Here is a 57239-nt window from a genome sequence, read left to right as displayed (position 1 = left end):
TACGTGGTGCCCGGCTCCGGCTCCCGCACCGGCTGGGCCGGGCAGCACTCCGACCACCCGTACGCGTTGTTCGCCCACGTCGGGGTGACCACTGTCGTACCGGCCACGCCCGCCGACGCGTACGGGCTGCTGGTCTCCGCGATCCGCTGCGACGACCCGGTGGTGGTCTTCGCCCCGGCCGGCGCCCTGGACCTGCGCGCCGACGTCACCGACCTGGCGCCGGTGCCGCTGGGCCGCGGGGTCGTCCGCCGTCCCGGCGCCGACGTGACGGTGGTGGCGGTCGGGCACCTGGTGCACGACGCGCTCGCCGTCGCGGACGAACTCGCCGGCCAGGCGTCGGTGGAGGTCTTCGACCCCCGCACGCTCTACCCGTTCGACTGGGACGGCCTCGTCGAGTCGGTGAGCCGCACCGGGCGGCTGGTGGTCGTCGACGACGGCAACCGCTCCTGCGGCATCGCCGGGGAGATCATCGCCACTGTGGTCGAGCGGGTCCGGCTGGCCGCGCCGCCCCGGCGCGTGACCCGCCCCGACGGCGCGGTGCTGCCCTTCGCACCCGCCCTGGACCGGGCCGTGCAACCCGGCCGCGACCAGCTCACCGCCGCCATCCAGCTGACCCTCAAGGACGGATGAACGATGGACCCGAACTACACGTGGCCGCCGCTCGGCCAGGCGTGGACCGACCTGCCCGAGTCCACCCGTACCGCGATGGTGACCACCGGTGCCGCGGCCTGGGAGAAGATCTTCCACGGCCGGGCCACGTACAACAAGCAGTGGCGGCTGGCCCGCCCGCCGGTGTTCACCGCCGACGCGTTCCGCGAGCTGAACGAGGTCTGCGACCGCATCGCCCAGCTCATCCTGGAGGCGTGCCGGCGTCGTGCCCGCACCGCCGGCGAGCTGCGCCTGCTGCTCGACGTGCCGGACGGGGAGACCCGGCTGCTCGACCCGGACGAGGAACTGCACGAGGGGCTGCTCGCCGCGTACCGGCCGGACGTGCTGTTCTCCGGCGGCGTGCCGTGCATCGTGGAGTACAACATCGACAGCAGCCTCGGCGGCGGCTTCGACGCCGACACGGTGATCCAGCGGTACGCCGAGCTGTACCGCGCGCACGACCTGCTCGACGGGTCGCGGCCCGCGCCCTCACTGCTGGACCAGCGGTTCGTGGCCATCCGGGACACGCTCGGCCTGCCCGACGGCGCCCGGGTGGCGCTGCTGATGGACTTCGACGCCGACTACCCGGGACTGGACGATCCGGAGACGTTCATCCGGATCCTGTCCCCGCTGATCGACCAGGCCCGCCCGTTCGGCATCGACCTGGTCATCGCCCCGGTCGCCTCCGCCGGTCTGGACGCGCAGAACCGGCTGGTCGTCGGCGGCGCCCCGGTCGACGCCCTGTTCCGGCTGTTCGTGCCCAACCGGGTCACCCCCAGCCCCGGGCTGGAAGCGGTCGCCGGGGCGCTCGCCGCCGGCACGCTGCCGATGTTCGTCAGCAGCGCCGCCTGGCTGCTCAGCAACAAGCTGAACTACGCCTGGCTCTGGGACGACCTGGACCTGCTGCCGGAGGACGACCGGACGCTGATCCGCCGGTACGTGCCGCACACCGTGGCGCTCACCGCCGACCAGCTCGACCGGGCGCTCGCCGAACAGGCCGACCTGGTCGCCAAGCCGGCCGGCGGCTCGGCCGGGCACGGTGTGCTCATCGGCCGGGAGATGACAGCGGTGGCGTGGGCGGACGGGGTACGCGCGGCGATCGCCGAGGGCGGCAACATCCTGCAGCGCTACCACGAGGCGGACCGGGTGGCGATGGACTTCGTGCAGATCGAGACCGGCGAGACGGTCACCGCCGACGTCCCGTACAGCCTCGCCCCGTATCTGTTCGACCGCACCGAATCCGGTGCGCTGGCCCGGGTCGGGTACCCGGACTGCGACGAGGTCCTCAACCTGGCGAGAGGCGTCCTCCTGACCGGCATCCTCCTAACCGACTGACCCGCCCCGTCCCCGTCCACCCCCGTTCCCCCCGGTTCCCCCTCCCTCCCAGCGTTGATCAAGGAGTTTGTGTCCTCACGAGGGCGCGTCACCGACCGAAACTCCTTGGTCAACAACGTGGATCCGGGGTCGGCGCTTGACCCTCGCCCCCTGGCCCCGCTGATCATGAAGTTGACGGGAACAAATCGGACGCTCGGCGCCGCCAACTTCATGATCGGCGGATCGGGTTGGGCCGGGCCGGGGTCGGCCGCCCGTCCGGCCTCTCCGTCTCGTCTTCCGCCTCTCCGGTCCGCCCCGGCGCGTTGATCAAGGAGTTTGTGTCCTCACGAGGTCGCGTCAGCGACCCAAACTCCTTGGTCAACAACGTGGATCCGGCCCGCAGGTCGGCCCTCGGCCCTCTGATCCCGCTGATCATGGAGTTAGCGGCGACAAAACGGACGCAGAGTGCGGTCAACTTCATGATCGGCGGGACGGGACGGGGCGGGGCGGGACGGGACGGGGCTCGGCGGGGCGGGGCGGGCGCGGAGCCGGGGGGAGGGCGGGTCAGGGGTGGGGGAGGTGGGTGGCGAGGACCTTCAGGGTTTCGGCGGTGGCTATGGCGTCGCTGCGTGCGCTGCCGTGGCGGCCGTCGCTGCTGTACAGCGACGGGTCGGCCACCAGCGGGTGGTCGGTCAGGTGGACGTGCAGTGTGCCCAGCCGTTCGGCCACGGTCCTCGTGTGCCGGGACAGCCGGCGCATCCGCTCGCCCAGGCCGGCGCGTAGCGCGTCCGGTACCGCCGGGCTGTGCGACACGTCGAACATGCCCACAGTGATCACGTCCGCCCCCGCCTCTCGCAGCGCGGTGATCATGGCGGTCATTTCGGCGTCGACCGCGTCCGGGTCGTAGGCGGACCGGAACGCGTCGTTGCCGCCGCACACCACCAGGGCGAGGTCGGGTTCGAAGGCCAGCGCGTCGGTCAGCTGGGTGGCCCGGACCTCGTGCGCGCGCAGTCCGCGCCGGCCCAGGTTCAGGTAGGCCAGTTCCGGCCGTACCGCGCGCAGCTCGGCCGCGATCCGGTCGGCCCACTGCAGGTCGGGGTAGCCGTCGGCCGGTTCGCACAGCCCTTCCGCGACGCTGTCGCCCAGCACCACGAACCGCCGCCACGGGTGCCCGCGCAGCAGCTCGGCGGCCTCCCCGGGACGCAGGCACCACGGGTCCGTCGCCTCGGTCAACGTCGATGGCATGCCCGGCAGGCTAGCCGAGCGTCCCGCGCGGGGAAAGAGGCTCAGGACAGCAGCGCCAGCAGCTCCCCGGGCCGGGTCAGACTGAGGTCGGCCGGCTCGTCGGGGTCGTACTGGTGGCCCCACGCGGCGGCCACCGCCACCGCGCCGCTGTGCCGGGCGGCGCGGACGTCCAGTGGCGAGTCACCCACGTACGCGGCGCGGCCGGGCGGCACGCCGAGCCGGCGGCAGGCCGCCTCCACGCCGTCGGGCGCCGGTTTGGGGCGGTCGACCTGGTCGCCGCCGAGGACGACCTCGAAGTGACCGAGCAGGCCGGCCCGGTCGAGCAGGATCTCGGCGGCCCGGTGGCTCGCGCCGGTGAACACGCCCATCGGCACCCGGGCGGCGATCTCGGCGAGGGTGTCCGCGACGCCGGGGTAGACGCGTACCCGCCCGGCGAGCGCATCCAGCTCGGCGTGGTAGCGGTCCAGGTCATCGCCGGAGGCGGGCCGCCGCAGCAGGTGCGTCAGCAGGTCCATCGGGGAGCCGATCGAGTAGCCGGCGATGACCTCGGCGTCGGTGTACGACGGCCCGCCTCCGGCGCGCACCGCCGCCCGGTACGCCGCGGGCACCACCGCGTGCGACTCGACGAGCGTGCCGTCCATGTCGAACACGATCGCGTCCACCGGGCCGGTCACGCGTTCTCCGCCCGGTGTGCCGTGGCGAGCCGCTTCGGGGCGCGCGCGTACCACGCCTCGGTGATCAGCTCGGTCAGCTCGTCCACAGCGATCCGGTCGAGCCGCACCAGCACCGCCGGGTAGCCGTCGAAGTGCGGCGTGGTGAAGTAGACAGCCGGGTCGTCGGCGATCAGCGCCTCCTTGGCGCCCAGGTCGGGCACCCGGACGCCGAGGATCGGGCCGTCCGGCGCGGCGTCGCCGAGCGCGTCGAGTTCGCCGCGCCGCAGCGGCCGTTCCCAGACGAACGACTTGTCGCGGACGCGCCAGGCGGGCGCCTGGTCGTACGTGGGTCGCTCGGTGGTCTCCGGCAGCGCCAGCGCGATGCGCCGCACGTCGTCCCAGGTCGCCATGGCCCAGACCCTACCGCCGCCCCCCGACACGACGGCTCAGACCGGCGTGGGCGTGGCCGGTTCCGTCGCCGGGCGCCGGGACGCGCGGGCCAGCAGCAGCGGCCCGACGGTCAGCACCAGGCAGACCACCGACATCACCAGCAGCGCCGGGGTCAGGTCGAGCAGCGCCACCGACCAGCCGCCGAGCAGCGCCCCGACGGGCAGGCCGAGGAACGCCACCGATCCGGAGATGCCCAGCACCCGGGTCTGCAACTCGCCCGGCACCCGCTGGTAGAGCGCGGCGCCGAGCAGCGGGTTCACCGCCGCGATGCCGATGCCGGACAGGAACGTCACGACGAGCACCACGACCAGGTCGTCGCTGAGCGCCAGCGCGAGCAGCCGGGGCGCGCCGCTGAGCGTCAGCCCCAGCGCGAACGTCGTCCCGGCCGGAAGCCGGGTGCCGACCACTGTGAACAGCAGGTTGCCCAGCAGCGCGCCGGCCGAGAAGACGCCCAGCAGCAGACCGAACCCGGCCGGGTCGCCGAGCACCTCGTTGACCCACAGCGGGATCCAGACCGCGACGCTGGCGTTGGCGAACATGTTCGAGACCGAGACCACGATCAGCATGGTCATCAGCGTGCGGTCGGTGCGCAGGTACGCGAAACCGCCGCGCAGCGCCCGCAGGTACGGCTCCCGGGGCGCCGGTTGCGCCGGTGCGGGCGGCCGGACCAGCACGCCGATCAGCAGCGCGCAGACCGCGAACGTGGCCGCGTCGATCCAGATGGCCCGGGTCAGCCCGACCCAGTCGATGAGCAGCCCGCCGAGCACCGCGCCGAACAGCGTCATGCCGCGGGCCAGGCCGTCGTAGGCGCTGGTGAGCCGGATCAGCGGCACCCCGGCCCGCTCGGCCGCCGGCTTGAACAGCACGTGCTTGACCCGGTCGCCGATGCCGCGCAGCCCGCCGGCGACCGCCACCAGCACCAGCAGGGTGCCGAAGCCGAGCCAGGGCGCCAGCGCCACCACGGCCATCGCGACGGCGCTCGCCGCGTCCACGAACACCGAGGTACGGCGTACCCCGAACCGGTCCGCCCAGGGGGTCGCCAGCGCGCTGGAGAGCATGTACGGAAGCGTCTCCGCCGCCGCGACGAGCCCCATCTTGGTGGGGCTGCCGGTGGTCTCCAGCACGAGCCAGGGGATGGCGACGACCGAGATCCGGGTGCCGAGGTTGGACAGCAGGTCGGCGCCGACCAGGGTGTACAACTCCCGGCGGGGGTTCACGCCGGACTGCCGATCGGGTCGGCGCCGGCCGGGTGAGCGGCGGCGTACCGGGCCCGCAACGCGCGCTTGTCCACCTTCGCGGACCGGTTCAGCGGCAGCGCGTCGACGAACTCCACAGCGCCCGGCGCCCAGGTCTCGCTCAGTTCCCGGACCACGAGCGCGATCAGCTCCTCGCCGGTCACCGACGCGTCCGGCGCGGGCACCACGTACGCGTGCGGCAGCTCCCCGGCCACCGGGTCCGGTACGCCGATCACGGCGGCGGCACGCACCTCGGGGTGGCCGGCGAGCACGTCCTCGATCGGGCGGGAGTAGATCGGCCAGCTGCGCTGCCGGGTGAGGATCCGGTCCTGTAACCGGTCGACCAGGTAGAGGAAGCCGTCGGCGTCGAGGTGCCCGATGTCGCGGGTGCGGACCCAGCCGTCGACGAGCGTCTCGGCGGTCAGCTCCGGCTGACCGTGGTAGCCGGCGAAGCTCAGCCTGGTGCGTACCCACACCTCGCCGTCCTCGCCGGCCGGCAGCACCCGCCCGTCGGCGTCGCGGATCTGGACCGAGACGTCCCCGTACGGGCGGCCGCAGGAGCGCAGCCGCTCCGGGTGCTCCGGGTCCTCGGTGAGGCCGGGCAGCGCGCAGATGACGACCGCCTCGCTGAGCCCGTACACGATGCGCAGGCACGGGCCGAAACGGGCGATGGCCTGGCGCAGCCGGGCCGGCGCGGCGGGCCCGGCGCCCACGTTGAACATGAACATCGCGGAGAAGTCGGCGCCCGGCAGGTCGGGGTGGTCGAGCACCTCGTAGAGCATCGGCGGGGTGACGAACGTGGAGGTCAGCCGCTCGGCGTCCACGGTGGCGATGAACGCGGCCGGATCCCACTGCTCGCGCAGGAACAGCACGCCGCCGGTGAACAGGTTGAACAACGTGGTGATCTGGCCGCTGGCCAGCCACATCGGGGAGTGCGACAGGTGCCGCAGCAGCGGGAACCCGGCGCCCCGGAAGTCGGCGGCGAGCGTGAGCACCTGCCGGTAGAAGCTCTCCCGGTGGTGCACCAGCTTCGGCGTGCCGGTGGTGCCGCTGGTCTGCAGGAACGACTCGGGCGCGGGCACCTCGGCGGGCAGTTCCACGGCCGGCCCGGCGGCTTCGGCGGTCAGGTCCGGTCCGGCGCCGCCGGGACCGAGGCAGAGCACCGGTACGCCGGACAGGCCCGCCGCGACCTCCACCGCCTGCGCGTCACGCGGGTCGTACACGAACGCCTCCGGCGCGGACAGCGCGACGAACTCGTCGACCTCCCGCCGGGACGTCACCGGGGCGACCCACATGCTCCGGCAGCCGAGCAGGTGCAGGGCCAGTTGCAGCAGCGGGCCGTCGATCGTGTTGCCGAGCATCACCAGCACCGCCGCGCCGGGGCGTACCCCGTGGTGGCGCAACGCGGCGGCCAGGCCGCGCACCTCGGCCGCGACCCGGGGGTAGGTGAGGCGGCGTCCGCCGCCGACGAGCGCCTCCCGGTCGCCGAACCCGGCGAACAGCTCCAGCGCCTCGTGCACGTAGTTCGGCCGGTCGGTCATCGGGCAGCCCCCATCATGGTCCGCGAGCGGCGTCCGGCCAGGTCAGGGCCGGGACAAGACGGCAGGTGCCAGGGTCGGCGACCGCACCGCCGCCAGTCCCGAGCGTAGGCAGCCGCGGTCCACGGCGGACAGAGCCGATCGTCGCTGCGTCACGCCCCCCGGGCATTTGATCATGTCGATCAGGTTGATTGACGCTCGTCACGGCCGGAAGCTAGTTTCCGGTCCATCGCCCGGGCCGGTGCCGCCGACCGCGTCACGCCCGGGGCTGCCGACCATGGAGGATCGATGCCGACCCCGAAGAGATGGCACGTCATAGCTTCCGCCGTAACGCTGCTGATCGCCGCCACCCCGGCGGTCACCGCGAGCGCCGGCCCGACCGGGAACGACCGCGCCGGGCACGGGCGCGCCGAGTGGGCCGGAACCTGGGCCGCGGCGGTGACCCGCGGGAACAACGTGGGCCTGACCGAGACCGGCCTGAACAACCAGAGCATCCGGATGACGGTGCAGACCTCGGTCGGCGGGCCGCGCCTGCGGGTGCGGCTGACCAACCTGTACGGCCAGCAGGCCGTCCAGGTCGGCCGCGCCACGATCGCCCGGCCGAACACCGCCACCCCCGACGACCTGTCCGACATCGTCCCGGCGAGCGTCCGCCAGCTGACGTTCTCCGGCGCCGGCTCGGCGACCATCAACAAGGGCGCCGAGCTGCTCAGCGACCCGGTCGCCTTCCCGGTGGCCGAGCAGGAGGACCTGGTGGTCACCCTGTACTTCCCGGTGCTCACCGGGCCGGTGACGTTCCACGGCCAGTCCCGGGTCACCAACTTCATCGGCGCCACCGATCTCACCTCGGCGGCCGACGGCGCGGGCTTCACCATCCGGCCCAACTGCTGCTGGATGTTCCTGTCCGGCATCGACGTGGAACGCAAGGTCACGCCCGGTTCGGTGGTGGTGCTCGGCGACTCCATCGGCGACGGCAACGGCAGCACCGTCAACGCCGACCGCCGCTGGCCGGACCTGCTGGCCGAGCGGCTGATCGACGCCCGCCCGGAGCCGCGTACCCCGGGTGTGCTCAACCTCAGCCTGGCCGGCAACCGGCTCAACCACGAGGGCACCGAGCCCGGGGCGGGCGGGTTCCCCGGCTACCACGAGCTGGGCCCGAACGCGCTGGCCCGGCTCAACGAGGACGTGTTTCCGCAGACCGGGGTGCGTACCGTCATCACCCACCTGGGCATCAACGACATCTGGATGAACGGCGACAGCCCGGAGGCGATCATCGCCTCGCTGCGCCAGCTCAACCGGCAGGTCCAGGCGCGCGGCCTGACCAGCATCGCCGGCACGCTCATGCCGTACGAGGGCAACGGCGGGCCGGGCGTGTGGACCCCGGAGAAGGACGCCACCCGGCAGGCCGTCAACACCTGGCTGCGCGGGCCGGGCCGGGCCGAGTTCGACGGCGTCGTCGACTTCGACGCGGTGATGCGCGATCCGGCCCAGCCGAGCCGGCTGCTGCCGGCGTACGACTCCGGTGACCACATCCACCCGAACGACGCGGGCGCTGCGGCGATGGCGAACGCCGTGCCACTGAAGCTGCTCGGACTGTGACACCGGGCGGGGGCGGCGGTCGACACGACGCCGCCCCCGCCGCCGTTTCCTGGGGAGGAAGACACAGTGGACATCAGCGAGATCCTGACCGGGCTCTACAGCGAGCAGGGCCGGCAGAACCCCTATCCCTTCTACGCGGCCCTGCACGAGCACGGGCCGATCAACGCCGTCCCGGCCCGGGCCGAGCACAGCACCGTGAGCGCGGTGGCCGGCGGGTACGACGTGGTGGACCAGGTCCTGCGCGATCCCGGCTGGTACAAGGGCTTCCCGCCCGGCTGGGAGGAGCAGGAGATCCTGCGCACGTTCCTCACCTCGATGATGTTCGTCAACCCGCCCGACCACACCCGGATGCGGGCGGTGTTCGCCAGGACGTTCACCCCGCGCCGCCTCGGCGCGCTGGAGCCGGTGATCGAGCGGATCGTCGCCGAACGCCTGGACCACATGGCCGAGGCGGGCGCGGACGGTACCGAGGTGGACTTCGTGGCCGACTTCGCGTACCCGGTCCCGGCGCTGGTGATGGCCGAGTTCATCGGCCTGCCCGCGGCCGACCTGTCCTGGTACCGGCAGCGCGTCGACTGGATCGACGAGTACATGGACGTCTCCGGCAAGACGCCGGAGCGGCTGGCCCGGGCCAACCAGGCCGCCGAGGAGTTGCGCGTCTACTACCGGGACCTGATCGCCCACCGGCGCCGCGCCCCCGGCCACGACCTGATCAGCGGGCTGGTCGAGGTGCTCGACGCGGGCGGCGTCGACCTCACCGAGGAAGAGTTGATCAGCAACCTGATCGTGCTGTTCAACGCCAGCTTCGTCACCACCGTCTACATGTTCAGCAACGGCCTGCCGCTGCTGCTGGACCACCCGGACGTGACCGCCGCGCTGCCGGGCGACGACGCGCTGGCCCGCGGCTGCGTGGAGGAGGTGCTGCGGATGGAGAGCCCGGTGCACTTCCTGGCCCGCGCCGCGCCGGCCGGCGTGAACCTGGGCGGCGTCCCGATCGACCGCGACGACAACGTGCTGCTGCTGATCGCCGCCGCCAACCGCGACCCGGCCCGGTTCCCCGAGCCGGACCGCTTCGACCCGCGCCGCGCCGGGCCACCGTCGCTGGCCTTCGGCGTCGGGCTGCACTTCTGCCTCGGCTCGGCGGTGTCCCGGCTGGAGGGCCGCCTGGCGTTGCCGCGCCTGTTCGCGCGCTTCCCCCGGCTCGCCGTCACCCAGCCCTACACGTACAGCGGGAGCCTGTTCCTGCGCGGTATCGACAAACTCTTCGTCACCACCGGGGAGGCCGGATGACACTCGATCCGCAGGTGGTCGCGTGGCGGGCCGCGCGCGCCGCCGCCGGCACCGTGCCGCTCTACACCCAGACCCTCGCCCAGGCCCGCGCCGCCGACCTCGCCGCGATCCGCGCCGGCTCCGGCGCGGTCGAGCCGGTCGCCGAGGTACGCGACACGACGGTGCCCGGCCCGGCCGGGCCGCTGCCGGTGCGGATCCACCGGCCGGACGGCGACGGACCGCTGCCCACGCTCGTCTACTTCTTCGGTGGCGGCTGGACGCTCGGCAGCGTCGACACGGCCGACGGGATCTGCCGCCGGCTGGCCAACCTCACCGGCGCCCAGACCGTGACCGTCGGCTACCGGCTCGCGCCGGAGCACCCGTTCCCGGCGGCGGTGGAGGACTGCTACGCCGCGCTGCGGCATCTCGCCGCGCACGCCGCCGAGTTCCGCGCCGACCCGGACCGGCTGGCGGTGGGCGGGGACAGCGCGGGCGGGAACCTGGCTGCCGCGGTGACGCTGCTGGCCCGCGCCGACGGCGGTCCCCGGCTCGCCGCCCAGTTGCTGGTCTACCCGAACACCGACCAGCGGCCCGGGCACCGGCCCGGCGACGACGAGGACCCGATGCTGTTCAACAGGCACTCGGTCGGGTGGTACCGCGGCCACTACCTGGCCGACCCCGGCGACGCCGCCCATCCGCTCGCGTCGCCGTTGCTCGCCGAGGATCTTTCCGGCCTGCCCCCGGCGCTCGTGGTCACGGCCGGGTACGACCCGCTGTGCGCCGAGGGCGAGCGGTACGCGTCCCGGCTGCGCGAGGCGGGCGTGCCCACCGAGACGGCCCACTACCCGGGGATGGTGCACGGGTTCTTCGCCATGCCCGGCGTGTTCGACGCGGGCCGGGAGGCCCAGGAGCGGGCCGCCGCCTTCCTGCGCCGTCAGTTCGGTCTCGACCCGGCGCACGCCGAGGCGGCGACGGGTGCCGATCATGGGTGACGCCGCCGGCGGGTTCGTGCCGCCGGCGAGCCTGGCCGAGTTCGCCGCGCCGGCCCGGGCCGTGCTGCCCGCCGACGTGTGGGACTTCGTCGACGGCGGCAGCGGCACCGAGACCGCCCTCGCCGCGAACCGGGCCGCACTGGACCGGGTGGCGGTGCTGCCCCGGATGCTGGCCGGGGTGGACGACCCGTCCACCGAGGCGACGCTGCCCGGCGGCCGGGCCGCGTTGCCGGTGGCCGTCGCGCCGATGGCGTACCAGCGGCTGCTGCACCCCGACGGCGAGCCGGCGCTCGCGGCGGCGGCCCGCGCGGCGGGCGTGCCGTACGTGGCCAGCACGCTGTCCAGCACCCCGATCGAGGAGATCGCGGCGACCGGCGCGACGGTGTGGTTCCAGCTCTACTGGCTGCGCGACCGGCCCCTGGTGGCCGACCTGCTCGACCGGGCGGAGGTGGCCGGCTGCGCGGCGGTGATGGTGACTGTGGACGTGCCGGTGCTCGGCCGGCGCCTGCGCGACGCCCGCAACGGCTTCGCGCTGCCGCCGCACGTCACCGCCGCGAACCTGCCCGGCGGCCGGGACGACGTGGCGCACCAGGGCACCCCGGGCGTCTCGGCGGTGGCGGTGCACACCGGCGCGGTGTTCGCCCCCGCGCTGAGCTGGGCGGACCTGGACTGGCTGCGGGAGCGTACCCGGGTGCCGTTGCTGGTCAAGGGCATCCTGGACCCGCGCGACGCGGTCCGCGCCGCGGACGCCGGCGTCGACGCCGTGGTGGTCTCCAACCACGGCGGACGGCAGCTCGACGCCGCCCCGGCCAGCGCGAGCATGCTGCCCGAGGTGGTCGGCGCGGTGGACGGGCGGTGCGCGGTGCTGCTGGACAGCGGCATCCGCAGCGGCGTCGACGTGCTGCGCGCGCTGGCGCTCGGCGCGGACGGCGTGCTGCTGGGCCGGCCGCTGCTCTGGGCGCTCGCGGCCGGTGGCCGGGCCGGCGCCGAGGCGGCGCTGGCGCTGCTCGCGGCCGAGCTGCGCGACGCCCTCATCCTCACCGGCTGCCCCGACCCGGCCTCGGCCCGGCGGCTGCGTACCCGGATCGGAGGCTGACGTGGAGCCCGTCGACCTGGCCGTCACGGCGCTGCACGGCAGCGTCGGCGACCCGGCGCTGAACTCGATGAACTTCCTCAACGAGGTGGCGCAGCACTACCCGGACGCGGTGTCGCTGGCGGCCGGGCGGCCGTACGAGGAGTTCTTCGACTCCGCGCTGCTGCACACGCACCTGGACCGCTTCCGCCGCCACCTCGCCGAGGACGCCGGGCTGGACCGGGCCGGTGTGGACCGGACGCTGTTGCAGTACGGCCGCACCAAGGGCGTCGTGCATCACCTGATCGCCCGTCACCTCGCCGTGGACGAGGGGCTCACCGTCGACCCGGAGTCGATAGTGGTGACGGTCGGCTGTCAGGAGGCGATGTTCCTGGTGCTGCGCGCGCTGCGGGCCGGCCCGGCCGACGTGCTGTTCGCGGTGGCGCCCACGTACGTCGGGCTCACCGGCGCGGCCCGCCTGGTCGACCTGCCGGTACGCCCGGTGGCCGGCGGGCCCGACGGCGTCGACCTGGACGACCTGCGCGCCGGGCTGCGCCGGGCCCGTGCGGAGGGGCTGCGGCCCCGGGGCTGCTACGTGATGCCCGACTTCGCCAACCCGTCCGGTGTCAGCATGGACACCGCGCAGCGGCGGCGGCTGCTGGAGCTGGCCGCCGAGGAGGACCTGCTGCTGATCGAGGACAACCCGTACGGCCTGTTCCCGGCCGACGGCACCGCGCGGCGGCCCACGCTCAAGGCGCTGGACACCGCCCGCCGGGTGGTCTACCTCGGCTCGTTCGCCAAGACCGTGCTGCCCGGCGCCCGGGTCGGCTACGTGGTCGCCGACCAGCGGGTGGGGGAGGCCGACGGCGCTGTGGTCCCGTTCGCCGACCACCTCGCGAAGATCAAGAGCATGGTCACCGTGAACACGTCCCCGATCAGCCAGGCGGTGATCGGCGGCGCGCTGCTCGCGCACGACTGCTCGCTGGTGGCCGCGAACACCAGGGAGCGGGCCGCGTACGCCCGCAACCTGCGCCACCTGGTAGACGGCCTGGCCCGGCGCTTCCCGGCCGGCGGGCCGGTGACCTGGACCGTCCCGGCGGGCGGGTTCTTCGTGGTGGTGAGCGTGCCGTTCGCCGTCGACGACGCGCTGCTGCACCGCTCGGCGCGCGAGTACGGCGTGCTCTGGACCCCGATGGCGCACTTCTACGACGCGGGCACACCGGTGAACGCGCTGCGGTTGTCGGTGAGCGCTGTCACACCGGAGTCGATCGATCTGGGCCTGGACCGGCTCGCCGCGCTGGTCACGGACACCATGCCGGGCGGCCTGACGCCGGAGTGTCAGGGTTCCGCCACAGTGCGTGTTTCCTGACGCCGTGCCTCTGTTGATAATGGACGAATGGTTGCCTGGGAGTACGCGTTGCTCGTTCGTCGGTATCAGGGACAGGGTCGCAATTTCCACGTCTCGTTCGTGTGGTACGGCCCGGACGGGTCACGCACCGACGTGACCGCGTACGGCGACACCGCCGTCGCGCACCTCAACCGGGTCGGCCGGGAGGGGTGGGAGCTGGTCTCCGCCGCCGAGGACGTGAACAACGTGCAGGGCAGTACCGAGGTCCACCGCTACCACCTGAAGCGCCCGCTGCGCTGACTCCGCAACCGCCGGCGCCCCGGGAGAACGATCTCCCGGGGCGCCGCCGTCACGACTGTCAGCCCAGGTCCACGGCGGGGTAGAGCGGGAACGGCGTGAGCAGGTCGGCGGCCTGCTTGCCGACGGACTCGGCGACGGCCGGGTCCAGCACGTACTTCGCCTTCGACGGCGCGCCGTCCGGGCCGGTGCCCGGCGTGGTCTGGCTGAGCACGGTGTGGATCAGCTCGGCGGTGGCGTCCATCTCGGCGGCGCCGAGCCCACGGGTGGTCAGCGCCGGGGTGCCGATGCGGATGCCCGAGGTGTACCAGGCCCCGTTCGGGTCCTGCGGCACCGAGTTGCGGTTGGTGACGATACCCGAGTCCAGCAGGGCCTGCTCGGCCTGCCGGCCGGTCAGGCCGTACCCGGACACGTCGATGAGCACCAGATGGTTGTCGGTGCCACCGGTGACCAGCGTGGCGCCCCGGCGCAGCAGCCCGTCGGCGAGCGCCTGCGCGTTGTCCACGATCCGCTGGGCGTAGTCGGCGAAGTCGGGGCGGCGTGCCTCGGCCAGCGCGACCGCCTTGGCGGCCATCACGTGCGGCAGCGGCCCGCCGAGCACCATCGGGCAGCCCCGGTCGACCTGGTCGGCCAGCTCCGGGCCGCAGAGCACCATGCCGCCGCGCGGGCCGCGCAGCGACTTGTGCGTGGTGGTGGTGACGATGTGCGCGTGCGGCACCGGGTCGAAGTCGCCGGTGAAGACCTTGCCGGCGACCAGCCCGGCGAAGTGGGCCATGTCGACCATGAAGGTGGCGCCGACCGAGTCGGCGATCTCCCGCATGATCCGGAAGTTGACCTTCCGCGGGTACGCGGAGTAACCGGCGACCAGGATCAGCGGCTTGAACTCGCGGGCCGCCTCGGCCACCCGGTCGTAGTCGATCAGGCCGGTGGCCGGGTCGGTGCCGTAGCTGCGCTGGTCGAACATCTTGCCGGAGATGTTCGGCCGGAAGCCGTGGGTGAGGTGCCCGCCGGCGTCCAGCGACATGCCGAGCATCCGCTGGTTGCCCAGCTCGCGGCGCAGCGCGAACCAGTCGGCCTCGGTGAGGTCGTTGACCTGCCGGGCCTGCGCCTTCCTCAGCGCGGGCGACTCCACCCGGTCGGCCAGGATCGCCCAGAACGCGACCAGGTTGGCGTCGATGCCCGAGTGCGGCTGCACGTACGCGTGGGACGCGCCGAACAGTTCCCGGGCGTGCTCGGCGGCGAGCGCCTCGACGGTGTCGACGTTCTGGCAGCCGGCGTAGAACCGGCGCCCGACGGTGCCCTCGGCGTACTTGTCGCTGAACCAGTTGCCCATGGCCAGCAGCGTCGCGGGGGAGGCGTAGTTCTCGCTGGCGATGAGCTTGAGCGACTCGCGCTGGTCGGCCAGTTCCGCGGCGATGGCGTCGGCCACGCGCGGCTCGACGCCGCGGACGACCTCCAACGCGCTGCGGAAGGCGGTGGACTCGGCGTTGCGCGACATGCGACCTCCAGGTGACGTGCGGAAGGCCCAGGCGCTCGGCATGCGTCCTCATGACGAGGCCGCTCCCCGATGGTGCTCCATCTCCACGCGCCAGTCACGGCCCGTGCCGATCCTACCGGCCCGGCCGGGACCTGCGGGGTTGGGCCGCCCGTCCCGGGGCACACCGTGGGGGAGGCCGGCCCCGACCCGGCCCGGGGGAGAGGAGGCACGACCATGACCACACCGAGCACCGGACGGCCGCTCGCCGTGGTGACCGGCGCGTCCAGCGGCATCGGGTACGAGCTGGCGGTCCAGTTCGCCGAGCACGGGTACGACGTGGTGGTCGCCGCGGAGGACGCGGCGATCGAGCGCGCGGCCGGCGACCTGCGCCGCGACGGCGGCCCGGAGGTGTACCCGGTCCAGGTGGACCTGGCCACGCCCGAGGGCGTACGGCGGCTGGCCGGGGAGGTGACCGGCCTCGGCCGCCCGGTCGACGCGCTGGCGCTCAACGCCGGCCGGGGCGCGGGCGGGGACTTCGTCGGCGGCACCGACCTGGCCGACGAGCTCACCGTGATCGACCTGAACGTCCGCTCGACGGTGCACCTGGCCAAGCTGCTGCTGCCGGACATGGTCCGCCGGGGCGCCGGGCGGGTGCTGTTCACCTCGTCCATCGCCGCCACCATGCCCGGGGCGTACCAGGCGGTCTACAACGCCTCGAAGTCGTTCGTGCAGTCCTTCGCCGAGGGGGTGCGCAACGAGCTGAAGGACAGCGGCGTCACGGTGACCTCGCTGATGCCCGGCCCGACCGACACCGAGTTCTTCGACCGGGCCGACATGGCGGACACCCGGGTCGGCCAGGGGCGCAAGGACGACCCCCGCAAGGTGGCCGAGGACGCGTTCGAGGCGCTGATGAAGGGGGAGCACAAGGTCGCCGCCGGCTCGCTGGTCAACAAGATCCAGGTGGCCGCCGGCAAGATCGTCCCGGACCGGCTGAAGGCCGAGCAGCACCGGAAGATGGCCGAGCCCGGCTCGGGCGACTGAGCACCGACGCGAGCGGGACCGCCCCCGGGGAAGGGGCGGTCCCGCTCGCGTCGCGGTGCCGGTGTCAGGCGACCACGGCGTCCAGCGACTTCTTCAGCGCCTTCGGGGCGGTCGGCGTCTTCGGCGCCGTCGGCCGCAGGTCGAGCATCCGCTGGCCGATCTCCTGGAGCTGGTTACGGCCGAGCGCCTCGCGCACCTTCGGGAACCACTCCTGCTCCTCCTCCTCGACGTGGTGCAGCACGTTCTCGATCAGCACCGTCGTCTTGGCGTTGAAGCGCTCGTCGTCGGCGTCCATGGTGACCAGCTCGAAGCAGAGCACGTCCGCGACGTGGTGCTCCTCGTACGACTCCAGGATGTCGTCCTCGACGTCGGGCACCAGCTTGCGGACCTCCGGGTACATCACCTCGTTCTCCAGGTAGGTGTGCACCGTCAGAGCTTCGAGGATCTGTTCGACGATCTTCCCGCGCTTGCTCGCCGGCCCCTCCTCGGCCTCCTGGAAGGCCTTGAACAGGCGGCGGATCTCCTTGTGGTCCTCCTTGAGCAGGACGATCGCGTCGGTGGACACCGGTTACCTCCTAAGTCGGCTGACGGTGCCCCCCTACCCGGCGCCCGACCAGGACAAACAGACCGGGCCCGGCGTGCTCGCCGGGCCCGGTCCACGCGGGTCGGGTCACTTCACCGCGTTGTACGCGTCCACGACGCCGGCGCCGTAGAACCCGTTGCGGTTCCCGCCGGAGCAGGTCGCGTCGTACGCGTCCGGGCCCGCCGGGATCAGCGGCACCGGGTTGTAGACGCCCGACGGGCAGGACTTCGCCACCGCCGTGCGCTCCAGGAACGAGGCCAGCTGGCCCGGGTTCATGCCCGGGTGCGCGGACAGCGCCAGCGCCGCGACGCCGGTGGCGTGCGGGCTGGACATCGAGGTGCCCTGCTTGTAGCCCCACCCGTTGGTGCGGGTGGCGGTGTTGAAGGTGGTGGACAGGATGCCGTCGGCGGACGTCGAGCGGGCGCCCTGGGTCCGGAACCGGGTGTCGCCACCCGGCGCGGTCACGTCGATCACGCCCTGGCCGTACGAGGAGTAGTAGCTCTTCTCACCGGTCGGGCCGACGGCGGCGACGGTCACCACGCCCGGCGCCTCGGCCGGCAGGTCGAGGCAGGCGTTGGTGAGGTTCTCGCGCTCCTCCGGCGTGCCGTTGTTCGGGCTGCCGGTGTCGGTGATCTTGTGGGCCAGGTCGTAGTTCGAGTTGCCGGCCGACGCGACGTGCAGCACGCCCTGGGACTGCGAGTAGCGCAGGGCACGCTGCACGGCCTTCCACACCGGGCGCTGACGCGCGTCGTTGCGGCAGTTCAGTTCCCACGGGTCGATGTAGTAGCTGTTGTTGGTGAGCTGGAAGCCGTGCTCGGCGGCCCACATGAACCCACAGACCGCGGCCTCCGGGAAGATGTAGCCGTCGTCGTTGACGACCTTGACGGCGGCGACCTTCACGCCCGGGGCGACACCGGTGACCCCGGCGCCGTTGACGGCGGCGGCGATGGTGCCGGCCACGTGGGTGCCGTGGTCGCTGGTGGTGGGGTTCCACGCGGCCTCGGCGGTGTTCGGGACGCCGCCCACGCAGGAGGCGCTCTTGTCCCTGGCGATCTGGGTCGCCAGGTCCGGGTGGCTGCTGGAGATGCCGCTGTCCAGCACGCCCACCACGACCGACGGGCTGCCGCCGGTCACCGCGTGCGCCTGCGGGACGCGGATCTGGTCCATGTCCCACTGGAGGTTGTAGAGCGGCTCGGCGGTCGGGTCGCCGGTGGCCGCGGCGACGGCGGCGGCCGGCACCTCGACCGTCTCGCCCTCGTCCAGGGCGGTGCCCAGGCCGGCGGTGGAGGCGACCGACTCGACGCCGGCGCCCGCCACCCGGGTGACGAAGTCCGGGGCGGACGAGCGCACGACCAGCACGCCGATCTTGTCGTACGCCGCCACCACGGTGCCGTCGGCGGCCGCCACGCGGGCGGCGGCCTTGGCGGTGCCGTTGCCCTGCGGGGCGAGCACCAGATACGAGGTCTCCGGTCCGGCGGCCGCGACCGGCGCCGTGCCGCCGGTGAGGGCGAGCCCGGCGCCGAGCGTCACCGCGGACGCCGCGGCGAGTGTCTTGCGACGGAGATTGTTCACACAGACTCCCAGGGGTTCGTGCGGGTGGACCGCACCCCTGAACGGGCTGCGGTCCGGGCGGAGGCACGGCGAAGTACCGGCCTCGCCCGGACCAGCGCCGCCGCACCCCCGGGTGTTACACGTCCCGCGCGCCCGTGGAGTCGATCGTCAGACGGTGGCGATCGTGTAGGGGATCTCGCCCAGCAGTTCCCGGGCGAGGAAGCCGATCCGCCCGTACCGGGGGACCAGTCGCTGCCCGCTCACCGCGTGCGCGAACGCCGCCCAGCAGGCCGCCTGCGCCGGGCCGGCGCCCCGGGAGAGCAGGCCTGCGAGCAGCCCGGCCCGCACGTCGCCGCTGCCCGAGGTGCCCAGTCCGGCGTCTCCGCTCTCCTCGCGCCAGGCCCGGCCGTCCGGCGTCGCGATGTGCCCGTACAGCGAGACGACCGCGTCGTACCGGCCGGCCAGTTCCACCGCTTCGGCGTCCAGGTCGTCGCCCGGATCGCGTCCCAGCAGGTGCCGCGCCTCGGTCAGGTTGGGAGTGAGCACCGCCTTGCGGCCGGCCCCGGCCAGCAGCTCCGGCGCGTGGCTGAGCGCGCCGAGCGCGTACGCGTCGAGCACCAGCGCGGTCTCCCGGCCGGCCGCGTCCAGGACCAGGCGCAGCAGTTCCCCGGTGGCCTCGATGTCCGTGAGGCCGGGTCCGACCGCCACCACGTCGGCCTCGGCGACCAGGCCGCGGAGCAGGTCGCCCGGGTCTCCGCGGACCGCGCCGTCGCCGGTCTCCGGCAGGCCGATCACGAGCGCCTCCGGCACCTGGATGCTCAGCGACGCCGCAGTCGACTCGGCTGCGGCGAGCTGGAGCACGCCGGCACCGGCCCGCAGCGCGGCCACCCCGGCCAGCAGCACCGCGCCGGGGGTGAACCGGGAGCCGCCGACCACCAGCACGGTGCCGCGCGCCTCCTTGCCGCCGGTGGGCACCGGCAGCGCCCAGTCCCGCAGCAGCGCGGGGGTGATCACGTCAGACCGGCTCGGCATTGACCTCGTCCTCCCTGGTGGGCTTCGCCCCCTGCCGGTGCAGGTGGGCGACGTCGTTGAACACCTCCGGCACGAGCCGGCCGGCGTCGTCGGCGTGCCAGGCGGTGACCGAGCAGTTGGCGATCACGTGCTCGCGGGTCAGCGCCATCAGCTCCGCCTCGGTGAGCCCTTCCACCAGATAGCGCAGCAGGAAGACCAGCGCGTCGTGGCCGAACAGCAGCACCCGGCCCCCGTCGTGGTCGCGGCGCAGGTCGCCCAGCAGCGCTCGCAGCCGCAGCGCCACGTCGGTCCAGGACTCGCCGCCGGGCGGCCGGTAGTAGAACTTGCCGAGCCGGGTACGCCGCTGCGCCTCCTCCGGGTAGCGCCGGGTCACGCCGTGGCCGGTGAGCCCGTCGAGGATGCCCAGTTCCCGGTCGCGCAGCCGCTCGTCGACGCTCGCCGGGATCCCGGTGCCGTCGAGCGCCAGCTCGGCGGTCCGGACCGCCCGCAGGTACGGCGACACCACCGCGACGTCCGGCCGTCGCCGGTCCGGCAACCCGGCCAGCCAGCGGCCGGTCGCCCGCGCCTGCTCCTCGCCGGTCCGCGACAGCGGCACGTCCGCGTCCCGGTGGGTGAGGTCGATCAGCTCGGCACCGGACGTCTCGGCCGCCGTGGCCGCGACGTTCGCCGTGCTCTCGCCGTGCCGGACGATCCAGAGCGATGCCAACTCCGCCATGCGGCTCCCGGTACCCGGGCTCGACCGGGGATAACCGTGCCGGACCGGCGACGCACGGGGCTGCGGGGCCTTGCATCGACGCGGCAGAATGTCCCACGGCTCGGGACGACCCCGGGTCCGAGGGAGGCGCACATGTCGACGGTGGTGCGGGGGCTGCGGGAGGCGCTGGTGCTCTTCCTGATCGCCGCGGTGGTGATCGCGGCGGCGGTCGGCCTCTGGGTGGCCGTCGGCGGCGGCGACTTCACGCACCGGCTGGGGGTGGCGTTCATGATCGTCGGCGCCGTGATCGGGATGACCGGTGACCTGACGCTGAGCCGCATCGGCATGCTGCCGGCCCGGTCCACGTTCGGCCTGGCCCCCGAGCGGGAGGACGGCGGCGGCGGGCGGGTGCTCACCGGCGTCGGCATCTTCCTGTTCGTCTCGGTGCCGCTGATCGTCGTCGGGGCGCTGCTGATCACCTGAGCACGCGCCCGCCGCCGCCGGACGGTCAGTCCTCCGGCGAACCGGGACTCACCAGGCCCGTCTCGTAGGCGACCACCACCGCCTGGACCCGGTCGCGCAGACCGAGTTTGGCGAGGATCCGGGCGACGTGGGTCTTCACCGTCGCCTCGGACAGGTGCAGCGCGTCCGCGAGCTCGGCGTTGCTCAGGCCGCCCGCCAGCAGGCGCAGGACCTCCGTCTCGCGCCGGGTCAGCGTGGCCAGGTCGCGGTGCACCGCCGCCGTCTGCGGGTCACGGCGGGCGAAGCGCCGCACCAGCCGGCGGGTGATCGCGGGCGCGAGCAGCGCGTCACCGTCCTGGACCATGCGCACGGCCGCGACCAGGTGTTCCGGCGTCACGTCCTTGAGCAGGAAGCCGCTCGCCCCGGCGGCGAGCGCGGCGTAGACGTACTGGTCCAGGTCGAACGTGGTGAGGATGATGATCCGCGGCGCCGCGACGGCCCCGGTGAGGATGCGGCGGGTGGCCTCGAGACCGTCGAACTCGGGCATGCGCACGTCCATGAGCACCACGTCGGGCCTGGTGCGGCGCACCGCGTCGACCGCCTCCGCGCCCGTCGCCGCCTCGGCCACCACGTCCACTCCGCCGGCCGTGAGGATCATGCGGAACCCGGTACGGACCAGCGCCTGGTCGTCGGCGACCACCACTCGTACCGTCATGTCGCCTCCCACGGGATCAGGGCCTCGACGTGGTAGCCGGCGCCCGGCCGCGCGCCGGCGCGCAACGTCCCACCGTAGACGGCGAGCCGCTCCCGCAGCCCGATCAGGCCGCGCCCGCCCGTCGTGCCGGTCGTGGCCGGGACGCCGGGCTCGGTGTTGCCGACCTCGATCCGCAGGCTCTCCGGGGCGTACTCGACGACGACGGTGCCGGCGGCGCCCGGCGCGTGCCGGACCATGTTGGTCAACGCCTCCTGCACCACCCGGTAGGCCGTCAGCCCGACACCGGAGGTGACCGGCCGGCGCTCGCCCGAGACGGTCAGACCCACCGGCACGCCGGCGTCACGCATGCGTGCGACCAGGTCGGGCAGGTCGTCGATGCCGGGCTGGGGGTCCTCCGGGTCGTCCGGTTCGGACTCGGCCAGCAACCCCATGACGTGCCGCAGCTCGGTGAGCGCGGACCGGCCCGTCGACTCGACGGCCAGCAGCGCCTCCGTGGCCTGAGCCGGCGCGGCGGCGAGCACCGTCCGGGCGGCGCCGGCCTGGATGACCATCACGCTGACGTGATGCGTCACGACGTCGTGCAGTTCGCGGGCGATGCGGGCCCGTTCACCGGCGACCGCGTCGCGGAGCGCCCGCTCGTGGGCGCGGGCCTCGGCGGTGATCCGTTGCCGGTCCTCGCCCGCCCGTCGCCGCCACACGTGGTGGCCGCCCGCGGCGGCCACCAGCGGGGCCAGCACGACGAACGGGAGCTGGGCCGGGGGCACCGTGACCGGCATCAGCTCCCGCAGGCCCAGGGCGAGCAGCGCCACCACCGGGACCGATGTCAGCACCAGCAGCCGGTACGGGCTGTGCGCCGCCGCGCTGTAGACGGCGACGAGGCAGGTCAGCACCACGCACGGGTACAGGGCCGGCTGCCCGTCGCCGTCGGTCACCAGCACCAGTGACGCGGCGGCCGTCGTCGCCCAGAGCACCGCGAGCGGATACCGGCGGCGCAGCACCAGCGGCGCGCACATGACGAAGACCAGCAGCAGCGCCCCGAGCGTCGAACCGGGCGGCACCGGCTGCACCTCCGGCGGGACCGCCGGCGGCGGCAGCGGCAGTGGCGGCGGCAACGGCGGGGGCGGGACGCCGACGTCGTCGGTGGCGGCCTGGAAGCACACCAGCCCGAGCACACCAGCCAGCGCCGCGTCGAGCAGCAGCGCCCGCCAGCCCGGCCTCGGCAGCGGTCCGGTCGCCACGATGCCTCTCACGAGCCACATTCTCGCCGCCGGCGCCCGCCGGGGCATCGGCCACGGTGTGCACCGCGACTACATCGCAGGGATGACCCCCGACGAGGATCCACCTCCGGCGGTACGGCGGTGCGTCCCCGGACCGATGCCCGGACCTGCGGCCCACCCCTAACGTCACGGCGTCCAGTCGACCGGCCCGACCGCGAGGGGCGACACATGACCGATCCGGTGATCGACGTACGCGGGGTGACCCGCCGCTACGGGGAGGGGCCGCCCGCGCTGCACGACGTGTCGCTGACCGTCCGGCCCGGCGAGTGCGTGGCGGTGCTCGGCCCGTCCGGCAGCGGAAAGTCCACGCTGCTCAATCTGCTCGCCGCGCTGGACCGGCCGGACGCCGGCACTGTCACCGTCGCGGGCACCCGGCTGGACAAGCTCGGCGAGGCCGCGTCGGCCCGGTTCCGGCGCGCGCACGTGGGCCTGGTCTTCCAGTTCTTCAACCTGCTCGACGACCTGACCGTGCTGGACAACGTCCTGCTGCCCGCCCAGCTCGCCGGCGCGCCGGCCCGCGCGTCGCGCGCACACGCGGCCGCCCTGCTGGACTCGCTCGGCATCGCCCGGCACGCGCAGGCGTACCCGGGACGACTCTCCGGCGGTGAGCGCCAGCGCGTCGCGGTCGCCCGCGCCCTGGTCAACCGGCCCGCGCTCCTGCTGGCCGACGAGCCGACCGGCGCGCTGGACACCGCCTCCGGTGAGGACGTCCGGCGGCTGCTCGACGAGCTGCACCGCAGCGGCCAGACGATCGTGCTCGTCACCCACGACCTGCGGCTGGCCGAGGCGTCCGCCGGCCGGACGATCCGCCTGCGCGACGGCCGGGTCGAGGTGCGACGGTGAGCGGGCTGCGCCGGGTCGTCCGGTCCGGCGTGCGGCGCCGCCGGGTGCAGACAGTCGTCGTCGGTCTGGTCACCGCCGCCGCCGTGACCGCCACGGTGCTCGGCGCCGGGCTGCTCGTCGCGTCGCAGGCGCCCTTCGACGACGCGTTCGCCGCCCAGCGGGGAGCACACCTGACCGTGCGGGCGGACTCCGGTGTGGTGACGGAACCGCAGCTCGCCGCGTCGGCCTCGGCGCCGGGCGTGGTGGCCGCCGCCGGCCCGTACCGGGTGCTGGTGGTCGCCTTCACCGAGCGCGGCGGGATGCGGACGCCGCCGCTGACAGTCGTCGCCCGCGCCGATCCGGGTGGCCCGGTCGACCGGGTCGAGCTGGCCGGCGGGCGGTGGCCGACCGGTCCGGACGAGATCGTGCTGAGCGCTGGCGCCGTCCGCCTGCCGCCCGGCGCCCGCCTGACCACGCCGGGCGGCGCCGGGTTCACGGTGGTCGGTACGGCCCGGTCGATCAGCGACACCGCCGGTGCCTGGGTGCTGCCGTCCGCCGTCGGCGCACTCGACGGGCCGGACACGGCGGACGGGTACCAGATGCTCTACCGGTTCGCGGAGGCGCGCACCGCGACGGAGGTCGGCACCGGCCGGGACGCCGTGGCCGCGACGCTGCCGTCCGGCGCGGTCACCGGCGCCCGATCCTGGCTCGACGTGCGGCAGCAGGCGGTCGAGGACGCGGCCGTCTTCGTGCCGTTCCTCGTCGCGTTCGCGCTGCTCGGCATCGTGATGGCGCTGCTGGTGGTCGGCACCGTGGTCGCCGGGACGGTCGGCGCCGCCACCCGCCGGATCGGCATCCTCAAGGCGCTGGGCTGCACCCCGGCGGGCGTCGTCCGCGCCTTCGTCGCGCAGACGCTGCTCCCGGCCGCTGTGGGTGCCGTCACCGGAACCGTCACCGGGAACCTGATCGCGCTGCCGGTGCTGGCCGAGACCGAGCAGATCTACGGTTCGGCGAACACCACGATCGCCTGGTGGGTGACCGTCCTGGCCACCGGCGGGGTGCTGACGGTGGTGACGTTGACCGCGTGGACGGCCGCGCTGAGGGCGGGCCGGCTGCGTACCGTGGACGCCATCGCCGTCGGACGGGCGTCCGGTCCGGCGCGGGGCCGGTGGGCGTCGCGGCTGGCGGCGCGGCTGCCGGTGACCAGGCCGGTGGGCCTCGGCCTGGCCCGCCCGTTCGCCCGGCCGGCGCGCACGGTCGCGATCCTGCTGGCGGTGGCGACGGGCGCGGCGGCGGTGACGTTCGCGACCGGGCTCGCCGCGTCGCTGCTGCGCATCCAGACCGCGCTCACCCAGGACGTCGCGGACGTCACGGTGAACGGCGACCCGGACGCCGGACCGGCCGCCGTTCCCACCGCCGATCCGGCCGCGGTGCTGGCGGCGATCGACGCCCAGCCGGGCACCCGCGCCAGGTACGGCCTCACGCAGGCACCGGGCGCCGTCGCGGGCGTCGCCGATCCGGTCTCCGTCACGACGATCACCGGCGACGCGGCGTGGGACGGCTTCGAGCTGGTGTCCGGACGCTGGTTCGCCGCACCCGGCGAGGCCGTCGCCGGTGGACCTCTGCTGACCGCGACCGGAGCCCGGATCGGTGACACCGTCACGGTGCGGATCGAGGGCACGCCGGTACGCCTGCGCATCGTCGGCGAGGTGTTCGAGTCCGCGATGGCGGTGTTCACCGGTACCGCCACGCCCACCGGCCGGAACCCGTCCGAGTACCGGATCGCGCTCGCCCCGGACACCGACGCCGCCGCCTACGCGCAGGCGCTGACCGGCGCGCTCGCCGGCCGGGGCCTCACCGCGCGGCCGAGCGGAACGGAGACCGACCCGCTCCTGCTGGTCGTGGAGGGGCTGACCGCCACGCTGACCCTGCTGCTGCTCGCGGTGGCCGCGCTGGGTGTGCTCAACATGCTCGTCCTCGACCTGCGCGACCGGGTCCACGATCTGGGTGTGTACAAGGCGCTCGGCATGACGCCGGCCCAGACCGTCGCGATGGTGGTCGCCTCGGTCGCCGCTGTCGGTCTGGTCGGCGGGCTGCTCGGCGTACCCGCGGGCGTGGCGATGCACCGGCTCGTCGTCCCGGCGATGGCCGCCAACGGCGGACTGCACCTGCCGGAGAGTCTGCTCGACGTGTACGGGCCGCTCCTCCTGACGGCGCTGGCGCTGGGCGGTCCGCTGACGGCCCTGCTCGGAGCGCTGCTGCCGGCCGGGTGGGCGGCCCGGACCCGGACCGCCACTGCCCTGCGCAGCGAATAGCGCCCGCGGCTCCACGGGTGTCGGTGGGGGCGGTTATGGTCCCGGCACACTGCGGGCGATCAAGGAGACGGTGTGCGCAGATTCGAGTTCGTGGGCGGCGGTTCGGCCAAGTTCTGGGAGGTCGGGCGGAGCGACACGACGGTGACGGTCCGCTATGGATCCATCGGCGCGCAGGGCCGCACCCAGGTCAAGGAACTGGGTTCGCCGGCCGAGGCCGCCGCGCACGCCGACCGGCTGATCGCGGAGAAACTGCGCAAGGGGTACGCCGAGACGACTGTCGCGCCGTCCACCGGGCACATCGGAGTGCCCGCCGCCGCGCCGCGCGATCCGGAAGCCACCGGCGCCGATCCGGTCGGCGCTGGTTCGGTCGGCGCTCGTTCGGCCGGTGGCGACCCGGCCGGGGCGCCGTCGGCCACGTCGCCCGCCGGCGAGCTGCCGGACGAGGACGCGTTCGAGGTTCCGGCCGGCTGGCGGCGGATGCTGGTCCCGCGCCGGGGCGGCACGCCGGGCACGGCCCTGCCGAGCGCCGCGAAGGGCCGTGCCGCCGGGCGGAAGGTGCTGGACGCGGTGGCCGCCCCGGTGGCCGCCACCGCGCGGGCCACCGACGATGCGGAGCTGGGCCCGGCGTTGCGCGCCTACCTGGACGGCGAGCCCGGTCCGCTGGGCGGGGCCGCGCTGGTGGCAGCGGTGGCGGTGGCGCTCGGCTATCACGGGCGCGACCAGCAGGGGGTGGCCCTCGCCGACCTGCTGGTCGCCGATCTCGGCCCGGTCGGCGCGGCGGTCGCCGTGACGGAGCAGATCACCGTGGCGGCCACCGGGTCGGCGTCCCCGCCTCGGCTGAACCGCGCCGACGCGGAGAAGTCACACAACTACGGCCACTGGCGTCTGCGCCAGTCCGTGCTGCGCCGGGTTCGCGCGCACCTCGCGGCGGCCGGTGACGCCGACTACGCCGCCGCCCGCGCCGCGCTGGTCCGGTACCGGTCCGGGTCGCTGGCGGCGCGGACGGTCACCTCGTTCCTGCTGCCCACCGAGCGGGAGTGGGTGGCCCGGGACGTCGCCGACGTGGCGCGCGACGGGGGCCCGCTGCTCGCCGAGTTGCTGCTCTGCGCGGTCGACGACGTGGACGCGATCCACGCCCTCGACGGGCACCTGGCGGTCTACCGGCTGATGTACGACCAGGGGCCGATCGTCACCGCCACCACCGCGGTCGGGCCGCCCGTCGCGCCGGTGCTGGCCGGGTGGTTCGACCACGAGCACACCGGCGCGGACGGGCGGCAGCGGGTGGTGTCGCTGCTGGCGGCCCTGCCCGGCGACGAACCGATGACGGTGCTGCTCGACCGGCTGGACCGCCGGTACGTCCCGCCCGCGGTCACGGAGATGCTGCGCCGCTTCCCGGTACGCGGCGTGCGCCTGCTGTCGGCCGCCGCCGAGGGGCGCAGCCCGGCCGCGCGGGAGGCCGCCACGTTGCTGCGCGCGCACGTGCTGGCCAACCCGGCCGCCGTCGAGGCCGCGCTGCCGGCGCTGGACCCGGCGCAGCGGGAACGGGTCGAGCGGATCCGCGACGACGCTTGCGCGCTGCCGGCCGCCGCGCCGGACCGCCTGCCGCCGGTGCTGGTGACGCCGCCCTGGTCGGTCCGGCGGCCACGAGTCGACCCGCCGGCGCTGACCGGGCTGGAGCGTCCCGCCGCCCCCGCCATGGCCTGGCTGCCGGGCGAGCGGGAACGGTGGTCCACGATCGTGCCCGGCTGGGCCGGCTACTGGCACGGGAACGACCTGAGCGCGCTCGCCACCGAGGTCGCCGCCGGGCGGGCCGGATCGTACGAGGCGATCCACTTCTTCGTCCGGGCCACCGAGGAGCTGGCCCGGCCGCTGCTGCCCTCCTGGCGGCCCGACGAGTCCTGGGGCGCGGACCGGTGGATGCTGCGCCTCGCCGGCCGGTACGAGCTGGACGCGCTGCCCACCGCCCTGCACCTGGCCCGCACCGCGCCGAAGAGCGTCGGCGAGGTGCTGCTGCCGTACGCCGACGGCGAGGTCGCCGACCTGATGGCCGACTGGCTCGACCGGCTCAAGTCCGTCCGGCCGACCGCCCGGGCCTGGCTGCGGCGGCACCCGGAGTACGCCACACGGGCGCTGCTGCCGGCCGCCCTGGGCACGCCCGGACCGCGCCGGCGCTCCGCCGAGCGGGCGCTACGCCTGGTCGCCGCGGAACACCGCGAGGTGCTCCTCGGCGTGGCCCGGGAGCACGGGGACGAGGCCCTCGCCGCGGCCACGGCGATGCTCGACGCCGACCCGCTGGCCCAGCTCCCGGCCCGGATGCCGAGCCTGCCGGCCTGGCTGGACCCGGCCGTGCTGCCGCAGGTGCTCCTGCGGGACCGTTCGGCGGCGCTGCCCGCCGACGCGGTACGCCACCTCTGCACGATGCTCGCGATCTCCTCGCCCGGCGAGCCGTACCCGGGGGTGGAGATCGTCCGCGCGGCGTGCGACACCGACTCCCTGGCGGAGTTCGCCTGGGCGCTGTTCGAGAGCTGGCAGAGCGCCGGCGCGCCGTCCAAGGACGGCTGGGCGTTCACCGCGCTGGGCCTGCTCGGCGACGACTCGACCGCCCGGCGGCTGGCGCCGCTGGTCCGGGCCTGGCCCGGCGAGAGCCAGCACACACGGGCGGTGACCGGCCTGGAGGTGCTGGCGCAGATCGGCACCGACGTGGCGCTGATGCACCTCTACGGCATCTCGCAGAAGGTCAAGTTCCGGGGCCTGCGGGAGCAGGCGGCGCGCAAGGTCACCGAGGTCGCCGACGGGCTGGGCCTGACGCCCGAGCAGCTCGGCGATCGGCTGGTGCCCGACCTCGGCCTGGACGCCGACGGCAGCCTGGTCCTCGACTACGGGCCGCGCCGGTTCACAGTCGGCTTCGACGAGCAGCTCAAGCCGTACGTGGTGGACGGCACCGGCGCCCGCCGCAAGGACCTGCCCAAGCCCGGCGCCCGGGACGACGCCACGCTGGCGCCCGCCGCGCACAAGCGCTTCGCCGGCCTGAAGAAGGACGTGCGCACGCTCGCCGCCGACCAGATCCGCCGCTTCGAGGCGGCGATGGTGACCGGGCGGCGCTGGCCGGCCGCGGACTTCCGCCGCTACTTCCTGTCCCACCCGCTGCTCTGGCACGTCGTCCGCCGGCTGGTCTGGGCCACTGTGGACGACGCCGGGACGGTGGGCACCGCGTTCCGGGTGGCCGAGGACCGCACGCTCGCCGACGTCGACGACGAGACGTACGCGCTGCCCGACGACGCCACCGTCACCATCGCGCACCCGTTGCGCCTCGGCGCGGCGGTGCCGGCCTGGTCGGAGGTGTTCGCCGACTACGAGATCCTCCAGCCCTTCCCGCAACTCGGCCGCGAGGTGTACCGGCTGGACGCGGCCGAGCGCGGCGAGGCGCTGCTGCACCGGCACATGGGCGTCACGGTCCCGGCCGGGCGGCTGCTCAGCCTGGAACGGCGGGGCTGGCGACGCGGCACGCCCCAGGACGCCGGCATCCAGGGCTGGCTGGAACGTGACGTACCCGGCGACCGGGCCGTGGTGATCGACCTCGATCCCGGCATCGCGGTCGGCGTGGTGGACATGTTCCCGGACCAGAAGATCGAGGCGATCTGGGTGAACGACGTACCGCACGGCGACTGGTTCCGGCGCGGCGGCAAGCTCCGCCTCGGCGACCTGGACGACGTCACCGTCTCCGAGGTGCTGCGCGACCTGGCGGAGGTGACCCGGTGACCGCGCTCGACCCGGCCGCCGACCGGGCCCAGCGGCCCCCGGCCGAGGTGCGGTACGCCGACGAGCTGGCCGCGCTGGCCGCCGACGACTGTGACCCGCGCCCGCCCGGCTGGCGGCTGAGCCTGCGCGCCGCGCGGCGGTTCATCCTCGGCGACCCGGCGGCCGGGGTCCGGCGCAAGTTCGTCGGCGACCCGTCGCTGATCGACCGGGCGCTGGTGGCGCTGGCGACAAGTCGCGGGCTGATGCTCGTCGGCGAGCCGGGCACCGCCAAGTCGCTGCTGTCGGAGCTGCTCGCCGCCGCGGTGAGCGGCGACTCCACGCTCACCATCCAGGGCGGCGCGGCCACCACCGAGGACCAGATCCGCTACTCGTGGAACTACGCGCTGCTGGTCGCGGACGGGCCGTCGCCGCGCGCGCTGGTGCCGGCGCCGCTGCTGCGCGGTATGGCCGAGGGGCGGGTGGTCCGCTTCGAGGAGATCACCCGCTGCCCGCTGGAGGTGCAGGACTGTCTGCTCTCCCCGCTTTCGGACCGCGTGCTCGCCATCCCGGAGCTGCCGGGCGCCGACGCCATGGTGTTCGCCCGCGAGGGCTTCAACGTGATCGCCACCGCGAACACCCGGGACCGGGGCGTCAACGAGATGAGCGCCGCGCTCAAGCGGCGGTTCAACTTCGAGACCGTGTTCCCGATCCCCGACCTCGGCACCGAGCTGGAACTGGTCGAGGCGGAGGCGGGCGAGTTGCTGCGCCGATCCGGTGTGACCGCGCCGCCCCGGCGCGACCTGCTGGAGGTGCTGGTGACAACGTTCCGGGAGCTGCGGACCGGGATCACCGAACGCGGCGACGCGATGGAGCGGCTGTCGGCGGTGATGAGCACCGCGGAGGCGGTGTCGGTGGCGCACGCGGTCGGGCTGCGGGGCTGGTTCCTGCGCGGCGAACCCGGCGACGCCGCCGACCTGGTCGCCTGCCTGGCCGGCACCGCCGCGAAGGACGACGCGGAGGACCTGGCCCGGCTGCGGCGCTACCTGGAACAGCAGGTGTCCCGCCGCTCCGGCGCGCAGTGGCGGGCGGTGCACGACGCCCGGCACCTGCTGCCCGGGTGAGCGCCACCGAGGCGCCCGGCGGCGTCACGTTCCTCGGCGTCCGGCACCACAGTCCGGCCTGCGCGCGGCTGGTGGCGGCCACGGTGGCCCGGCTGCGCCCGGCGTACGTGCTGGTGGAGGGGCCGGCGGACCTGAACGGGCGGATGGACGAGCTGCTGCTCGACCACGAGCTGCCGATCGCCGTGTTCACCGCGCACCGCGACCGCACGCGGCGGCACGCCTCCTGGAGCCCGTTCTGCGCGTACTCGCCGGAGTGGGTGGCGCTGACCGCCGGGCGGGAGGCAGGCGCGCAGCTGCGCTTCATCGACCTGCCCGCGTGGCATCCCGCGCTCAGCGACCGCGCCAACCGGTACGCCGACGCCGACCAGCGGTACGCCGAGGCGGTACGCCGGCTCTGCGCCACGCTCGCGGTGGACAACGTGGACGCGCTCTGGGACCACCTGTTCGAGATCGGCCCGGACGACGGGCTGGCCGAGCGGCTCGACACGTACTTCGACGTGCTGCGCGGCGAGTCGGCGGCCGGGGCGGACGACACCGCCCGCGAGGCGTACATGGCCCGCTGGGTACGCGCCGCCCGGCGCCGGGCCGCGGGCCGTCCGGTGCTGGTGGTGACCGGCGGCTTCCACCGTCCCGCCCTGGTCCGGCTGACCGCGGACAGCGCCGGCCCGGACGGCACGAGCCCGGGCGGCGACGGCCCGGAGGAGGACGACTGGCCGGAGGTGCCCGCCCCGGCATCCGACGCGGTGGCGGGCAGCTACCTCGTGCCGTACTCGTTCCGGCGCCTCGACGCGTTCGTCGGCTACCAGTCCGGCATGCCCTCACCGGCGTACTACCAGCGGGTCTGGGAGGACGGCCCGCGCCAGGCCGCGGAGGCGCTCACCGAGGCGGTGGCGGCCCGGCTGCGTACCCGGCGGCAGCCTGTCTCCACCGCCGACCTGATCGCCGCCCGGAGCATGGCCGGCGGGCTGGCCCGGCTGCGCGGCCACGCCCACCCGGGCCGGGTCGACGTGCTCGACGGTCTGGTCTCCGCGCTGGTCACCGACGCGCTCGACCAGCCGCTGCCGTGGGCGACCCGGGGCACGCCGGCACCCGGCACCCATCCGGTGGTGGTGGAGATGGTGGCCGCGCTCAGCGGCGACCGGGTGGGCCGCCTGCACCCGGACACGCCGCTGCCGCCGCTCGTGCACGACGTCGACGCCGAGCTGGAACGGCACCGGATCGGCAGCCGCGAGGCGGTCGAGCTGGACCTGACCGACGCGGACGACCTGGCCCGCAGCCGTCTGCTGCACCGGCTGCGGCTGCTCGACGTACCCGGTCACGTCCGCGAACGCGGCCCTCGGGTGGGCGCGGACGCGCTGCTCACCGAACGCTGGTCTCCCGCGCCGTCGGCGGACCGGCTCGCCCGGGTGATCGAGGCGGGCGGGTACGGCCCGACCGTCCTGGACGCGGTCACCGCCCGGACCGAGGAACGGGTGACGCTGCTCGGCGCGGACGTCGACGCGCTCGCCACGACGCTGTTCGACACCGCGCTGGCCGGGCTGCCCGAGCACTCCACCCGCACGCTGACCGCGATCGCCCGCGCCGCGGGCGGGGTCACCGACCTGCGGGCGCTGGGCCGGGCGCTCGCAGTGGCACTGGCCCTGTGGCGGCACGACCGGCTCCTCGGCAGCGCCGGAACGGCCCCGCTGGGCGCGCTGATCACCGCCGCCGTACGCCGGGCGCTCTGGCTCGTCGAGGGCGTGCGCGCGGTGGCCGCGCCGGCCGAACCGGGCCGGCTCACCGCGCTCGTCGCGGTCCGGGACGCGGTCCGCCACGCCGGTCCGGCGTTGGGGCTCGACCCGGCCGACGCGCTCGCAGTGGCCGGGCGGGTGGCGGCCGACGCGGCGGCCCCGCCGGACCTGCGCGGCGCGGCGCTGGGCCTGGCCTGGTCGCTGGGCGACGTGCCGGACGCCGCCCGCGCGGTCCGGGCAATGGCCGCGCCGGACACGCTCGGCGACTGGCTGGGCGGGCTGTTCGCGCTGGCCCGCGAAGAGGTGGTCAGCGGCGACGCGGCGCTGCTCACAGTGGTGGACGAGCTGCTCGCCTCGATGGGCGCACACGACTTCCTGGTGGCGCTGCCGGCGTTGCGGCAGGCGTTCGGCTGGTTCCCGCCCCGGGAGCGGGCCGAGGTGGCCCGGCACGTGCAGGCGCTGCACGGCGGCGACGCGCCGCCCGGTGACCTGCTGCGGCTGGACGCCGACCCACTGCTGGTGGCTGCCGCCCGCGCGGTGGAGGAACGCGTCGACGCGGTGCTGAGCCGGGAGGGACTGTGGGAGGGGGACGGGACGTGAGCGACCCGATGCGGGAACGCTGGCGGCTGGTGCTCGGCGACGCCGCGCAGGACAGCCTGGGCGGCCTGTCGGCCGAGGCGGCCGGCCGGGACGCCGCGCTGGACTGGCTCTACGGCCGCGACGCCGAACTGGGCCGCCGCGACGTGCGGCGCGGCGGATCCGGCCCATCCACGCTGACCACTGTGGACTGGCTGGACGGGATCACCCGGCTGTTCCCGAAGGAGACGGTGCAGCGGCTGGAACGCGACGCGGTCGAGCGGTACGGCATCCACGAGGTCGTCACCGACCCGGCGGTGCTGGCCCGGGTCGAGCCGAACCCGGCGCTGCTGCGCGCGGTGCTGCGCACCAAGCACCTGATGGACCCGGAGGTGCTGCGGCTGGCCCGCAAACTGGTCGAGGCCGTGGTGCGGCAACTGGTCGAGCGGCTGGCCGCCGACGTCCGGCAGTCGTTCTCCGGGCCCCGGGCGCGACGTCCCAGCCGGTTCCGGCAGGCCCGCAACTTCGACGTCCGGCGCACCGTCCGGGCCAACCTGGCGCACTGGCGGCCGGACGAGCGCCGGCTGCACGTACGGCAGCCGCACTTCTTCTCGCGTACCCGCCGCCACCTGGACCGCTGGCAGGTGATCCTGCTGGTGGACCAGTCCGGATCGATGCTCGGCTCGGTGATCCACGCCGCGGTGACCGCCGCCTGCCTGTGGGGGCTGCCCGGCGTACGGACCCACCTCGTCGCCTTCGACACCGACGTGGTCGACCTGACCTCCGACGTGGACGACCCGGTGGAGCTGCTGATGAAGGTGCAGCTCGGCGGCGGCACCGACATCGCCCGCGCGGTCGCGTACGGCGCGCAGCTCGTGGAGAACCCGCGCCGCGCGATCGTCGCGCTGGTGTCCGACTTCTACGAGGGCGGCGACGCCGGGCGTCTGGTCCGGTCGGTGAAGCAACTCGTGGAGCAGGGCACGCACGTGCTGGCCCTGGCCGCGCTGGACGAGGAGGCCGACCCGGCGTACGACCGGGCCACCGCCCAGCGGCTGGCCGACGTGGGCGCCGCGGCCGGCGCGATGACGCCGGGCGAGCTGGCCGCGTTCGTGGCCGAGCACGTCGGCCGGTAGGGAGACGAGGCATGACCCGCGCCGACCTGATCGCGCTCACCCCGGACGTGCTCGCCGCGCTGAGCAACAGAGGCCTGGTGAAACGCGCCACCAGGGAGGTCGACGCCGGCGAGCGGCCCACGCTCAGCGAGGACACCGACGGCGCGGTGCGCGCCGCGTACCCGGACGGGGTCACTGTCACGCTCCCACCGGGCGGCGGCGGGCTGGCGGCCGGCTGCTGCTCCTGCCCGGCGCCGGGCGTGTGCCGGCACCTGCTCGCCGTCGTCCTGACCTACCAGCGCACGCACGCCGCCACCACGCCGAGCCACGCGGCCGCGCCGGACCAGCCCGCGGCGCCGGACCGGCAGGCCGTGCCGGGCCACGACACCACGCCGGGCCACGACACCACGCCGGGCCAGGACGCCACGCCGGGCCAGGACGCCACGCCGGGCCGGGACGTCGCGCCGGGCCGGGACGTCGCGCCGGGCCACGACGCCAAGCCGGGCCGGGACGCCGGGGCCGGTGGCGAGCCGTGGCGGTGGTCGCCGGGCGACGTCACCGACGACGAACTGGCCGCCGCGATCGGCGCCCCGGCGCTCGCCGCCGCGCAGCGGCGCCGGCGGCGCGGCTACACCGCGGTGGTCCACCGGCCGGACGCCGCCGACCCGGTCCCGCGCGTGGAGCTGCCCACCGGCACGGTCCGCTTCCTGGTGCCCCGCCAGATCGGGTACGCGCGCGGCGACGCGGCCGACGACGGCGGCGAGGCGATCGCCCTTGCGGTGTGGGCGTGCCGGACGGCCGACCGGGAGCAGCCGGACCGCTCCGAGGCGCAGGTACGCGTCGGCGGCGCGGCCACCGCGACGGACCATCCGGCGCTGGACACGGCGGTGGCGCTGGCCGCCGACGTGCTGCTGACCGGAGCCGCGCACCTCGGTTCCGGCGTGGCCGCCCGGCTCGCTGCGGCCCGGCGCGACCTCGACGCGGCCGGTCTGCGCTGGCCGCTGCTGGCGCTGGACGACCTGGCCGGGCAACTGGAGGCGTACGCCGCGCGTAGCGCCCGGTACCGGCCGGACACGTTCGCTGACCTGCTCGCCGAGCTGCCCGCGCGGAGGCGCGCGGTGGTCAACGCCGGCGCCACCCCGCCGGAGCGGCTGCTGGGCACCCACGAGCCGGCGGAAACGCCGCTGCGGCGGGTCCGGCTGACCGGCCTCGGCGCCCGGGTCCGGTGCAGCGGCGGCGAGGTGGGCGTGGACGTGGTGCTCGCCCACCCGGCGGCCGTCTCGGTGCTGGTGCTGCACCGGGCCTACCCCGTCACCGACGACGGCCCGCCCACCGGGCACGAACTCGCGGCGCGGCGGGTCACCGGTACCACGCTCGGCGCGCTCGCCACCGGCAACGTGGTCTCCGAGTCGGCGGTGCGCAGCGCCGCGCACCGGCTCCGGTTCGCCGCCGGCCGGCTGGCCCGCACCACTGTGACCCCCGGCGGGGGAGACTGGTCCGGGCTGCCGCCCGGTCTGCTCGCCCGCGACCCGGACGCGCTCGCCGCCGAGCTGGCCGGGCGACCGCCCCGGCTGCTGCGCCCCCGCACCGCCGCCGAATCGGTGCGGGTGCTCGCGCTCCGCGAGGTGCGCGCCATCGGGTACGCGGCCGGTGAGCAGCGCCTGCACGCCACGGTGACCGGTGCCGACGGCGGCACGGCGACGATCACCGCCACCCACCACGGCGCCGCCCCGGGCGCGCTCGACGCGCTCGCGGCGGCGCTGGACGGCACACACGGGCCGCCGCGCTACGTCAGTGGGACGGTACGCCGGGGCGCCGACGGACTCGTCGTCGAGCCGCTGGCGGTGGTCGCCGACGCGGTGGTCGTACCCGATCTGGCAGCCGGGGTGGGCGACGGCCGGCTGGCCGGCGCGGTCGACGCCCGGCCCGACCCGGTCGCGGCCGCGCTGGCCACGGCGTCGGCGCTGCTTGCCCAGGCCGCGCACACCGGCCTGCGGCACCTGCCGGCCGGCTTCCCGGACCGGCTGCGCGCGACGGCGGCCGGTCTCGCCGGGGTCGGCCTGGACCGCTGCGGCGCGGCCCTGTCCGGCCTGGCCGGTACGCTCGGCGCCGACCCGGGCGAACCGGCGGTACGGGCCTGGGTCGACGCCTGGATCCGGCTGTCGGTCACGGCGGAGTCCCGGTGAGCCGATCCCCACAGCCGGGAAGGATCGCTACGGTGTGACGGTGGCGACCACGGCGGCGCAGGAGATCCAGGTGGGGGAGCGGCTGGTCCGCGTCTCCAGCCCCGACAAGCCCTACTTCCCGGAGCGCGGGCTGACCAAGCTGGACGTGGTCCGCTACTTCCTGTCCGTCGGCGACGGCATCCTGCGCGCGCTGCGGGACCGGCCGACCATGCTGGAACGCTGGCCGCGCGGTGTGTTCGAGGGCGCCAAGGTCGCCACCCGCCAGACCAACAAGGGCGACGCGTTCTACCAGAAGCGGCTCCCGGCCGGCGCGCCCGACTGGGTGCGCACCGCGCACATCACGTTCCCCAGTGGCCGTACCGCCGACGAGGTGGCGCCGAGCGAGCTGGCGGTGGTGATCTGGGCGGCCAACCTGGGCACGCTGCGTTTCCACCCGTGGCCGGTGTCCAGGGACGACGTGGAGCACCCCGACCAGTTGCGCATCGACCTCGACCCGATGCCGGGCGTGGACTTCGCGCAGGTGGTGCCGGTGGCGCACGAGGTACGCGCGTACCTGGCCGAGCTGGGACTGGAGGGCTACCCGAAGACCACCGGCGGGCGCGGCATCCACGTCTACGTCTCGATCGAGCCGCGCTGGAGCTTCGGCGAGTGCCGGCGGGCCGTGCTGGCGCTGGGCCGGGAGATGCAGCGCCGCCTACCCGACCTGGTCACCACCACCTGGTGGCGTGACCAGCGGGACCGGCCGGTCTTCGTCGACTACAACCAGATGGCCCGCGACCACACCATGACCTCGGCGTACTCGATCCGGCCGACGCCCGCGGCGCTGGTCTCGGCGCCGCTGGACTGGTCCGAGCTGGACGACGCCCGCCCGGAGGACTTCGACGTGGTCAGCATGCCCGAGCGGTTCGCCGGGCGCGGCGACCCGCACGCCGGGCTGGACGAGCGGCGGTACTCGCTGGAACCGCTGCTGGAGCGGGCCGACGCCGAAGGGCTGGAGTCGCCGCCGGAACGGTGACCGGTCAGTCCCAGGGGCTCTGCGTGCCGTCGAACTCCTCGAACACCAGCCAGGTACGTGTGGACAGCACCCCGGCGATGCTCTGCACCCGGTCCAGCACCACGTCCCGCAGGGTCGCGTTGTCCGGCGCCCGGACCAGCGCGAGGACGTCGTGCTCGCCGCTGAGCAGCGCCGCGTGCTCGATGTAGCGCACCCGGGCCAGCTCGGCGGAGACCTCCCGCCAGGTGTTCTGCTCGATGGTGAGCGCGATGTACGCCGACGTGCCCAGCCCGGCCGGCTCCGGCGCGACCCGCGCGGTGAATCCGGTCAGCACGCCGTCGCGCAGCAGCCGCTCCACCCGGGCGTACGCGTTCGTGCGGGAGACGTGCACCCGTTCGGCCAGCGTACGGATGGACGTCCGGGCGTCGCGGACCAGTTCGCGCAGGATCCGCCGGTCGACCTCGTCCAGCGGCCCGGCCGAACGTCCCGTTCCGCCCGCCGCGCCCGGTGTGGCGCCGGTCTCCTGGCTCACCTCAGCCGCCCTTCAGTGCCATTCGTCCCGGGTTCATCCCGGATGTTGAGTCAATCATCCACTACCGGGAGCATAGGGCCACCACACGTCCAGGAGGTCCCCGCCGTGACGACCACACCCCAGGCGGTCCGCAGGGCATCCCCGCGCACCCGCCGGAAGACCACCCCGGCCGCACCCGACCCGTCGGCCGGCTTCATGCCGCAGCGGGAGCCGGTCCGGCTGCTCGAACCCGACGGGACCCCGCTGCCGGCCCGCGACGACTACCCGGAGCCGCCGGTCGAGACGCTGCGCGAGATGTACCGGCGCATGGTCGTCGGCCGCCGCTTCGACGTGCAGGCCACCGCGCTCACCAAGCAGGGCCGTCTCGCCGTCTACCCGTCCGCCCGCGGCCAGGAGGCGTGCCAGATCGGCGGCGTCCTCGCGCTGCGCGACAGCGACTGGGTGTTCCCCACCTACCGCGAGTCGATGGCGCTGACCGCGCGCGGCCTCGACCCGGTCGAGGTGCTCACGCTGCTGCGCGGCGACTGGCACTGCGGGTACGACCCGGCCGCCACCCGCACCGCGCCGCAGTGCACCCCGCTCGCCACCCAGTGCGTGCACGCCGCCGGGCTGGCCTACGGCGAGTCGTACCAGGGGCGCGACACGGTGGCGCTGGCGTTCATCGGCGACGGCGCCACCAGCGAGGGCGACTTCCACGAGGGCATCAACTTCGCCGCCGTGTTCAAGGCGCCGGTGGTCTACCTGGTGCAGAACAACAAGTACGCGATCAGCGTGCCGCTGTCCCGGCAGACCGCCGCGCCGAGCCTGGCCTACAAGGGCGTCGGCTACGGCGTACCCAGCGAGCAGGTCGACGGCAACGACCCGGTGGCCGTCCTCGCGGTGCTGGAGCGCGCCGTGGCGCACGCCCGCGCCGGCAAGGGCCCCTACCTGGTCGAGGCCCACACGTACCGGATGGAACCGCACACCAACGCCGACGACCAGACCCGCTACCGGGACGCCGACGAGGTCGAGGCGTGGCGCGACCGCGACCCGATCGCCCGGCTCGAGGCGTACCTGCGGGCCAAGGGCGTCCTCGACGACGCCGCCGTCGCGGCGATCGCCGCGGAGGCCGAGGAGTACGCCGCCGCGCTGCGCCGCCGGATGGACGAGCAGCCGACAGTGGACCCGCTGAGCCTGTTCGACCACGTGTACGCCGAGCCGACGCCGCAACTCGTCGAGCAGCGCGAGATGGTCCGGGCCGAACTGGCCGCCGACGCGGAGGGGGACGCCTGATGGCCACCATGACCATGGCGAAGGCGCTCAACGCCGCGCTCGCCGACGCGATGCTCGACGACGACCGGGTGCTCGTCTTCGGTGAGGACGTCGGCCAGCTCGGCGGCGTCTTCCGGATCACCGACGGGTTGCAGGCCCGCTTCGGCGACAAGCGCTGCTTCGACACCCCGCTCGCCGAGGCCGGCATCGTCGGGTTCGCCGTCGGCCTGGCCATGTCCGGCCTACGGCCGGTGGTCGAGATGCAGTTCGACGCGTTCGCGTACCCGGCGTTCGAGCAGATCGCCTCGCACGTGGCGAAGCTGCGCAACCGTACCCGCGGCGCACTCAGCGTGCCGATCGTCATCCGCGTGCCGTACGCCGGCGGCATCGGCGGCGTGGAGCACCACTGCGACTCGTCCGAGGCGTACTACGCGCACACCCCCGGCCTGAAGGTGGTCACCCCGGCGACGGTGGACGACGCGTACTCACTGCTGCGCGCCGCCATCGACGACCCCGACCCGGTGGTGTTCCTGGAGCCCAAGAAGCTTTACTTCACCAGCGCCGAGGCCGAGCTGCCGGCCCGCACCGCGCCGATCGGCACCGCTGTGGTGCGCCGCCCCGGCACCGACGCCACGCTGATCGCGTACGGCCCGGCGGTGCCGGTCGCGCTCGCCGCCGCCGAGGCCGCCCGCGAGGAGGGCTGGGACCTGGAGGTCGTCGACGTACGCAGCATCGTGCCGTTCGACGACGCCACAGTGACCGCCTCGGTGCGCCGTACCGGCCGGTGCGTGGTGATCCAGGAGGCGCAGGGCTTCGCCGGTGTCGGCGCGGAGATCGCCGCGCGGGTGCAGGAGCGCTGCTTCCACGCGCTGCACGCCCCGGTGCTGCGGGTGTCCGGCCTGGACATCCCGTACCCGGCGCCGATGCTGGAGCACACCCACCTGCCCTCGGTCGACCGGGTGCTGGACACCGTGGCCCGGCTCCAGTGGGACGACCAGCCCGACACGCGGTGGGTGGCGGCATGACCGAACGCACCGAGCGCAGCGAGGGCCGTGAGGGCATGCCCGGCCGGATCGGCATGACCGAACGCACCGAGCGCAGCGAGGGCCGTGAGGGCATGCCCGGCCAGCGCGGCATGACCACGGCTGTGGGAACCCGCGACTTCCTTCTTCCCGACCTGGGCGAAGGGCTGAGCGAGGCGGAGATCGTCGAGTGGCGGGTCGCCGTCGGCGACGTGGTGACCGTGGACCAGAGCGTGGTCGAGGTGGAGACCGCCAAGGCCGTCGTCGACGTGCCCTGCCCGTACGCCGGACGGGTCGTGGCGCTGCACGGCGCGGCCGGTGAGGTCCGCCCGGTGGGTCAGCCGCTGATCACCATCGCCCCGCTCGACGACGCCCCCGACCCGCACGCCACCTACCGCGAGGAGGAGCGGGCGGGTTCCGGCAACGTCCTGATCGGCTACGGCACCGGCCACGGCGGCACGGGCCGGCGGAGGCGCCGTCCGCGGCTGGCGCTCGCTCCCGAGCCCGGCGCGCCCGCCTCGGCGGACGCCTCGGCCGTGACCGGCTCCCCGGCCCCGGCGGGTGCTCCGGCCCTGGCCAAATCATCGGTCCCGGGCGGCGTGGCCGCGTCGGCGGGCCGGGCGGCCGCTGCGGAACCGGCCGGCGGATCGGCGGCGGCGCCGCTGGTCATCTCGCCGATCGTGCGGCGGCTGGCGAAGGAGCACGGCATCGACCTGGCGTCGCTGCGCGGCACCGGGCCGGGCGGCGTGATCCGCCGGGCGGACCTGGACGCCGCCGTGGCCGCTCCCACCACCACCGCCCCGGCGGCCCGGCTGGCAGCGGTGCCGGACGCCCCGGCCGCCCACGCCGGGCTCGCCCCGTCCGGCGACGGCGACACGGTCATCCCGCTCACCGGCATCCGCAAGGTGATCGCCGACAAGCTCTCCCGCAGCCGCCGGGAGATCCCCGAGGTGACCATCTGGGTCGACGTGGACGCCACCGGCCTGCTGGAGACGCGCGCCGCGATCAACGCGGCCACCCCGGACGCACCGGTGAGCATCCTGGCCCTGCTGGCCCGGATCTGCCTCAGCGGCCTGCGGAAGTTCCCGCAGCTCAACGCGCACGTCGACACCGAGGGACAGCGGATCGTGCAGTCCGCGGGCGTGCACCTGGGCATCGCCGCGCAGACCGACAGGGGCCTGGTCGTCCCGGTGCTGCGCGACGCGCAGCGGCTCACCACCCGGGAGCTGGCCGCCGCGCTCGCCGAGACCACGGCGGCGGCCCGGGCCGGCACGCTGCCGCCGGCACGGCTGACCGGCGGGACGTTCACGCTCAACAACTACGGCGTGTTCGGCGTGGACGGCTCCACGCCGATCATCAACCACCCGGAGGCGGCGCTGCTCGGCGTCGGCCGGATCGTGGACAAGCCGTGGGTGGTGGACGGGCAGCTCGCCGTCCGCAAGGTGACCCAGATCAGTCTGACGTTCGACCACCGGGTCTGCGACGGTGGCGTGGCCGGCGGTTTCCTGCGCCACGTGGCCGACTGCGTCGAGCAGCCCGCCCTGCTGGTCGCCAACGTCTGACCGGTACGGCTCCCGGCACCCGGCCCCGGCCCTCCCCACGGAGAGCCGGGGCCGCGCCCGTCCTCCTCCGCCGCCCGCCCGCCCGCCCGCGATCTTGCACTTGCGGCCCTGGATGTGCCCGATTCGCACCGTTCTCCAGGGCCGCAACTGCAAGATCGCGGCGGCGATGCGGGTGGCGTGGACGATCGCGTCCAGCACTGCCCGCCTTGCGGGACCGTTGATCCGGCGCGCTCGAGATCTTGGTAGGAAAGCGCCCCCATGAGGGCCGTTTCGTACCAAGATCTCGCACTGCCTCTCGCCTCCGTCCGTCGATCATGAGGTTGACGGGGGCAGAACGGACACTTCGCGCCGTCAACTTCATGATCGACGGACCGGGGAGGGCGGGTGAGCGACGAGGGAACCGGGCGGAGGGGGCGTGGGGCGCAAGCGGGGACGGGAATTACCTGTGCGGCACGATTCTCCGCAGCCTTTCCGAGCAATTCTGCCGAAGGTGCCACGGCGCGATCCCGGGCCTACAGAATGTGGGCGAGAGGGTTCGGAAATGGGGGGCGAAATATGTTTGCGAGGCGCCGACTGACGCTTTTCGCGATGACCGTCGCAGCCGCGCCACTGGCGGTCGGCGCGTGCACCGCCGGCCCGAAGTCCGTGGCGAAGCGGGCCGAGGCCGCGCCGCCGTCGGTCTCCGTGTCGCCGGCCGACCGTACCCGGGACGTGCCGATCAGCGCGGAGGTGGGGACGAAGGTCAGCAACGGCAAGGTGACAGCGGTCAAGCTGACCGACGACAAGGGCAACGCCGTGCCGGCCCAGCCGCGTGAGGACGGCTCCGGCTGGGTGCCGGACCGGCCGCTCGCCAATTCCCGGACGTACACCGCGGAGGTGACCGCGACCGGCGATTCCGGCAAGACCGCCACGCAGAGAACGACGTTCACGACGATGGCCAAATCCACCAAACCGGCCGTCACCAGCGAATTGTATTTCCGGCCGAATCAGACGTACGGGACGGCGATGCCGGTCGTGCTCGGATTCGACCCGCCGATTCCGAAGGAGGCCCGCGCGGACGTCCAGCGCCGGCTGTTCGTGAAGACCGACCCGCCGCAGCCGGGTACGTGGTCCTGGGTGGCCGACGGAAAGCAGGCCGAGTACCGGGCGCCGGACCGGTGGAAGCCGGGCACGAAGATCAGCGTGCGCAGCGCGTTGCAGGGACTGCCCATCGGCAAGGACGCCGTCGGCGACTCCGACCGGATCGCGAGCGCCAAGGTCGGCCGGCAGGTGACGCTCGACATCGACAACGGGACCAAGCAGATGACCGTCTACCAGGACGGCAAGGTGCTCAAGAAGATCCCGGTGAGTCTCGGCAAACCGAGCACGCCGACGTCCAGCGGCAACATGGTGATCATGGAGAAGCACGAGCACACCACGTTCGACACCCGTGGCGAACCCGACGGCGGCTACGTGGTCGACGTGGACGACGCCCAGCGCCTGACCTGGGGCGGCGAGTTCATCCACTCGGCGCCGTGGTCGGAGGGGGACCAGGGGAGCACGAACGTCTCGCACGGCTGCACCAACGTCTCGGCCACCGCAGCGGACTGGCTGATGGGCTTCACGCAGGTCGGTGACCTGGTGACGGTCAAGGGCACCGAGGTGAAGCTCGACCAGGGCAACGGCTTCACCGCCTGGAACGTCGGCTGGGACGAGTTCGCCAAGGGCAGCGCGCTGCCCGTACCGGCGGGGCTGAAGCCCACGCAGAGCGCCACGCCGCACCCGGGCGCGGTGGCCGGCGGGTCGTCACCGGCCCCGGCCCCCTCGCGGAGCAACAGCGGCGGCTGAACCTGGGGAGGAACGGCCGCGGGGCCGGCCCGCGTCCGCGCGGGCCGGCCCCGCGCCGTGCTCAGTCCAGGCCGACGCGGGCCACCCCCGTCGCGGTCAGGCTGCCCAGCCAGAGGTGGCGGCCGTGTTGCCGCACGCCGGTGACCATCGGGTACGCCCCGCTCGGGCCGTGCAGCGTGCGCAGCACCCGGCCGGTGCCGTCGACCAGCGCGACCAGCCCGTAGCGGCGCGGCTGCGGCTGCACCGCGCCGGGCAGCAGGGCCACGATCTGCCGCACCCGGGGGTGTGGCAGCAGCCGTTCCATGGCGCGCAGCCGAGGGCTGGGCAACGCGACCCAGTAGGTGCCGTCGCCGACCGCGGAGATGTTGTCCGGGTAGGCGGGCAGGTCGGTGAGCACAGTGGCCCGCCCGCCCGGCAGGTCCACCCGGAGCAGCCGGTGGGTGGCGGTCTCGGCGAGCATCAGCGCCGACTCGTCCGGGGTCAGCGCGAGCCCGTTGGGGAAGTAGAGCCCGTCCGCGACCACGTCGGTGCGCCCGGTGCGCCTGTCGTACGCGAGGACGCGCCCGTTGGGCCGGTGCTCCAGCAGGTCGCGCTTCCAGTGCGAGAGCGGGAACCGGTCGGACGAGTCGGTGAAGTAGACGGTGCCGTCGCGCGCCACCGCCGCGTTGTCGGCCAGGTGCACCGGCGGCGCCGTCCCGGTCAGCTCGTGCACCCGGCCGCCCGGGTCGACCCGCAGCAGTCCCCGGTACGCGTCGCAGACCAGCAGTCCGCCGTCGACCGGATCGCGCTCGATGCCCAGCGGCCGCCCGCCGGTCTCGGCCAGCAGGGTGGGCGGCGTGCCGGGCGGGGAGTCGGCCGGCCACCACCAGAGGCGGCCGTCCTCGTCGCCGCTGACCACCCGGCCGTCGCCGTCGACCACCACGTCCTCCGGGCCGTGGCCGCCGGCCGGTAGCGGCAGCAGGTCGGCCCGGTCGAGCCGGGTGTCAGCGGGCGCCCAGGGGCCGGTGAGCGGCGGCGGCACCGTCGCCGGCTCGCGGATCGGCCGGATCAGCAGGGGCGCACGCGGGCGGGGGACGACCATCGACTCATTGTGGCCCGGCGGCGTCGCGCAGGGCAGTCCCCGACGGCGTTTCGCGGCGTCCCGCGCGGCGTGGCGTCGCGGCTGAGGGTAGACCCTGAGACGGCTCGGGGTCGGGTCCCGGACACTACCCGGAACCCCCGCCGCGGGGTCCGGAAATGTCGGTGGGGCCCGGTAGGTTTGGCCGCATGGTACACAGCGGTGAGCGCTTCCACGTGGCGATGGACGTGCACGATCACGTGGTCGAGCTGCGCCCGGTCGGCGAGATCGACATCGCCTCCGTGACGGCGTTCCGGGCCGCGCTCTGGGCGGCACCGGCCCGGCCGGTGCTGCGGGTCGACCTGTCCGGCGTGCGGCTGCTCTCCGCCGCCGGTGTCCGCGCGCTGGTCGCCACCCACTTGCGGGTCCGGGCCCGTGGCGGTGAGCTGGTGCTCACCGACCCCGACCCGGTGGTGGCCCGGGTGCTTCGGGTGACCGGCCTGCACCGGGTGCTCCCGGTGCGCTGCTCCGAGCGCTCGCAAGCCCTGCCCGGCCGCGCCCAGGACCTGTCCGGCCGCTCCCACGAGCTGGTGGCCTGCGCGGCCTGAGCCCGAGCGGGCCGTCGGGCGGCATGAGCCGGAGCGGGGCCGCCGCCCGGCGACCCCCGAGACACGAACCGGGCCGCCGCGCGTCGGCCGTGCACGCGCCGGGCCGCCGGCGCGAGTGCCGGCGGCCCGGCGTGAAGGGCGCTGCGCTCAGCGCACGCCGAGCAGGTCCACCACGAAGACGAGCGTCTCGTTCGGCTTGATGACGCCGCCGGCGCCCCGGGCGCCGTAGCCCAGGTGCGGCGGGATGGTGAGCCGGCGCCGGCCGCCCACCTTCATGCCCACGACGCCCTGGTCCCAGCCGGCGATGACCTGGCCGCCGCCGAGCGGGAACTCGAACGTCTCACCCCGGTTCCACGAGGCGTCGAACTCGCGGCCGTTCGAGTGGGCCACGCCCACGTAGTGCACGCTCACCAGTTGGCCCGGGCGGGCCTCCGGGCCGTCGCCGACGGTGATGTCCTCGACGACGAGATCGGCGGGCGGCGCGCCCTCGATCGGGCCGACCTCGGGCTTGTCCATGAGCGGGTCTCCTCGGATGCTGACGGTGTGGTCACAGTCGATCCTGCCGGATCGCGACCGGCCGATACGCGCCGGTCCCCGCACACCGGCGTGGCGGGGACACGAAAGGGGGCGGGCGCCGCCTGTCGGCGACGCCCGCCCCGGGGCGAGCTGGTCACTTCAGCCAGGGCAGACGCTGGACCAGGGGGAGCTTCGCCCAGATCCGGCCGAGGCCGAGGGTGTTGCCGGCGCCCACCAGGGCCAGACCGGCCAGCAGGCCCGCGTAGATGAGGTGGTCGTCCATGAAGGGGTTGTTCGCCGGGGGCAGCACGGCCGTCCACATCAGGACCAGGAGCAGCCCGCCGGCGACGGCGGCGACCCGGATGCCGATGCCGAGCATCAGGGCGACACCGATGCCGAGGAGGCCGAGCATGAACAGCCAGTCCGCCCAGGCCGCGCCGGCCAGGTTCTGGTAGAAGCCCGCGAACGGTCCCTCGACGGCGTTCCCGAGGAAGCCCTTGGTGGGGCTGCCGCCGTTGATCCAGGCGTTCTTCGCCGGGGTCTCGTGACCGAGGCCGAACATCTTGTCGAGGAAGGCCCAGAGGAACACCCAGCCCAGGGCGAGCCGCAGACCGGCCCAGACGTACCGGGTGGCCTTCTGGCGGGTGGTCTCGGTGTGCGCCGCCGGAGCGATGGTGGCGGCGGGGGTCCGCTTGACGGCGGGGGTCCGCTCGATTGTCGCGGTCATTGTCTCCACGTCCCTTCCTGTGCCTCGCACCGCGCTTCCCGGTGGCACATTCATTCCACCGCCGCGCGGCGTCCGGCAGCAGGGCCGAGAGGTGCCCTCCTGACCGGGTCCTTGGTCCCGTCCGTACCCGGTCCGGTCGGCCCCTCACGGCCGGTCCGCCGCCCCTGACCAGGGCGCCCGCCGGCCGCCTACCGTCGCAGGTGGAGACCCGGCACGAGGAGGTCGTGATGAGGACGTGGCAGGTGGCCGACGTGATGACCAGGGACGTCGCTACGGTGACGGAGGAGACCCCGTACCGCGAGGTCGTCGACGTGCTGGTCCGGCAGCGGATCAGCGGTGTGCCGGTGGTGGACTCGTTCCGCCGGGTGCTCGGGGTGATCTCCGAGGCGGACCTGCTGCACAAGGTGGAGCGGTCCGGCCACCCGGAGGAGCGGCGGGTCTTCGAGGGACGGCGCCGCCGTACCGCGCGGGAGAAGGCGGGCGCGCTCGTCGCCCGGGACCTGATGACCGCCCCGGCGGTCACCACCCACGAGCGGGCGTCGCTCGCGGCGACCGCCCGGCTGATGGACCACGAGGCGGTCAAGCGGCTCCCGGTGCTGGACGACCTGGGCCGGCTGGCCGGCATCGTCACCCGCGGTGACCTGCTGCGCGTGCACCTGCGCACCGACGCGGAGATCCGCGAGGAGGTCGTGCACGAGGTGCTGCGCCGGGTGCTGTCGGTGCGCGACGGCCTGGTCACCGTCCAGGTCCGCGGCGGTGAGGTCACCATGGACGGGCGGCTGGACCGGCGCAGCGCCGTCGAACTCGCCGGCCGTCTCGCCGCCCAGGTCGCGGGTGTGGTCGCGGTGCACAACGCGATCGGGTACGACGTGGACGACACCACGCTGATGGAGCTGGACCCGGTGCACGCCACCCCGGTGGCCTGACCGCCGCCGGTCCGGGCCCCACCGGTCAGGTGGGGCCCTCGGTGGCGAGCTGGGCGGCGAGCAGCGCCGGGGCCTCGGCCAGTGACGGGCCGTACCAGGTGAGGTGCCGGCCGGACACCAGCGCCGCCGGCACGCCGGGGAACGCCTCCGGCCCGTCGTCGGCGGTGAACCGGTACGGCTCGTCGGGCAGCACCACCAGGTCCGGCGCCCGGGCGCGCAGTTCGTCCAGGCTCGGCCGGGGATAGCGGTCGGCGTCGTCAGCCCAGCCGTTGCGCACACCGAGCCGGGCCAGCACGTCCCCGGCGAACGTGTCCCGCCCCAGCACCACCCAGGGCCGCCGCCACACCGGCACCACGGCGGTGCGGACCCGCCCCGGCGCGGGCAGCGCGGCCCACGCGCGGCGGGCCTCGCGCAGCCACGGCGGCTCGGCCGGCGCGCCGAGCGCGACCACCAGCTCACCGAGCTGGTCGAGGGCCTCCGGCACGGTACGCGGGAACGTGACCCGGACCGGCACTCCGGCCGCGCGTAACGCCTCGGCGTCGGCCAGCCGGTTCTCCTCCTCGTTGAGCAGCACCAGGTCCGGCTCCAGCGCGAGCACCCGGTCCAGGTCGGGGTACTTCGTCCCGCCGACCCGGGCGACGTCCAGCCCGGCCGGACGGGTGCACCAGTCGGTCGCCCCGACCAGCACCTCCGGGCGGGTGGCCGCGACCGCCTCGGTCAGCGACGGCACCAGTGACACCACCCGCACGGCGTCTCCTCCCTCGAGCCGGACCGGCCGGTCAGTGTGCCGGTGCGGCCACGGCGTCGGCGTTCTCCGCCGGCAGGCCCGCCACCGGCACGCCCTTGCGTACCGCCCAGTCGACAGCGGCGCGCAGGTCCGCGGTGGGCAGCGGCCGCCGGGTGGTCACCCCGACCGCCGCGTGCACGGTGTACGCCATGAACGGGTACGACCGGGCCAGCGCGCCGATCGCGTCGTGCAGCCGGCGTACCACCTCCAGCGCGGCCGGCTCGTCGAGCCCCGGCAAAAGGAGCTGGAACTCGTTCTCGGTGACCCGCAGCGCGCGGTCGACCGGCCGCAGCACGGCGGTGATCGCGGTGAGCACGGCGTGCCCCTCGCGGGCGACACCGCGTCGGCCGAAGCGTTCCGGCGAGCCGGGCGGCGCGTCCACCCGCAGCCCGACCAGCGCCACCGGCAGCGTGCCGGAGGCGGTCACCCCGTCCGCGCCGGACCAGCGGGCCAGGCCGGCTTCGTCCAGCATCGCCTCGGCCGGCTCGACCGGCTGGTTGTTCCGGTCGCCGCGGCGGGCCAGCAGCCGCAGCGCCGCCTCGGCGCGCGGTTCGCCCGGCCCGGCCGGGATGTCCCGCACCCGGGCGATCGCCTCGTCCAGCGCGGCACGTGCCACGGCGGGCAGCCGCTCGGCGAGCTGTTCGCGCAGCCGGATCGTCTCGTGCAGCGCCTCGTCGCGGCGGAAACCCCAGCGACCCTCGAACAGGCGGCCGGACTCCAGCGTCGGCGCGGGCGCCACCTCGGCCCGGTCGTGCGCGACGAGTGTGGCGCCGAAACGAGGGCTCAGCGCCACCACCGTCCACTCCCGGGCCAGCGCCTCCGTCTCGTCCAGCGCCACGCCGTAGGCGCCCTCGGGCAGGTCGGGCGGCGGCCCGCCGACCATCGCCACCACCGTCACGGCGGCGCGGCCGGCGATGCGCCGGTAGACCTCGCGCTCCCGGGCGAAGTACGGCAGCCGCTGGAACAGCGCGAGCACGACGAGCGGGCCGTCCTCGGCCTCGGCGAGCGCGGCGCGTTCGACGGCGTGGGAGACGGCGACGAGGCTGCGTTTGGTGAACTGTTCCGGGGTCCGTCCGCTGGGCACGGGCAGAGCCTAGAGGGACGGGCGCGGTAGCGCACCGGTCGACCGGACCGGTCCTGCCGCACCGCCTACACTCGGGCGTCGACCGGACGAGGGGGATCGGGGCGAGATGACGAGCACAGGCAGCGTGACCGCCTCCTGGCTGCGGCCGATCCCACCCGGCGTCGCGCCGTCCCTGGTCCGTGCCGGCCACCTCGGTCACGCCGTGCGGCGGCTCGGCGAGCTGGTGCAGGGCCGGCCGCCGGGGGTCACCGGCAGCCAGTGGAGCACCGCCGGACGGGCGTCGCTCGACCTGGTGGTCTGCGACGCCGGCACCGGGCTGCCGCGCTTCGCGGTGCGGTTCACCGCGCCCGTCCCCGACGGATCGCCCGCGCGGCGGGAGGAACGGCTGACCGACGCGGTCTGCGCCGCCGTCGGCCTGCCGCTGCTGCGTGTCGAGTCGCCCACGCTGGGCGGCGCGGAGCAGGTCCGCCGGTTCGTCGAGTACGTGCTGGACGCGCGGGCCTACGCCGACGGCACCGACCCGGACGGCGGCGACGCGGTCGGCTTCCGGGACATCCTCGGCCGGTTGCCGGACGGCCGGCGCGGGCCGGTGAACGACCTGGGCGCGCTGGCCCGGGTCGAGGCGGTCGAGGCGTACGTGGCGGGCCGCATCGCCGACCCGATCGTGCGCGGCCTGCACGTGCGCTGGACCGACGGCCCGGCGGAGGGGTGGGCCTGGGCCGAGGTGCGGCCCGGCCGCTGCCTGCTGGAGCGGGTCCGGCTGACCTCGCGCGGCTTCTCCTGCGGCGTCGACCCGGGGCGGCTCGCCGAGGATCTGGCCGTGGTGGCGCTGGGGGAGCGGTTGCGTGACCTCGACGCCGCCGCGCCGTCCCTGCTGGACCGTGACGAGCTTCTCCGGCGGGTACGCGCGCTGGCCGCGCGGCGGGACTCCTTCGACGGCGGGTTCGCCTTCGACCACCTCTGCGCCGACTGAGCCGTCCTCGCCCGCGACGACGGCGACTTTCGATTTTTTTCCGATCTCCGGTTGAACCTTCGCCGACGGCGCTCCGTACCTCATCGGGAATGGACGCAGATCTTCCCCGCCGCGCCGCCGACGGCGCGGAGACGGTGCGGAAAGGGCATCGTCGGCCATTGACGTGCGACCGAGCGTCGCAGTGATCTCACACCCCGAATTCGTCGGTCCGCCGGGATCACCAGTCAACTACCGGATCGAGAAGGAGAGCAATTCGATGCGCAGGTCCACACGGGCGCGCCGGTCATCCGGTAACGCGCGGAGCAAGCGGTTGCTGGCGGTCGTCGGCACGCTCGCGGTCTTCGGCGGCATCGTCGCCGTCACCCAGATCTCGTCCGCCCAGGACCGGCGGACGACCACCCGCGCCGCGTCGGCGTCCTGCGTGCCCGCGAGCCCGGGGGCGACCGCCCCGAACGGCCAGGGCAGCACCACCCGTACCTGGCAGAACGGCCGCTGGGTCCGCAACCACTGGGGCGACGGCCAGATGTCACCGGCCGAGTGCCAGCAGACCAACGCGGGCGGCGCCGGCGCCGGCACCCCGACCGTGGCCTGCCCGGACGTCCGCGGCCGGCTGCCGCAGGTGCCCGACCGGGCCCGCGCCGAGGTGGACCGCACCCTGGCGCTGCTGGAGTCGCAGATCGCCGAGGCGAACCGGCGGCTCGCCGCGGAGGGCCGCAACGGCGGCGACTTCATCAACAATGCGATCCTGCGTCCGCTCGCGGACAAGCGGACCGCGGCGCTCAACCGGATCGCCACCGCCATCGGCCGGGTCGCCCAGCGCCCGCAGGGCCTGGATCAGCTCGCCCAGTGCGCGCTGACCGACACCCCCCAGAACGGCGGTCAGAACGGCGGGAACAACAACGGGGGCCAGAACGGCGGCGACAACAACGGTGGCCAGAACGGCGGCAACAACGGCGGCGGGAACAACAATGGCGGTGGCCAGAACAACGGCGGCGGCAACGGCCTGAACGTGCTCGCCAAGGACTGCTCCGGCAGCCAGCTCCAGGCCCACGACGGTTTCCAGAACGGCAACCGGTGCGTGAGCACCGCGTTCGGTGAGGTGGGCGCCGCGGCGAACAACCCGTCGCTGCTGATCACGCAGTTCCCGAACCAGGTGCGGCGCAACCAGCCGTTCACGCTCCGGGTCACCACCAAGAACCTGGTGCGGGACCGCTTCCTCGCCGCCGGCCAGGGCGGCTACTACCTGGAGAGCTCGCTGCTCAACGGCCAGGGCCTGGTGCGCGGCCACTTCCACACCGCCTGCCGGATGCTCGGCAGCACCCGGCAGCCTCCGAACCCGCAGGACGTGCCGGCCTTCTTCGTCGCCACCGAGGACGGGCGGGGCGGCGACCAGCCGGACGACGTGCTGATCCAGATCCCGGGCCTGGCGCAGTCGGGCGTGGCGCAGTGCGCGGTCTGGGCCGGTGACGGCTCGCACCGTATCCCGATGATGGAGCGGGCCAACCAGACCCCCGCCATCGACGTGGTGCGCATCCGGGTCAACTGAGCGGGCGTACGGCCGCGGCCGTCCGGGGGACTCCTCCGGGCGGCCGCTGCCGTTCCCGCGCCGGGGCGCGGTGGGAGGTGAGCCCGGAAGAAATCTCGTGCCGCGCTATGCGGCCGGATGAAAAGCGCCGGCCGTAGAAAGCCGATCGGGGCCACACCGATTTCTCAGCGTGACCCCCGGATGCCCGACGGTGAACCGGTGGCGGTCAGCGGTTCTTGTACGCCTGGACCACCGACACGGGGATGCGCCCGCGCTCGGAAATCTCGAACCCGTTCTTGGCGGCCCATTCCCGGATGGCGCGGTTCTGCTCGCGGTCCATTCCCGAGGTGCTCGGCCGGGTGGTGCGGCGGGCGCCGCGGGTGACCTCGGCCGTTCCCCGGCCGATTCGCCTGCCAGCGCTGATGTACGGATCCAGCGCCTTGCGCAGGACGCCGGCGTTCTCGTCGGAGACGTCGATCGTGTACGCCACGCCGTCCAGGCTGAACTCGACGGTCCGATCGGCCTTTCCGCCGTCGAGGTCGTCGGTCAGAACGGTGATTACTTTCCTTGCCATCGCCATTACTCCCTGTGTCGGGCGGGGTGTGGCTAAGAGTTTGACCTACCGCGCGGTAATTCCGCAACAATAGCCCGCTGTTTCCATTCGGCGGGTCGCGGTAAAGGGGTGTCGCCATTGGGTGCGCGGCGCGGGAACGCGGCGCTTCGCAGTGGCGTGGGTCACAACCCGGAACAAGGGACATGTTTTGTTACTTGAGCCAGACACGCTCAACCAACGTGATGGCAGGTGTTCGATGGCAACTCTTCCGGTACTTCCCCTGACCGACGCCGTCCTGCTGCCCGGGATGGTCATCCCGGTGACCCTCGACCCGACCACCCAGGCCGCCGTCGACGCGGCGCGCGCCACCGGCGACAAGGAACTCCTGGCCGTGCCCCGCATCGACGGTGAGTACGGCTCCGTCGGCGTGGTCGCCACGATCGAGAAGGTGGGCCGGCTGCCCAGCGGCGAGCCGGCGGCGGTCGTCCGAGGTCTGGCCCGCGCCCGCATCGGCTCCGGCGTGCCCGGTCCCGGCGCCGCGCTCTGGGTCGAGGCGACCACACTCGACGAGCCCGCACCGGCGGGCCGCGCCCGGGAACTCGCCCGTGAGTACCGCGCGCTCATGACGTCAGTGCTGCAGCAGCGCGGTGCCTGGCAGGTGATCGACGCGATGGAGCGGATGACCGACCTGTCCGAGCTGGCCGACTCGGCCGGTTACGCGCCCTGGCTCAGCCTGGCGCAGAAGACCGAACTGCTCGCCGCGCCGGACGTCACCGCCCGGCTGGACCTGCTCGTCGGCTGGGTGAAGGAACACCTGGCCGAGCAGGAGGTCACCGAGCAGATCAACAGCGACGTCCGCGAGGGGCTGGAGAAGTCCCAGCGGGAGTTCCTGCTCCGCCAGCAGCTCGCCGCGATCCGCAAGGAACTCGGCGAGGACGAGCCGGACGGCTCCGCCGACTACCGCTCCCGGGTGGAGTCCGCCGACCTGCCGGAGAAGGTGCGCGAGGCGGCGCTTCGTGAGGTCGGCAAGCTGGAGCGGGCCAGTGACGCCTCACCCGAGGCGGGCTGGATCCGTACCTGGCTGGACACCGTCCTGGAGATGCCGTGGAACACGCGTACCCAGGACGACACGGACCTGGCCGCGGCCCGGGCCGTGCTGGACGCCGACCACGCCGGCCTGGCCGACGTGAAGGACCGCATCCTGGAGTACCTCGCGGTGCGCAACCGGCGCGCGGAGCGCAACCTCGGCGTGGTCGGCGGACGCGGCTCCGGCGCGGTGCTGGCCCTCGCCGGTCCGCCCGGTGTCGGCAAGACCAGCCTCGGTGAGTCGGTCGCCCGGGCGCTGGGCCGCAACTTCGTCCGCGTCTCCCTCGGCGGTGTCCGGGACGAGGCGGAGATCCGCGGCCACCGGCGCACGTACGTCGGCGCGCTGCCCGGCCGGATCGTGCGGGCGCTGCGCGAGGCCGGCTCGATGAACCCGGTCGTGCTGCTCGACGAGGTCGACAAGCTGGCCGCCGGTTACGCCGGCGACCCGGCCGCGGCCCTGCTCGAGGTGCTCGACCCGGCGCAGAACCACACGTTCCGCGACCACTACCTGGAGGTCGACCTCGACCTGTCCGACGTGCTGTTCCTGGCCACCGCCAACGTGGTCGAGGCGATCCCCGGCCCGCTGCTGGACCGGATGGAACTGGTCGCGCTGGACGGCTACACCGAGGACGAGAAGGTCGCCATCGCCCGGGACCACCTGCTGCCCCGGCAGCGGGAGCGGGCCGGGCTGACCGCCGACGAGGTGACAGTCGCCGACGAGGCGCTGGCGCTGATCGCGGGCGAGTACACCCGGGAGGCCGGCGTCCGGCAGCTCGAACGGGCCCTGGCGAAGATCCTGCGCAAGGTGGCCGTCGCGCTCGCCACGGACGCCGCGCCGGTGCACGTGGACGCCGGGAACCTGGCCCGCTACCTGGGCCGGCCGAAGTTCACCCCGGAGTCGGCCGAGCGGACGGCCGTGCCCGGCGTGGCGACCGGCCTGGCCGTCACCGGCGCCGGTGGGGACGTGCTGTTCATCGAGGCCACCACGATGGAGGGCGAGCCGGGCCTGACGCTCACCGGCCAGCTCGGCGACGTGATGAAGGAGTCCGCGCACATCGCGTGGTCGTACCTGCGGTCGAACGGACGGCGCTACGGGCTGGACCCGAACGCGCTGGCCGGGCGGCGGATCCACCTGCACGTCCCGGCGGGCGCGGTGCCCAAGGACGGCCCGAGCGCCGGCATCACCATGGTGACCGCGCTGGCGTCCCTGGTGACCGGGCGTCCGGTGCGGCCCGAGTTCGGGATGACCGGCGAGGTGACGCTCTCCGGCCGGGTACTGCCGATCGGCGGGGTGAAGCAGAAGCTGCTCGCCGCGCACCGGGCCGGCCTCACCGAGGTGATCATCCCGAAGCGCAACGAGCCGGACCTGGACGACCTGCCGGCGCAGGTGCGGGAGGCGCTGACCGTGCACACCCTGTCCGACGTGGCGGACGTGCTCGCGCTGGCGCTGCGCCCGGCCGAGATCGGCACGGAGGCGCTGGACGGTCCGGCGCTCGCCGCGGCCTGACGACAGTCGCCCCGGCCACCGTCCGCACGGTGGCCGGGGCGCCGTCGTGTCCGCCCGCGGGTCGCGTCGGGCTCAGCGGCGGTCGCGCCGCTCGTAGCCCCGGTCGCGGCGCTCGCCCGGACCGTCGCCGTCGCGGTCCCGGCGCACCGTCGCCTTGCGGCCCTTGATGGTGGTGCCGCGCAGCCCGGCGATGATCTCGTCGGCCACCCCCTGCGGCACCTCGACCAGCGAGAACCGGTCGGCGATCTCGATCGAGCCGATGTCCCGGCCGCTGATCCGGGTCTCCCCGGTGATCGCGCCGACCAGGTCCTGCGGCCGTACCCCGGCCCGCCGGCCCAGCCCGATGAAGACCTGGGTGGTGCCGCCGGTACGCGGGCGCCCCGGGCCCCGGCGCTCGCCCCGCCCGCCGGTCTCCGGCCGGCCCTCGCGCGGACCGCGGACCGGAACCTGCGGGATCTCCTCCTCGTCGTCCGAGCCCGGCGACGTCGCCTCGTGCGCCAGCTTCACCGCCGCCAGCGCCACCTCGACCAGGTCGAACTCGTCGGTGAGCGACTCCACGATCGCCCGGTACGGGTCGAGGTCGTCCTCCAGCAGGCTCTCCCGCAGCGCGGCCTGGGTCAGCTCCAGCCGCCGGGTCCGCATGTCCGCCACCGTGGGGATCTTGTCGATGGCGATCCGCTGCCCGGTGACCCGCTCGATGGTCTTGAGCATCCGGTGCTCACGCGGCTCGGCGAGCGTGATCGCCACACCCTCCCGCCCGGCCCGGCCGACCCGCCCGATCCGGTGCACGTACGACTCCGGTGCCGACGGGACGTCGTAGTTGACCACGTGGGTGAGCTGCTCGACGTCCAGCCCTCGGGCGGCCACGTCGGTGGCGACCAGCAGGTCCGCCGTGCCGGCGCGCAGCCGGCCCATCACCCGGTCCCGCTGCTCCTGGCTCATCCCGCCGTGCAGCGCCTCGGCCCGGTAGCCCCGGCCGTTCATCGTCTCGGTGAGCCGGTCCACCTCCTCCCGGCTGCGGCAGAACACGATCGCCGCGGTCGGCGACTCCACGTCCAGCACCCGGCCCAGCGCGGCCGGCTTGTGCCCCCGGGCCACGATGTACGCGCTCTGCCGCACCCGGGGGGCCTCCCCGGCGACCGGCCGCTCCCGCTCGATCCGGATGCGGACCGGGTCGGTCAGGTGCTGCCGGGCCAGCCCGTCGATGCGGGCCGGCATGGTGGCCGAGAACAGCACCGTCTGCCGGCCGGCCGGGGCGTGCTCCAGGATCGCCTCGATGTCCTCGGCGAAGCCCATGTCGAGCATCTCGTCCGCCTCGTCCAGCACCACCGTGCTCAGCGCGCCGAGCCGCAGCGTGCCCCGGGCGATGTGGTCCAGGGCCCGGCCCGGCGTCGCCACCACCACGTCCACGCCGTGGTCGAGCGCGCGCAACTGCCGGCCGATCGGCTGCCCGCCGTAGATCGGCAGCACGCGGGCGCCCAGGTCCTTGCCGTAGCGGTGGAACGCCTCGGAGACCTGCACGGCCAGTTCCCGCGTCGGCACCAGCACCAGCGACACCGGGTCGCCCTCGGCCCGGCCGACCGGCATCCGCTGCAACAGCGGCAACGCGAACGCGGCGGTCTTGCCCGTACCGGTCGCCGCCTGCCCAAGCAGATCCTGTCCGCCCAGCAGCGGAGGGATCGCCTCCCGCTGGATCGGCGTGGGTTCCTCGTAGCCGAGCGCGGCAAGCGCGCCCAGCAGCTCGTCGCGGAGCCCGAGATCCGCGAAGGCGGCGGTGTCCTCGGCGTCGGCGGCAATGGCGGGGTCGGTCGGGGTCGGTGCGGCGGTCATGCGACAAGTTTTTCATCACCGGCGTGCGGCGGTCGCGGCGACCGGGGCAAACGTTCGCCGCGACACCCGCGTGCCGTCCCTGCCGGGTGATCCGGCGTGGCCCCGTGCCCCCGCCGGATCACCGGGACAGGACGGCCAGCAGCGTGGTGAGACCCACCCCGACGTCGAACACCGCGCACCACAGCGCGTACCCGCGCGGCACCACCGTGCCGGTGCGGTGGTGCCAGGCGTCCCAGGCGGCGTGGACGAGCCAGCCCACCCCGACGAGCACCCCGGCGACGTCGGCGGAGGCGGTCATCGCCACGACCGCCAGGCCGCCCCACACGGCCGCCCCGGCGAGCTGCGCCGCCAGCGCGCGCCGGTCGCCCCACTGCCGCCGCCAGGTGCCGATCAGCAGGTAGCCGGCCGGCAGGACCAGCAGCGTCCACGGCGCGAAGACGGTCGGCGCGAACCACATGTCCACCGTCATGAGCAGCCCCAGCCCGGCGGGCCACCCCCGCGCCACGGCCACGGCGACCGGGTGGCGGCGGGGCGGCGCGGCGGGCGTGTGCCGGTGCCGCAGCGCCACCAGCAGCATCGCCGGCACCATCAGCAGGTGACCGCCGAGCAGCAGCGTGTCGTCCCCGACCCATCCGGCCCACCAGGGCGGGAGCAGGAGCAGGAACGGCACGTACATGGCCGCCGACATCTCCGCGGTGGCCGCCCGGCCGTCCCCCCGGTACCACATCCACCCGGCCATGCCCGCCGCCATGTTCGTCGCCATCACCAGCGCGCCCACGT

The 57239-nt window shown here is 74.7% G+C and carries 48 protein-coding genes and 1 riboswitch (2 of these 49 running past the window's edge); of the genes, 27 read left to right on the top strand and 21 right to left on the bottom strand.

The annotated features are described in order from the left end of the window. Positions 1–630, top strand: partial view of an alpha-ketoacid dehydrogenase subunit beta gene (locus tag V6U82_RS01050; RefSeq protein ID WP_334458608.1) — the 3' portion only. It extends 336 nt beyond the left edge of the window; only the last 630 of its 966 coding nucleotides appear in the window; the start codon falls outside the window, past its left edge; its stop codon occupies positions 628–630. A gap of 3 nt (positions 631–633) precedes the next feature. Continuing rightward, entirely contained in the window at positions 634–1983 is a 1350-nt protein-coding gene (locus V6U82_RS01045; protein ID WP_334458607.1) for a hypothetical protein, read from the top strand. A 543-nt stretch (positions 1984–2526) separates the two neighbouring features. On the opposite strand, the gene V6U82_RS01040 is transcribed toward V6U82_RS01045, so the two are convergent. Genes V6U82_RS01040 through V6U82_RS01020 form a run of 5 tightly spaced genes read right to left on the bottom strand, consistent with a single transcriptional unit; the run spans position 2527 to position 7086 of the window. Further along, positions 2527–3207, bottom strand: a complete 681-nt coding sequence (locus V6U82_RS01040) for an SGNH/GDSL hydrolase family protein (RefSeq protein ID WP_334458606.1) — start codon at positions 3205–3207, stop codon at positions 2527–2529. 41 nt (positions 3208–3248) lie between these two features. Further along, positions 3249–3881 (bottom strand): HAD family hydrolase, encoded by a 633-nt coding sequence (locus V6U82_RS01035; RefSeq protein WP_334458605.1) that lies wholly within the window; start codon positions 3879–3881, stop codon positions 3249–3251. Next, a complete protein-coding gene (locus V6U82_RS01030) occupies positions 3878–4270 on the bottom strand; it encodes an MmcQ/YjbR family DNA-binding protein (RefSeq protein ID WP_128138006.1) in 393 nt (130 codons plus the stop codon). The genes V6U82_RS01035 and V6U82_RS01030 overlap by 4 nt, the downstream gene beginning before the upstream one ends. A 36-nt stretch (positions 4271–4306) precedes the next feature. Beyond that, positions 4307–5527: an MFS transporter gene (locus V6U82_RS01025; protein ID WP_334458603.1), complete on the bottom strand. Its 1221-nt coding sequence runs from the start codon at positions 5525–5527 to the stop codon at positions 4307–4309. Next, entirely contained in the window at positions 5524–7086 is a 1563-nt protein-coding gene (locus V6U82_RS01020) for a class I adenylate-forming enzyme family protein (RefSeq protein ID WP_128138007.1), read from the bottom strand. The genes V6U82_RS01025 and V6U82_RS01020 overlap by 4 nt, the downstream gene beginning before the upstream one ends. Positions 7087–7371: 285 nt before the next feature. Here V6U82_RS01020 and V6U82_RS01015 point away from each other — a divergent pair, with 285 nt between their 5' ends. The 6 genes from V6U82_RS01015 to V6U82_RS00990 all read left to right on the top strand — a co-directional run bounded on the left by V6U82_RS01015 (position 7372) and on the right by V6U82_RS00990 (position 13663). Continuing rightward, positions 7372–8682, top strand: coding sequence for an SGNH/GDSL hydrolase family protein (locus V6U82_RS01015; protein WP_128138008.1), 1311 nt, complete (start codon positions 7372–7374; stop codon positions 8680–8682). A 66-nt stretch (positions 8683–8748) separates the two neighbouring features. Then, positions 8749–9972, top strand: a complete 1224-nt coding sequence (locus V6U82_RS01010) for a cytochrome P450 (RefSeq protein WP_334458602.1) — start codon at positions 8749–8751, stop codon at positions 9970–9972. Beyond that, positions 9969–10943, top strand: coding sequence for an alpha/beta hydrolase (locus tag V6U82_RS01005; protein WP_334458601.1), 975 nt, complete (start codon positions 9969–9971; stop codon positions 10941–10943). Before V6U82_RS01010 ends, V6U82_RS01005 begins: the two co-directional genes overlap by 4 nt. Continuing rightward, the gene (locus tag V6U82_RS01000; protein ID WP_334458600.1) at positions 10936–12039 is read left to right on the top strand and encodes an alpha-hydroxy acid oxidase; all 1104 of its coding nucleotides are present in this window, start codon (positions 10936–10938) and stop codon (positions 12037–12039) included. Before V6U82_RS01005 ends, V6U82_RS01000 begins: the two co-directional genes overlap by 8 nt. Position 12040: 1 nt before the next feature. Further along, entirely contained in the window at positions 12041–13384 is a 1344-nt protein-coding gene (locus tag V6U82_RS00995; protein ID WP_334458599.1) for an aminotransferase-like domain-containing protein, read from the top strand. A gap of 27 nt (positions 13385–13411) precedes the next feature. Beyond that, positions 13412–13663, top strand: coding sequence for a hypothetical protein (locus tag V6U82_RS00990; RefSeq protein WP_091056082.1), 252 nt, complete (start codon positions 13412–13414; stop codon positions 13661–13663). Positions 13664–13721: 58 nt separating this feature from the next. On the opposite strand, the gene V6U82_RS00985 is transcribed toward V6U82_RS00990, so the two are convergent. Further along, positions 13722–15158 carry a glycine hydroxymethyltransferase gene (locus tag V6U82_RS00985; protein ID WP_013286616.1) on the bottom strand — a complete coding sequence of 479 codons (1437 nt, stop codon included), beginning with the start codon at positions 15156–15158 and terminating at the stop codon, positions 13722–13724. Between the two features lie 18 nt (positions 15159–15176). Beyond that, positions 15177–15266: riboswitch (ZMP/ZTP riboswitch) on the bottom strand. A 105-nt stretch (positions 15267–15371) separates the two neighbouring features. On the opposite strand from V6U82_RS00985, the gene V6U82_RS00980 reads away from it, so the two are divergent. Further along, the gene (locus V6U82_RS00980) at positions 15372–16178 is read left to right on the top strand and encodes an SDR family NAD(P)-dependent oxidoreductase (protein WP_334458598.1); all 807 of its coding nucleotides are present in this window, start codon (positions 15372–15374) and stop codon (positions 16176–16178) included. Between the two features lie 64 nt (positions 16179–16242). Here V6U82_RS00980 and V6U82_RS00975 read toward each other — a convergent pair whose 3' ends face one another. From V6U82_RS00975 to V6U82_RS00960, 4 genes are all read right to left on the bottom strand, one after another. Continuing rightward, complete coding sequence (locus V6U82_RS00975) at positions 16243–16743, bottom strand: hemerythrin domain-containing protein (protein ID WP_334458597.1); 501 nt, start codon at positions 16741–16743, stop codon at positions 16243–16245. A gap of 105 nt (positions 16744–16848) precedes the next feature. After that, a complete protein-coding gene (locus V6U82_RS00970) occupies positions 16849–18333 on the bottom strand; it encodes a S8 family peptidase (RefSeq protein WP_334458596.1) in 1485 nt (494 codons plus the stop codon). A 147-nt stretch (positions 18334–18480) separates the two neighbouring features. Next, entirely contained in the window at positions 18481–19344 is an 864-nt protein-coding gene (locus V6U82_RS00965; protein ID WP_334458595.1) for an NAD(P)H-hydrate dehydratase, read from the bottom strand. Beyond that, a complete protein-coding gene (locus V6U82_RS00960) occupies positions 19328–20059 on the bottom strand; it encodes a histidine phosphatase family protein (protein ID WP_334458594.1) in 732 nt (243 codons plus the stop codon). The genes V6U82_RS00965 and V6U82_RS00960 overlap by 17 nt, the downstream gene beginning before the upstream one ends. Before the next feature lie 132 nt (positions 20060–20191). Here V6U82_RS00960 and V6U82_RS00955 point away from each other — a divergent pair, with 132 nt between their 5' ends. Beyond that, entirely contained in the window at positions 20192–20521 is a 330-nt protein-coding gene (locus V6U82_RS00955) for a hypothetical protein (protein ID WP_128137248.1), read from the top strand. A 25-nt stretch (positions 20522–20546) separates the two neighbouring features. On the opposite strand, the gene V6U82_RS00950 is transcribed toward V6U82_RS00955, so the two are convergent. Then, complete coding sequence (locus tag V6U82_RS00950) at positions 20547–21215, bottom strand: response regulator (RefSeq protein ID WP_128137249.1); 669 nt, start codon at positions 21213–21215, stop codon at positions 20547–20549. After that, on the bottom strand, positions 21212–22474 hold the full coding sequence (locus tag V6U82_RS00945; protein ID WP_334458593.1) for a sensor histidine kinase: 1263 nt from the start codon (positions 22472–22474) through the stop codon (positions 21212–21214). The genes V6U82_RS00950 and V6U82_RS00945 overlap by 4 nt, the downstream gene beginning before the upstream one ends. A gap of 186 nt (positions 22475–22660) precedes the next feature. On the opposite strand from V6U82_RS00945, the gene V6U82_RS00940 reads away from it, so the two are divergent. The 8 genes from V6U82_RS00940 to V6U82_RS00905 all read left to right on the top strand — a co-directional run bounded on the left by V6U82_RS00940 (position 22661) and on the right by V6U82_RS00905 (position 37107). Then, on the top strand, positions 22661–23335 hold the full coding sequence (locus V6U82_RS00940) for an ABC transporter ATP-binding protein (protein ID WP_334458592.1): 675 nt from the start codon (positions 22661–22663) through the stop codon (positions 23333–23335). Next, entirely contained in the window at positions 23332–25629 is a 2298-nt protein-coding gene (locus V6U82_RS00935; protein WP_334458591.1) for an FtsX-like permease family protein, read from the top strand. Before V6U82_RS00940 ends, V6U82_RS00935 begins: the two co-directional genes overlap by 4 nt. Positions 25630–25701: 72 nt before the next feature. Continuing rightward, on the top strand, positions 25702–29388 hold the full coding sequence (locus tag V6U82_RS00930) for a DUF4132 domain-containing protein (RefSeq protein WP_334458590.1): 3687 nt from the start codon (positions 25702–25704) through the stop codon (positions 29386–29388). Further along, positions 29385–30488 (top strand): ATP-binding protein, encoded by a 1104-nt coding sequence (locus tag V6U82_RS00925; RefSeq protein WP_334458589.1) that lies wholly within the window; start codon positions 29385–29387, stop codon positions 30486–30488. Before V6U82_RS00930 ends, V6U82_RS00925 begins: the two co-directional genes overlap by 4 nt. After that, positions 30485–32818 (top strand): DUF5682 family protein, encoded by a 2334-nt coding sequence (locus tag V6U82_RS00920; protein ID WP_334458588.1) that lies wholly within the window; start codon positions 30485–30487, stop codon positions 32816–32818. Before V6U82_RS00925 ends, V6U82_RS00920 begins: the two co-directional genes overlap by 4 nt. Next, positions 32815–33927 carry a VWA domain-containing protein gene (locus tag V6U82_RS00915; protein WP_334458587.1) on the top strand — a complete coding sequence of 371 codons (1113 nt, stop codon included), beginning with the start codon at positions 32815–32817 and terminating at the stop codon, positions 33925–33927. The genes V6U82_RS00920 and V6U82_RS00915 overlap by 4 nt, the downstream gene beginning before the upstream one ends. An 11-nt stretch (positions 33928–33938) precedes the next feature. Beyond that, a complete protein-coding gene (locus V6U82_RS00910) occupies positions 33939–36092 on the top strand; it encodes a hypothetical protein (RefSeq protein ID WP_334458586.1) in 2154 nt (717 codons plus the stop codon). Between the two features lie 34 nt (positions 36093–36126). Then, positions 36127–37107 carry a DNA polymerase domain-containing protein gene (locus V6U82_RS00905; protein ID WP_334458585.1) on the top strand — a complete coding sequence of 327 codons (981 nt, stop codon included), beginning with the start codon at positions 36127–36129 and terminating at the stop codon, positions 37105–37107. Between the two features lie 4 nt (positions 37108–37111). Here V6U82_RS00905 and V6U82_RS00900 read toward each other — a convergent pair whose 3' ends face one another. Continuing rightward, on the bottom strand, positions 37112–37618 hold the full coding sequence (locus V6U82_RS00900; RefSeq protein ID WP_013286599.1) for an Lrp/AsnC family transcriptional regulator: 507 nt from the start codon (positions 37616–37618) through the stop codon (positions 37112–37114). Between the two features lie 72 nt (positions 37619–37690). Here V6U82_RS00900 and pdhA point away from each other — a divergent pair, with 72 nt between their 5' ends. From pdhA to V6U82_RS00880, 4 genes are all read left to right on the top strand, one after another. Next, the gene (pdhA, locus tag V6U82_RS00895) at positions 37691–38890 is read left to right on the top strand and encodes a pyruvate dehydrogenase (acetyl-transferring) E1 component subunit alpha (RefSeq protein ID WP_334459028.1); all 1200 of its coding nucleotides are present in this window, start codon (positions 37691–37693) and stop codon (positions 38888–38890) included. Further along, entirely contained in the window at positions 38890–39894 is a 1005-nt protein-coding gene (locus V6U82_RS00890) for an alpha-ketoacid dehydrogenase subunit beta (protein ID WP_091417870.1), read from the top strand. The genes pdhA and V6U82_RS00890 overlap by 1 nt, the downstream gene beginning before the upstream one ends. A gap of 110 nt (positions 39895–40004) precedes the next feature. Next, entirely contained in the window at positions 40005–41453 is a 1449-nt protein-coding gene (locus V6U82_RS00885) for a dihydrolipoamide acetyltransferase family protein (protein ID WP_334459027.1), read from the top strand. Positions 41454–42008: 555 nt separating this feature from the next. Next, the gene (locus tag V6U82_RS00880) at positions 42009–43280 is read left to right on the top strand and encodes a L,D-transpeptidase (RefSeq protein ID WP_181726604.1); all 1272 of its coding nucleotides are present in this window, start codon (positions 42009–42011) and stop codon (positions 43278–43280) included. 61 nt (positions 43281–43341) lie between these two features. Here the strand turns inward: V6U82_RS00880 and V6U82_RS00875 are convergent, their stop codons facing one another. Then, positions 43342–44361 (bottom strand): SMP-30/gluconolactonase/LRE family protein, encoded by a 1020-nt coding sequence (locus V6U82_RS00875; protein WP_334458583.1) that lies wholly within the window; start codon positions 44359–44361, stop codon positions 43342–43344. Between the two features lie 185 nt (positions 44362–44546). Here V6U82_RS00875 and V6U82_RS00870 point away from each other — a divergent pair, with 185 nt between their 5' ends. Then, positions 44547–44945, top strand: a complete 399-nt coding sequence (locus V6U82_RS00870; protein WP_334458582.1) for an STAS domain-containing protein — start codon at positions 44547–44549, stop codon at positions 44943–44945. Positions 44946–45092: 147 nt separating this feature from the next. Here the strand turns inward: V6U82_RS00870 and V6U82_RS00865 are convergent, their stop codons facing one another. Together V6U82_RS00865 and V6U82_RS00860 are read right to left on the bottom strand one after the other, a co-directional pair. After that, positions 45093–45461, bottom strand: a complete 369-nt coding sequence (locus tag V6U82_RS00865; RefSeq protein WP_120569670.1) for an FKBP-type peptidyl-prolyl cis-trans isomerase — start codon at positions 45459–45461, stop codon at positions 45093–45095. A gap of 154 nt (positions 45462–45615) precedes the next feature. Next, on the bottom strand, positions 45616–46197 hold the full coding sequence (locus V6U82_RS00860; RefSeq protein WP_436836993.1) for a hypothetical protein: 582 nt from the start codon (positions 46195–46197) through the stop codon (positions 45616–45618). A gap of 218 nt (positions 46198–46415) precedes the next feature. On the opposite strand from V6U82_RS00860, the gene V6U82_RS00855 reads away from it, so the two are divergent. Continuing rightward, the gene (locus V6U82_RS00855; protein ID WP_334458580.1) at positions 46416–47114 is read left to right on the top strand and encodes a CBS domain-containing protein; all 699 of its coding nucleotides are present in this window, start codon (positions 46416–46418) and stop codon (positions 47112–47114) included. Between the two features lie 25 nt (positions 47115–47139). Here V6U82_RS00855 and V6U82_RS00850 read toward each other — a convergent pair whose 3' ends face one another. Continuing rightward, entirely contained in the window at positions 47140–47862 is a 723-nt protein-coding gene (locus V6U82_RS00850; RefSeq protein WP_334458579.1) for a helical backbone metal receptor, read from the bottom strand. Positions 47863–47893: 31 nt separating this feature from the next. Continuing rightward, positions 47894–48985, bottom strand: coding sequence for a DICT sensory domain-containing protein (locus tag V6U82_RS00845; RefSeq protein ID WP_334458578.1), 1092 nt, complete (start codon positions 48983–48985; stop codon positions 47894–47896). A gap of 106 nt (positions 48986–49091) precedes the next feature. On the opposite strand from V6U82_RS00845, the gene V6U82_RS00840 reads away from it, so the two are divergent. Further along, a complete protein-coding gene (locus V6U82_RS00840) occupies positions 49092–49958 on the top strand; it encodes a DUF2726 domain-containing protein (protein WP_334458576.1) in 867 nt (288 codons plus the stop codon). 256 nt (positions 49959–50214) lie between these two features. After that, entirely contained in the window at positions 50215–51504 is a 1290-nt protein-coding gene (locus tag V6U82_RS00835; RefSeq protein WP_334458575.1) for a hypothetical protein, read from the top strand. Between the two features lie 205 nt (positions 51505–51709). Here V6U82_RS00835 and V6U82_RS00830 read toward each other — a convergent pair whose 3' ends face one another. Then, entirely contained in the window at positions 51710–52057 is a 348-nt protein-coding gene (locus V6U82_RS00830; RefSeq protein ID WP_334458574.1) for a histone-like nucleoid-structuring protein Lsr2, read from the bottom strand. Between the two features lie 235 nt (positions 52058–52292). Here V6U82_RS00830 and lon point away from each other — a divergent pair, with 235 nt between their 5' ends. Beyond that, positions 52293–54629 (top strand): endopeptidase La, encoded by a 2337-nt coding sequence (lon, locus tag V6U82_RS00825; protein ID WP_334458573.1) that lies wholly within the window; start codon positions 52293–52295, stop codon positions 54627–54629. 72 nt (positions 54630–54701) lie between these two features. Here lon and V6U82_RS00820 read toward each other — a convergent pair whose 3' ends face one another. Together V6U82_RS00820 and V6U82_RS00815 are read right to left on the bottom strand one after the other, a co-directional pair. Continuing rightward, on the bottom strand, positions 54702–56459 hold the full coding sequence (locus V6U82_RS00820) for a DEAD/DEAH box helicase (protein WP_334458572.1): 1758 nt from the start codon (positions 56457–56459) through the stop codon (positions 54702–54704). A 118-nt stretch (positions 56460–56577) separates the two neighbouring features. Beyond that, positions 56578–57239: the 3' portion of a hypothetical protein gene (locus tag V6U82_RS00815; protein WP_334458571.1), read on the bottom strand. 166 nt of this gene lie beyond the right edge of the window; the window shows 662 of its 828 coding nt (coding positions 167–828); its start codon lies beyond the right edge, outside the window; the stop codon is at positions 56578–56580.

Origin of the sequence: Micromonospora sp. CPCC 205554 (assembly GCF_036902745.1) — a bacterium.
GTDB lineage: Bacteria > Actinomycetota > Actinomycetes > Mycobacteriales > Micromonosporaceae > Micromonospora > Micromonospora tulbaghiae.
This window is presented reverse-complemented; position numbering and strand designations above follow the sequence as displayed.

Excerpts from the sequence above, each read along its gene's own strand:
- V6U82_RS01045 (WP_334458607.1), top strand. The coding sequence starts at position 634 with ATGGACCCGAACTACACGTGGCCGCCGCTCGGCCAGGCGTGGACCGAC.
- V6U82_RS01040 (WP_334458606.1), bottom strand. The coding sequence starts at position 3,207 with ATGCCATCGACGTTGACCGAGGCGACGGACCCGTGGTGCCTGCGTCCC.
- V6U82_RS01030 (WP_128138006.1), bottom strand. The coding sequence starts at position 4,270 with ATGGCGACCTGGGACGACGTGCGGCGCATCGCGCTGGCGCTGCCGGAG.
- V6U82_RS01020 (WP_128138007.1), bottom strand. The coding sequence starts at position 7,086 with ATGACCGACCGGCCGAACTACGTGCACGAGGCGCTGGAGCTGTTCGCC.
- V6U82_RS01015 (WP_128138008.1), top strand. The coding sequence starts at position 7,372 with ATGCCGACCCCGAAGAGATGGCACGTCATAGCTTCCGCCGTAACGCTG.
- V6U82_RS01005 (WP_334458601.1), top strand. The coding sequence starts at position 9,969 with ATGACACTCGATCCGCAGGTGGTCGCGTGGCGGGCCGCGCGCGCCGCC.
- V6U82_RS01000 (WP_334458600.1), top strand. The coding sequence starts at position 10,936 with ATGGGTGACGCCGCCGGCGGGTTCGTGCCGCCGGCGAGCCTGGCCGAG.
- V6U82_RS00990 (WP_091056082.1), top strand. The coding sequence starts at position 13,412 with ATGGTTGCCTGGGAGTACGCGTTGCTCGTTCGTCGGTATCAGGGACAG.
- V6U82_RS00985 (WP_013286616.1), bottom strand. The coding sequence starts at position 15,158 with ATGTCGCGCAACGCCGAGTCCACCGCCTTCCGCAGCGCGTTGGAGGTC.
- V6U82_RS00980 (WP_334458598.1), top strand. The coding sequence starts at position 15,372 with ATGACCACACCGAGCACCGGACGGCCGCTCGCCGTGGTGACCGGCGCG.
- V6U82_RS00965 (WP_334458595.1), bottom strand. The coding sequence starts at position 19,344 with ATGCCGAGCCGGTCTGACGTGATCACCCCCGCGCTGCTGCGGGACTGG.
- V6U82_RS00960 (WP_334458594.1), bottom strand. The coding sequence starts at position 20,059 with ATGGCGGAGTTGGCATCGCTCTGGATCGTCCGGCACGGCGAGAGCACG.
- V6U82_RS00955 (WP_128137248.1), top strand. The coding sequence starts at position 20,192 with ATGTCGACGGTGGTGCGGGGGCTGCGGGAGGCGCTGGTGCTCTTCCTG.
- V6U82_RS00950 (WP_128137249.1), bottom strand. The coding sequence starts at position 21,215 with ATGACGGTACGAGTGGTGGTCGCCGACGACCAGGCGCTGGTCCGTACC.
- V6U82_RS00945 (WP_334458593.1), bottom strand. The coding sequence starts at position 22,474 with ATGTGGCTCGTGAGAGGCATCGTGGCGACCGGACCGCTGCCGAGGCCG.
- V6U82_RS00940 (WP_334458592.1), top strand. The coding sequence starts at position 22,661 with ATGACCGATCCGGTGATCGACGTACGCGGGGTGACCCGCCGCTACGGG.
- V6U82_RS00910 (WP_334458586.1), top strand. The coding sequence starts at position 33,939 with ATGACCCGCGCCGACCTGATCGCGCTCACCCCGGACGTGCTCGCCGCG.
- V6U82_RS00890 (WP_091417870.1), top strand. The coding sequence starts at position 38,890 with ATGGCCACCATGACCATGGCGAAGGCGCTCAACGCCGCGCTCGCCGAC.
- V6U82_RS00885 (WP_334459027.1), top strand. The coding sequence starts at position 40,005 with ATGACCACGGCTGTGGGAACCCGCGACTTCCTTCTTCCCGACCTGGGC.
- V6U82_RS00880 (WP_181726604.1), top strand. The coding sequence starts at position 42,009 with ATGTTTGCGAGGCGCCGACTGACGCTTTTCGCGATGACCGTCGCAGCC.
- V6U82_RS00875 (WP_334458583.1), bottom strand. The coding sequence starts at position 44,361 with ATGGTCGTCCCCCGCCCGCGTGCGCCCCTGCTGATCCGGCCGATCCGC.
- V6U82_RS00870 (WP_334458582.1), top strand. The coding sequence starts at position 44,547 with ATGGTACACAGCGGTGAGCGCTTCCACGTGGCGATGGACGTGCACGAT.
- V6U82_RS00865 (WP_120569670.1), bottom strand. The coding sequence starts at position 45,461 with ATGGACAAGCCCGAGGTCGGCCCGATCGAGGGCGCGCCGCCCGCCGAT.
- V6U82_RS00855 (WP_334458580.1), top strand. The coding sequence starts at position 46,416 with ATGAGGACGTGGCAGGTGGCCGACGTGATGACCAGGGACGTCGCTACG.
- V6U82_RS00840 (WP_334458576.1), top strand. The coding sequence starts at position 49,092 with ATGACGAGCACAGGCAGCGTGACCGCCTCCTGGCTGCGGCCGATCCCA.
- V6U82_RS00835 (WP_334458575.1), top strand. The coding sequence starts at position 50,215 with ATGCGCAGGTCCACACGGGCGCGCCGGTCATCCGGTAACGCGCGGAGC.
- V6U82_RS00830 (WP_334458574.1), bottom strand. The coding sequence starts at position 52,057 with ATGGCAAGGAAAGTAATCACCGTTCTGACCGACGACCTCGACGGCGGA.
- lon (WP_334458573.1), top strand. The coding sequence starts at position 52,293 with ATGGCAACTCTTCCGGTACTTCCCCTGACCGACGCCGTCCTGCTGCCC.
- V6U82_RS00820 (WP_334458572.1), bottom strand. The coding sequence starts at position 56,459 with ATGACCGCCGCACCGACCCCGACCGACCCCGCCATTGCCGCCGACGCC.